The sequence below is a fragment of the Cupriavidus sp. 05N38 genome (assembly GCF_056397345.1).
The window spans coordinates 1-41,549 of record NZ_JBFTNF010000064.1 but is presented as its reverse complement, the minus strand read 5'-3'; the positions used below and the strand labels follow the sequence as shown (position 1 = coordinate 41,549).

Sequence of the window (41,549 nt, the reverse complement as noted above, 5' to 3'; positions counted from 1 at the left end):
GTGATGGGCCAGGCGATGGCTGGCGGGCTCGGCGCCGCCGCCGCGCCTGCCGTTGCTCCTGCCGCGCCCGCCGCGGCGGCACCGGCGGCACCGGCGGCGGCCGACGATCCCGCCGCGCGCCTGCAGAAGCTCAGGGAGCTGCTCGACAAGAGCCTGATCTCGCAGGCCGAGTTCGACACCGCCAAGGCCGAGATCCTGAAGAAACTGGTCGGCTGAGCACGCACGGCGCATGCAAGAAATCAACTGCCCGAGTTGCGGCGCGCCCGCGGCCTTCCGCTCGTCGGCCGCCGTGATGGTGGTGTGCGAGTACTGCCACAGCACGCTGCTCAAGGATGCCGACACGGTCAAGGACATCGGCAAGATGTCCGCCGTGCTGGAGGACTACACGCCGCTGCAGCTCAGTACCAGCGGGCAGTGGAACGGGCAGGGCTTCACCCTGGTCGGCCGCATCCAGCTGCGCTACGACGCCGGCTTGTGGAACGAGTGGTACCTGCTGTTCGACGACGGCAGCGACGGCTGGCTGGCCGATGCCTCGGGCCAGTACATGCTGACCCGGCGCGCCCCGCCGGACCCCGCTCAGGCATCTCCCGGCCAGCTCGACGGCGCGCCGCTGCCGCAGTACGAGCATCTTTCGCCGGGCACCAGCCTGTTCTTCGACAAGCACCGCTACCTGGCCAGCGATGTGCGCAGCGCGCGCTGCACCGGTGGCCAGGGCGAGTTGCCGTTTGCGGTCGGCGCGGGCTGGACCGCGCAGGTGGCGGACTTCCGCGACGAGGGCCGCTTCGTCACGCTCGACTACGCGCACGGCTATCCGCCAGCGGTCTATGCCGGCGCGGCGGTCACGCTGGACCAGCTCAAGTGCCAGCTGCTGCGCGAGCCGGACCAGATCGCCGGCACCGCCGACCGCTACCGCGGCAAGGCCGTGCCGCTGGCCTGCCCGGGCTGCGGCGGCGCGATCGCCTACCGCGCCGGCGTGGCCAGCTTCGTGGTCTGCCCGAGCTGCCACAGCCAGATCGACTGCACCACCTCCACCGCGCTGGTGCTGGAAAAGCAGCGCGAGCTCGATGCGCTCAAGACCAGCCTCGCACCGGGCGACACCGGCACCATCGACGGCAAGCCGTACACGGTGCTGGGCCTGATGCAGTGCACGGACAACGATGAGGACGAAGCTTCCACCTGGGTCGAATACCTGCTGTTCAACGAGCAGCGCGGCCTGCTGTGGCTGGTCGAGCAGGACAGCGGCTGGGACCGCGTCGAGGTGCTCGATACCTGGCCGCGCATGGTCTCCGCCACCGCCGCCAGCTACCAGGGGCAGAATTTCCAGCAGGGCTTCGACTACGAGAGCGAGGTGCTGTACGCGGCCGGCACCTTCAACTGGCGCGTGCAGGTGGGCGACACCACGCGCCTGACCGAGTTCGGCAAGCCGGCGCGGCGCCTCACGCGCGAGACTTCCGAGACCGAGATCGTCTGGACCTTGTCCACCACGGTGGCCCGCGCGCAGGTGGCGCAATGGTTCAGGTCCGTGCCCGCCCTGGCGCAGGCGGCCCGCGCGCCGCAGGCAGCCAGGCCGGCGGGCAGCGGCGCGGACCTGGCCTTCTGCCGCAAGAGCGCCAAGGTCTACGCCATCCTCCTCGCCATCCTCAACGTGCCGGTGGCCCTGGTCACGGACCGCGGATGGTTCACCATCGTGTTCGGTTTCCTGCTGCTGTGGGCGCCGATCTGGCTGGTCCAGCGCTGGGCCGGAAAGGATTGAGTCAGCGTGCGCCTGCTTTACCTCGTCTACGGGATCATCGTGCTGTTCGGCACCACCTTCTTCAATATCGGCGACAGCGGCCGTTCCGGGGCATCCGGCGCATCCGGCTATTCCAGCGCCCGCGGCTGGAGCGGCGGCTCATCCGGCTCCAGCGGCTGGTCCTCGGGCGGCGGACACAAATGAGAAGGGTGACACAGGCCAGGCCGATGGCGCCGACGGGCGCGCGGCCATGAACGCCCCGATGCTGCCTTGCCCGGCCGTGCTGGGCCACCACCTGCTGGCCGACCTGCAAGGCGTGGCCGCCGAGCTGCTGGCCGACGCCGCGCTGGTGGAGCGCGTGCTGTACCAGGCCGCGCGGGCCGCCGGCGCCACCGTGGTCGATGCACGCTTCCGCCATTTCGGGCCCGGCCTCGGCGTGACCGGGGTGCTGCTGCTGCGGGAGTCGCACATCAGCATCCATACCTGGCCGGAATACGGCTTTGCCGCGGTGGACGTGTTCATGTGCGGCGCCGCCCGGCCGGAACTGGCGGTGGATGTGATGCGCGCGGCCTTCGCGCCGCGCTCGCTGAGCGTGCGCGACCAGGCCCGCGGACCTGCCCCGGCCTGATCGCGCCATGCCGCCCGCGGGTGGCGAGACGCCGCCCGATGGTCTACACTCGTAGCTAACCCCGTAATTACTACAGGGTCTTTGCCTGATGCAGGCGTCACCCGGAGTCCGCATGAGAATCGGTGAACTGTCCCGCCACAGCGATTGCGACGTGGAGACCATCCGCTACTACGAGCGCGAGGGCCTGCTCGACGCTCCCCAGCGCGAAGACAACGGCTATCGCCGCTACGGCGACGCCCACCTGCTGCAGCTCAACTTCGTGCGGCATTGCCGCTCGCTCGGCATGAGCCTGTCCGATGTGCGCCGGCTGCGCGATTTCGAGCGCGATCCCACGCTCGCCTGCGACGATATCAACGCATTGCTGGACCGCCAGATCGACCAGATCCATGCCCAGCGCGTGGCGCTCGAGGCACTGGAAGGGCAATTGCGGGCGCTGCGCCACACCTGCGACCAGCCGCACCCCGCCAGCGAGTGCGGCATCCTGCAGAACCTGCAGCAGGCCGCGGCCGGTGCCGCGTGCGAATGCCACCCGCACGCCCAGGACCACCACTGAAGCGCCTGAACCCGCCGAAGCGGCCAGGGCGACGCATGGCGTCTTAAAAGAAGGCGCCGCCTGTGCTACGATCCCCTTTGCCAGCCGTGCACCCGGCTGGTGAGCAGGCGGCGGATCCGGCGCACGGAAATCAGGTTTCGCCTGCCCGAGTAAGCCATCGCTTTCGTTGCAGCCGCCACGCAAAGCGCGCTTGTTCCGGTTTTCCCCGCCGTTTCCGTATTTCGTTTCCGCGTTTTCCGACTTCCCACATTCCTGCCGCATGCCGATGATGCCTTGCTGCCTGCCGCCGACCGCTGCCGTGCTTGCCCGTACCGGGCAGGCCGGCGCGTGGGCGCGCGCGGCGTCGGCATTGCGCGCACAAGCCAACCAGGCCACGGCCTGCCGCCGGGTCAGCGCTCCGCCTGATCCCGCCCGGTTCCCAGCCTGACGTAACCCCACACGCAGGCAAGCGCCGAACCGGGCCGAGTCTCACCCTGTTCGCGGCTTTCCCGTCATTCCTGACGGCCTGAATCAATCCAATGACCTGGCAATACCGTGCCGATCCACAGCGGGTCGGGCCTGGGGGCCGGGGCCACGCATCGCCACCTAGCGAGGATCCATCATGACGGCTTCATCCAAGCAGCAGCAACCGACCCTTTACCTCACCGAACTCGATGTCACCCGGCTCGAGCGCATTGCCAGCCGCGCCGGCGCCGCACCGCTGGTGGAGATGCTCGACGGCATCCTGGAGCGCGCCGCCATCGTGCCGGCGGAAGCCATTCCCAAGGATGTCGTGACCATGAACTCCAGCCTGACGTGCGCGCTGGAGGGCGAGGCCACGCCGCGCAACTGGACGCTGGTCTATCCGGATACCGCGGATTTCGAGGCCGGCCGCCTGTCGGTGCTATCGCCGGTTGGCCAGGCGCTGCTCGGCGCACGCAGCGGACAGACCGTAAGCTACCGGCTGCCGGACGGACGCGAACAGAAGGTCACCGTGGTCGAGCTTTCTTTCCAGCCCGAGGCCAACGGACAGTTCACGCTCTAAAATAATCAGGGCCTCATGGCGCACATTTCGCAGATACGGGGACGCCGCCTGGCGGTACGCCCCGGTGCGATCCGCGGCTTCCCGGTGCGCGCCGCCTGCCTTGCCGAGGCAGGAAAAAGCTAGCGCCACGGCCTGCCCCGATCCTGGCCAGGCCGCCTCCAGCCTGGGTTGGCCGGCGCCCGGCACCGCCGCCAGGCGACCTTCCCACCACCCCGCACCACCGCCATTCGCGCTGCGCGTCGCCCATTCGCGGCGGCATGGGCGCCGTTCGTCCGTACTTCCAGCGTTTCACGACTCGCAACGCACCATTCGTCGCAGTGGTATTTCTCCTTGCCGAACCAACCACTAATCTTCAGTCCGTGCTCGCAGCGCAACATAGATTGCCGCAGCAGCTAGTAAAGCAGACCAAAAAAAAGACGAAACAAAATCAGTTGAAGGAGTCCCAAATGAATGCCAGACGCATCCTCGGCAGCGCCTTAGGCGTGTTGATCCTCGTTTCATCGGCCGCCGCGCTGGCCGCGCCTGCCGCCAGCAAGCTCGGCAAGTTCGACGTGTATGCCGACGCGCTGCGCACGGGCAGGTACGACGTGTACACGGACGGCGCCAAGCAAGGCAAGTTCGACACCTTCACCGACGGCGCCAAGCAAGGCAAGTTCGACACGTTCACCGATGGCGCCAAGCAAGGCAGGTTCGACACCTTCACCGACGGCGCGCGCGCCTTCAGCGGCGAAATCTCGGCCTCCTCGCTCGACAATTCGCGCTCGGGCGACGGTTCGCTCTACGGCTACCGGGTCTGACCCGGCACCGCGTGTCTCCTGGCGGTCACTTCGGTGACCGCCTCGCGTTACGGGCCGGCTGATTAGCCCGTCCAGTATCGCGACACCTGACGCGCCACCCCGCAGTACCGCTTTATCTCCCACCTGCCCGGCTGACCTCCTCCTCCTCTCTCTCCCGCCGGGCGGGTGATTTTTCCCCGCCGCCCGCTTTTCCGCTTTTCCGCATTTTCTCCCGCGCACCACCCGTACTCCGCACGTCTTACGACGGTGCCTGCTGCTGCCCGCGCCGCGCACGCCCGCGCCCGATCAGCACGTAGAGCAGCGGCACCACCAGCGCGCCAATCACGGTGGCGCCCAGCATGCCGCCCAGCACGCCGGTGCCGACCGCGCGCTGGGCCGCCGCGCCCGGCCCGCTGCTCACGGCCAGCGGCACCACGCCGAGGATGAAGGCCAGCGAGGTCATCACCACCGGGCGCAACCGCTGGCGGGCCGCCTGGCCGGCAGCCTCGACCAGCCCCATGCCGCCGCGGCGCAGCTGCTCGGCGTACTCCACCACCAGGATGGCGTTCTTGGCCGCCAGCCCCATGATCACCACGCCGCCCACCTTGAAGTAGACATCGTTGGGCATGCCGCGCAGCCAGATCGCCAGCAGCGCGCCAAGCAGGCCTGCCGGCACCACCAGCAGCACGGCCAGCGGCAGCGTCCAGTTCTCGTACAGCGCCACCAGGCACAGGAAGATGAACAGCATCGACAAGGCGAACAGCCACGGCGCCTGGGCGCCGCTTTGCTGCTGCTCGAAGGCGCGCCCGGTCCAGCGCACGTCGTAGGCGGCGCCCAGCTCGCGCACCCTGGCGGCAAGCCGCGCCATCGCCGTGCCGGTGCTGTGGCCGGGTGCCACCTCGGCGTTGATGCGCACCGAGGCCAGGCCGCCGAAGCGCTCCAGCGTGGCCTCGCCCGCGCCCCACACCAGTTCGGCGAAGGCGCCGAGCGACACCATGCCGCCGCGCGCGTTGCGCACATGCACGCGCGACAGGCGCGCGGGATCCATGCGGAAAGGCGCGTCGGCCTGCAGGATCACACGGCGTATGCGCCCCTCGCGCGCCACCTCGTCGATATAGCGCGAGCCGAGCGTGGCAGACAGCGCGTGATGGATCGCTTCGGGCTCCACGCCGAAGCTGCGCGCCTGCTCGTAGTCGATATGCAGGTCCAGCGCCGGCGCCGGCTGCGCGGTGGCCGCGCGCACCTCGCCCAGCGACGGCTCATCGTCGCGCTTGTCCCCGAGCGCGGCCAGCAGCTTGTCGCGCGCCGCGAACAGGGCTGCGCGGCCGGTGCCGGGCTGCGCCACCAGGCGCATGTCGAGCCCGCCGGTGCTGCCCAGCTCGGGCAGCGCCGCGCCGTTGTAGGCGTAGAGCTGCGCGCGGCCGCGTCCGGGCCACGCCTCCAGCCCCTCCGAGAGCCTGGCCAGCACGGCCTCGGCGCGGTCCTTGCTGCCGCGGCGCTCCCAGTCCTCCAGCGCCAGGAACAGGCTGGCGCGCTGCTCGCCGCTGCCGGAATTGCTCCAGCCCAGCACGGCAAAGCTCGATTGCACCGGATATTGCTGCGCGCGCAGCCATGTTTCCAGCTCCGCCACCATGGCACGCGTCTGCGCCTGGGTGGCGCCGGCCGGCAGCTCGATATCGATCACCAGCTCGCCGGTGTCTTCTTCGGGCAGGAAGCCGGACGGGATCTGCCACAGCAGCGCGCTGCCGGCGACGGCCAGCGCCAGGTAGACGCCCAGCCAGCGCAGGCGCCGCCGCTGCAGCGCCGTCACCCAGCCGGCGTAGCGGGTGGCAAACGCCGTGAAGCCGCGCTCGAACCAGGCCAGCGGCCCGCGCACCGGATGCTGCGCGTGGCGCAGCAGGCTGGCGCACATTGCCGGCGCCAGCGACAGCGCGAAGAACAGCGAGAACGCGATCGAGATCGCCAGCGTGACGGCGAAGTGGCGGTAGATCACGCCCACCGCGCTGCCCATGAAGGCCATCGGCACGAATACGGCGCACAGCACCAGCGTGACCGCCACCAGCGCGCCGGACACCTCGCGCATCGAGCGGCCCGCGGCCTCGGTCGCGTCCACGCCTTCCTCGCGCATGATGCGCTCCACGTTCTCCACCACCACGATGGCGTCGTCCACCAGAATGCCGATCGCCAGCACCACGCCGAACAGCGTGATGACGTTGAGCGACAGGCCGAGGGCATACAGGCAGGCGACCGTGCCGAGCAGCGACACCGGCACCACGATCATCGGGATCAGCGTGGCGCGCAGGTTGCCGAGGAACAGGTACAGGATCAGGAACACCAGCACCGCGGCTTCGGCCAGCGTGGCCAGCACGCGCCAGATCGAGCGGTCGACGAACTGCGCGTTGTCGGCGGAGATCGCATAGCGCACGCCGGGCGGGAAGTTGCGCATGGCGTCGTCCAGCGCGGCGCGCACGGTGCGCGAGGTGGCCAGCACGTTGGCGCCGTCCGCCAGCTTGAGGCCGATCGCGGCCGATACCTTGCCGTCCAGCGTCGAGCCGAAGCGGTAGTCGCTGGCGCCCAGTTCCACGCGGGCCACATCGCGCAGCCGCACCAGCGAAGCATCGCCGCCGCTGCGCACCACGATGCGCCCGAATGCTTCCGGGTCGCTCAACGGGCGCGGCGGGCGCACCAGTGCCTGGAAGGGCTGCCCCGGCAGCGCCGGCGCGCCGCCGAGCTGGCCCGGCGTGACATCGCCGTTGCGGTCCTTGATGGCCTGCTCCACGTCGGCGGCGGTAAGGCCGAGCGCATTGAGCTTGTCCGGGTCGAACCAGATGCGCAGCGCATATTCGGCGCCGTAGGGTTCGGCCTTGCCGATGCCGGGCAGCCGGCGCAGCATGGGCAGCACCGAGCCGGCGGCGAAATCGCCGAGCGCGGTCTCGTCGAGCTGGCCGTCGTCAGACACCAGGGAGACGTACATGAAGGGGTTGGCGCTGGCCTGGTCGACATAGATGCCGCCGCGGCGCACCGCCTCCGGCAGCAGTGGTTCGGCCTGCATCACGCGGTTGCGCACATTGACCTGCGCCAGCTGCGCGTCGGTACCCTGGCGAAAGCCCAGCGTCACGCTGGCGGTGCCGCCTTCGCTGCTGGCATCCAGGTAGAGCAGGCCGGGAATGCCATGCATCTGCTGCTCCAGCACGGCGGTGACCGCATCTTCCACGGTGCGCGCGGAGGCGCCGGGATAGTCGGCCGAGACGATCACGGTAGGTGGCGCCACCGCCGGATACTGGGCGATGGGAATGCGGGTGAGGGCGATCAGGCCCGCCACCATGGTCAGGATGGCAATCACCCACGCAAAGGCGGGCCGGCGAAGAAAAAAGGACGCCATGAAAAGAGACTCGGTGTTGGTCGCGCCGACGTGCCCGAAGGCCGCCGCCGGCGGCGGTGGAACAACGATCGGCGCGCGACAATGCGCGTGCGCGCCGGACAGCGAAGCACTGTTCTTTTGGGGGGAAGGCTGTCTTTGGCGCGGCTGTGTCAGCGGCGGCAGCCGGCCGCTGGCATCGTCAGGACGCAGCGCCGGACGACGGGCACGCGGCAGCGTGAATCGACGGAACCGGCAATCGGAAATCGGGCCGGCAGCGCGGAGCAGTGTGTCACGCCTGCGGCTTCCCGATCACTGGCATGGCCGCGATTATAGACACGGCGTGTGACGCGGACAATCTTTGCGTGCCCGATTGTCCACATCAGGGTCGGCGCTTGAGAGGAGAGCGCGGCCGCTCAGCCGCGCGCGGGCTTCAAAGCTGCTTGGCCGCGAAGGTGTCGCACTTGCGGATGTCGCCGCTGCTCAGGCCCTGGCGCAGCCAGCGCACGCGCTGCTCGCTGGTGCCGTGGGTAAAGGCTTCCGGCACCACGTAGCCCTGGGCCTGGCGCTGCAGCCGGTCGTCGCCGATGGCGGCCGCGGCCTTCAGGCCCTCTTCGATATCGCCGGGCTCGAGCAACTGCTGGTTCTGGCGCTCGGCGGTGGCGGCCCACACGCCGGCCAGGCAGTCGGCCTGCAATTCCACGCGCACCGAAAGCTGGTTGGCCTGCGCCTCGCCCATGCGCCGGCGCGCCGCATCGACCTTGCCGGACACGCCGAGCAGGTTCTGCACGTGGTGGCCGACCTCGTGCGCGATCACATAGGCCTGGGCGAAGTCGCCGCCCGCGCCGAAGCGCTTGCGCAGTTCGTCATAGAAAGCCAGGTCGATATAGACCTTCTGGTCGCCGGGGCAATAGAAGGGACCCATGGCCGACTGGCCGGTGCCGCAGGCGGTGGGCGTGGCGCCGGTAAACAGCACCAGCGTGGGCGGCGCGTAGCGGCGGTTGAGGTCGGTTTCGAAGATGCCGGACCAGGTGCGCTCGGTATTGCCCAGCACCTTGCGCACGAACACTGTCATCTGGTCGGTGGCGGGCGCATGGCTGGGCACATGCTGCGGCTGCGCCTGCTGCTGTTGCCCCTGCAGCACCGAGGCGCCCTGCATGATCACGGAAGGATCGATGCCGAAAAAGTAGGAGGCCGCCAGCGCCACGATGATGGTGCCGATGCCGATCGTCTTGGGTCCGGCGCCGAAGCCGCCGAAGCCGCCGGAACCCGCTCCCCGGCGATCTTCTACATTCTGGCTTTCGGCTTCGTCATCGAGACGCATGGTGGCTCCGCATTGCTGGTTGGTGGCCGCGGCAAAAGAGAGCCACGGCGTGCCGATCAGTATAGCAATGGCGGTGCAGCCAGCGAATGGGAGCGATGTATCAGGCCGTAACGGCGCCTGCCGCCGCGGCAAGCTGCGCCCGCCCGGGCCCGGCGCCGGCGATCTCCGCCACGCGCAGCAGGTTGGTGGTACCGCCCTGGCCGAACGGCATGCCCGCCGCGATGGTGATCTGGTCGCCCGGTTCGGCGTAGCCCTCGGCCAGCGCCGCGCGGGTGGCCGCGTTCACCATCTCGTCCACGCTCTGCACGTCCGGGCTGACAGTGGAGTGCACGCCCCAGGCGATCGCCAGCCGGCGTGCTATCTCCAGGTTCGGCGTGATGCTGACGATCGGTGCGCAGGGCCGCTCGCGCGCCGCCCGCAGCGCGGTGGCGCCCGACGAGGTGTAGGTCACCGTGGCCACCGCGCCGATGATCTGGGTGACCTCGCGCAGCGCCGCGCAGATCGCATCCTGGCGCGTGGACAGCGGTGCCTCGTGCTGGGCGTCGAGCAGGTTGCGGTAGAGCGGATCGCGCTCCACCTCGTTGATGATGCGGTCCATGATCGCCACCGCCGGCACCGGGTGGCGGCCGTTGGCCGACTCGGCCGACAGCATCACCGCGTCGGCGCCGTCGTAGATCGCGCTCGCCACATCGGAGGCCTCGGCGCGCGTGGGCACCGGCGAATCGATCATCGACTCCAGCATCTGGGTGGCGATGACGATGGGCTTGCCGTGCTGGCGGCACACGCGCAGGATGCGCTTCTGTACCCCCGGCACGCGCTCCGGCGGCAGCTCCACGCCGAGGTCGCCGCGCGCCACCATCACCGCGTCGGACACGCGCACGATTTCCTCGAGCTGCTGCAGCGCGGCCGGCTTCTCGATCTTGGACAGCACGCCGGCGCGCGTGCCGATGATCTCGCGCGCCTCGACGATGTCGGCCGGACGCTGCACGAAGGACAGCGCGATCCAGTCCGCGCCCAGCGCCAGCGCGAAATCGAGGTCCTTGCGGTCCTTCTCGGTCAGCGCGGGGATGGGGATGACCGCGTCGGGCACGTTGACGCCCTTGCGGTCGGACAGCGTGCCGTGGTTGACCACGCGCGTGACGATGCTGCCGCTGGCCACGGACTCGATCTTCAGTTGCACCTTGCCGTCGTCGATCAGCAGCGACTGGCCCGGCGCGGCCACGCGGAACAGCTCCGGATGCGGCAGGTGCACGCGGGTGGCGTCGCCGGCGCCGGGATCGCTGTCGAGCACGAACACGTCGCCGGCCTTGAGCGCGACCTTGCCCGCGGCAAAGGTGCCGATGCGCAGCTTGGGACCCTGCAGGTCCGCCAGCACGGCGATGGGCCGGCCGGTCTCGGCCTCGACCTGGCGCACCGCGTCGTAGCGGCGGCGATGGTCCTCATGGCTGCCGTGGCTGAAGTTCAGGCGGAACACATCGGCCCCCGCCTCGAACAGCTGGCGGATCACTTCGATGTCGGTGCTGGCCGGTCCGAGCGTGGCAACGATCTTGGCTTTGCGCTGGCGTCTCATTTTGTCTCCTCTTCCATTCTCGGGCGGCGCGCCGCGGCGGGCGCGCCTTTGTTCAAACACGGGGGCTTGCAGGCCCGTCTCACGCGATCAGGATCGCGCGGAAATCGTTCACGTTGGTGCGGGTCGGGCCGGTGACGATCAGGTCGCCGAGCCCGGCGAAAAAGCCGTAGCCATCGTTGTTGGCCAGGTGCGCGCGCGCCGACAGGCCGCGCGCCTGCGCGCGCACCAGCGTGTCCGGCGCCAGCAGCGCGCCGGCGTTGTCCTCGGAGCCGTCAATGCCGTCGGTGTCGCAGGCAATCGCGTGCACGCCGGGCAAGCCGTCGAGCGCCACGGCCAGCGCCAGCAGGAATTCGGCATTGCGTCCGCCGCGGCCGCTGCCGCGCACGGTCACCGTGGTCTCGCCGCCGGACAGCAGCACGCAGGGCTTCGCGAACGGCTGCGCGTGCTGCGCGATCTGGCGGGCAATGGCGGCATGCACCAGCGCCACCTCGCGCGCCTCGCCTTCGATGCTGTCGGACAGGATATGTGCCTCGAAGCCCAGTTCGCGCGCCCGCGCCGCGGCCGCTTCGAGCGACTGCTGCGCGCTGGCCAGCGTGACGCTGAGGTGGCCGGCAAAGCGCGCGTCGCCGGGCTTGGGCGTCTCTCCGGCGCCGCTCTCCAGGTGCGTGCGCACGTTGGCCGGTACCTCGATGCCGTACTTGGCGATCACCGCCAGCGCGTCGGCGCAGGTGGTGGCGTCGGGCAAGGTCGGGCCGCTGGCGATCAGCGTGGGATCGTCGCCGGGGATATCGGAAATCAGCAGGGTCTCCACGCGCGCCGGCGCGCAGTGCAGCGCCAGGCGGCCTCCCTTGAGCGCCGACAGGTGCTTGCGCACGCAGTTCATCTCGCCGATGTTGGCGCCGCTCTTGAGCAGCGCGCGGTTCACCGCCTGCTTGTCGGCCAGCGTGATGCCGGGCGCGGGCGCGGCCAGCAGCGCCGAGCCGCCGCCCGAAATCAGGCACAGCACGAGGTCGTCGGCGGTGAGGCCGCCGACCAGCTCCACCATGCGCTGCGCGGCGCGCTGGCCGGCTTCGTCCGGCACCGGGTGCGCGGCCTCCACCACTTCGATGCGGCGGCAATCCGCGCCATGGCCGTAGCGCGTGACCACCAGCCCGGACAGCTCGCCTTGCCAGTGCAGCTCCACCGCCTGCGCCATCGCGGCGGCGGCCTTGCCGGCACCGATCACCACGGTGCGGCCCTTGGGCGGTGCCGGCAATTGCGGCGGCAGGCAATGGCTGGCGCTGACGGCCGCCACGGCCGTGTCGAACAGGTCGCGCAGCAGTGCGCGGGGATCGCTGAGGCCGGCCGGGCGTGGCGGCACCAGCAGGGCAGAGTAGGAATCGGTGGCGTACATGGCTGGATCCGGAAATGCTGTCTCCCCGGCACGGCCGGGGAGCGGTACGGGCCTGCCATGCCGGCAGGCCTCGGCGGTGCCTCTTACTTGCTGCCCTTGGCGATCTCGTGGTTCGACATGATCTCGATGGCGCGGCACAGCGCCGAGTGATCCTGCTTGCCCAGGCCGTTGGCGGCGCAGGTATTGAACAGTTCCTGCGCGGTGGCGGTATTGGGCAGCGCCACGCCGAGCGCCTTGGCGCCCTGCAGCGCGAGGTTCAGGTCCTTCTGGTGCAGCTCGATACGGAAGCCCGGGTCGAAGGTGCGCTTGACCATGCGCTCGCCGTGCACTTCCAGGATGCGCGAAGCCGCGAAGCCGCCCATCAGCGCCTGGCGCACGCGCGCCGGATCGGCGCCCGCCTTGGAGGCGAACAGCAGCGCTTCGGACACGGCCTGGATGTTCAGCGCCACGATGATCTGGTTGGCCACCTTGGTGGTCTGGCCGTCGCCGTTGCCGCCCACCAGCGTGACGTTCTTGCCCATCAGCTCGAACAGCGGCCTGACCTCGTCGAAGGCCTCTTGCGGGCCGCCGACCATGATGGTCAGCGATGCCGCCTTGGCGCCCACTTCGCCGCCCGAGACCGGCGCGTCCAGGTAGGACGCGCCGAGCTTGTTGATGCGCGCGGCGAAGTCCTTGGTGGCGATCGGCGAGATCGAGCTCATGTCGACCACGATCTTGCTGTGCGCGGCCTCCTTGCCGGCGCCCTTGAGCGCGGCGGCCACGCCCTTTTCGGCGAACAGGACGGCCTCCACGTGCGGCGTGTCCGGCACCATGATCACGATGATGTCGGCGCGCTTGGCGACTTCTTCCGCGCTGGTGCAGACCGTGACGCCGGCGTCCACGAGCGCCTGCGGCGCGGGGTTGACGTCATGCACGAACAGCGTGTGGCCGGCGGCGCGCAGGTGGCCCGCCATCGGCGCGCCCATGATGCCCAGGCCGATAAAGCCGACGTTGCGTTGGTTTGCCATATTGTTGTCTCCTAGGGATGGTGAAAGATTCAGATTCGAAACCGGTTTGAAGGCGCGCCGCGGGCGCCGGGCCTGGCCAACAGGCTTTCCTCCCTCTCCCGCAGGCGGGAGAGGGAGCAAACCTTGCTACTGCACGCCGTGCGCGGCGCGCCAGCCCAGGCCTTCGACGGTGGTCGTGCGCGGCTTGTATTCGCAGCCGACCCAGCCGTCGTAGCCGATCTGGTCGAGCCACTGGAACAGGAAGCGGTAGTTCAGCTCGCCCGTGCCCGGCTCGTTGCGGCCCGGGTTGTCGGCCAGCTGCACATGCCTGATCTTCGGCAGGTTGGCCTTGAGCGTGGCGGCGATCTCGCCCTCCATGCGCTGCATGTGATAGATGTCGTACTGCACGTAGAGATTGGGCGCGCTGACCTGTTCGATCAGCGCCAGCGCCTGCTGCGTGCCCGACAGGAAGAAGCCGGGAATGTCGAAGGTATTGATCGGCTCGACCAGCAGGTCGATCTGTTCGGCGGCGAGCGCCCGCGCGGCGAAGCGCAGGTTTTCCACCAGCGTTTCCTGCGCCTGTTCGCGCCGCACGTTCTGCGGCTGGATGCCGACCAGGCAGTTGAGCTGGCGCACGCCAAGCACCTTGGCGTACTTGAGGGCCTCGCCCACGCCGTCCTGGAACTCGCCGACGCGGTCCGGATGGCAGGCGATGCCGCGCTCGCCCGCGTCCCACTTGCCGGCGGGCAGGTTGTGCAGCACCAGGTCGAGCTGGAAGCGGTTGAGGCGGTCCGCGATCTGGTCCGCATGGAACGCATAGGGGAACAGGAACTCGACGCCACGGAAGCCCGCACGCGCGGCGGCTTCGAAGCGGTCGAGGAAGCCCGCTTCGGTAAACAGCATGGTCAGGTTGGCGGCCAGTTTCGGCATGTCTCTCTCTCCGGGAAAAATGACGCCCCCGCTCCCGCCTGGAAGCGGGAGCCGGTGTCTTTGCGTTGCTCGGCTCAGGCCGTTTCGACTTCTTCGTTGAGGATGGCTTCCTCGATGTCTTCGACCGGCTCGAACTCGTTGATGTTGTCGATCTCGGTGCCCATGGCGATATTCGTCACGCGCTCGAGGATCACCTCCACCACCACCGGCACGGAGAACTCGGCCATCAGGTCGCGCGCTTCGGCAAAGGCCGGCGCGATGTCTTCGGGCTTGAACACGCGGATCGCCTTGCAGCCCAGCCCTTCGACCACCTTGACGTGGTCCACGCCGTAGCCGTTGAGCTCGGGCGAGTTGACGTTGTCGAAGGCGAGCTGCACGCAGTAGTCCATCTCGAAATTGCGCTGCGACTGGCGGATCAGCCCGAGGTAGGAGTTGTTCACCACCAGGTGGATGTACGGCACCTTGAACTGCGCGGCCACGGCCAGTTCTTCGATCATGAACTGGAAGTCGTAGTCGCCCGAGATGGCCACCACGTCGGATTCCGGCGAGGCCACTTTCACGCCGATGGCGGCGGGAATGGTCCAGCCCAGCGGGCCGGCCTGGCCGCAGTTGATCCAGTGGCGCGGCTGGTTGACCGACAGGAACTGCGCGGCGGCGATCTGCGACAGCCCGATGGTGGAGACGTAGCGCACGTCGCGCGGGAAGTACTGGTTCATCTCGCGGTACACGCGCTGCGGCTTGACCGGCACGTTGTCGAAATCGCTCTTGCGCTGCATGGTGCGGCGGCGCTTCTGCACGTCCGCCACCCAGCTCTTGCGGCACGGCAGGCGCCCGGCCATCTTCATGGCGCGCGCCACTTCCACGAACTGTTCCAGCGCGGCCTTGGCATCGGAGACGATGCCAAGGTCCGGGCCGAACACGCGGCCGATCTGCGTGGGCTCGATATCCACGTGCACGAACTTGCGGCCCTTCGTATAGACGTCGACGCTGCCGGTGTGGCGGTTGGCCCAGCGGTTGCCGATGCCGAGCACGAAGTCCGATGCCAGCATGGTGGCGTTGCCGTAGCGGTGCGAGGTCTGCAGCCCCACCATGCCGGCCTGCAGCGGGTGGTCGTCGGCCAGCACGCCCCAGCCCATCAGGGTCGGCACCACCGGCACGTTGACCAGCTCGGCGAATTCGACCAGCAGGTCGGCCGCATCGGCGTTGATCACGCCGCCACCGCACACGATCAGCGGGCGCTCGGCCGCGTTGAGCATGGCGATGGCCTTTTCGATCTGGGCGCGCGAGGCCGACGGCTTGTACGGCTGCAGCGGCTGGTAGGTTTCCGGATCGAACTCGATCTCGGCGACCTGCACGTCGAACGGCAGGTCGATCAGCACCGGGCCCGGGCGTCCCGAGCGCATCAGGTGGAACGCCTGCTGGAACACCTGCGGCACCAGCGCCGGCTCGCGCACGGTCACCGCCCACTTGGTCACCGGCTTGGCGATCGATTCGATATCCACCGCCTGGAAGTCTTCCTTGTACAGGCGTGCGCGCGGGGCCTGGCCGGTAATGCAGAGGATGGGGATCGAGTCTGCCCAGGCCGAGTACAGGCCGGTGATCATGTCGGTGCCGGCCGGGCCCGAGGTGCCGATGCACACGCCGATGTTGCCGGCCTCTGCGCGGGTATAGCCCTCGGCCATGTGCGAAGCGCCTTCCACGTGGCGCGCCAGGAAATGGTCGATGGTGCCGGCCCGGCGCATGGCCGAGTAGAACGGGTTGATGGCGGCGCCGGGCACGCCGAAGGCGGTGGTGATGCCTTCTTTTTCCAATACGGCGATGGCCGCGTCGACTGCTCTCATCTTGGGCATGTCTGTCTCCAATGTGCCTGCAATGTGTTCCGGGAATGTCGGGGAATGTCGGGAATGCCGCGAATTGCATTGAATCGCTGTTGGAGCCCATGCTATTCCCGCAGGCGGGGCGGGATAAAGGGAAGCGGGATCAGTTGATTCGATACTGTCGGTATGGAATTGCACCGGGAGACGGCGTACCCACCGCTGCGTGGCGGCCGGATTACCGCACGTTGTGTGACGACAACGGTACGTGCGAATTTGCAGGAAAAGGCCGGCGGCTTGCAGTCGCGCATCGCTACTTGCGCGTCAAATGGGGACAATGTGCGGGCGCGCGCCAGGAACCGGCGCATTGCGCGGAAATGATCCATCGCCAACCGAATTGCCATGCTGAACAGGCTCCCCCCTACCCGCGAACTGCTTGACGCGCTCAGGCGCAAGCCGCCCTCCCTGCCCGCGGCCGCCACGCCGCCTGCTGCCGGCGCGAGCCTGGCACAGTGGCAGCGCGGCCTGCTGGGCTTGTTCTGGGGCTGCTCGGTGGCCGCGCTGCTGGTCGCCGGCGCGGTGATGTTCGCCAAGGTCCAGTACCGGCAAGCGCCCGCGCCGTGGCTGCCGCGGCTGCTCTACTGCCTGCTGGCCGGCAGCGCGGCCGGGCTGGGCGGGCTGGTGCTCAGCCATGTGCCGGCGCTTGCGCGCAGGCTGCGCGATCCGCTCGGGCCGCTGGCCGCGCAGATCGACCGCCACGACGATGCGGAAAGCGCGCTGCTGCGCTCGCTGGCGCGCATTCCGGCCCAGGCGCTGCGCGCGCGCGGGCGCCGGGTCGAGCTGCATCTGCGGATGTGGGAAGGCATGGCGAAGGTCGCGGGCCTGCTGATCGCGGTGAGCCCGCTGGCGCTGATGCTGGTCACCGGCCTGCTGGAGCTGCCGCGCAACGGCGCGAGCCTGGTGCCGCTGCTGTCGCTGTACGGCGTGGCTTTCGTGGCGGGCGCCGCGCTCGTGGTGTTCCTGCAACTGCAGGTAGCCCGGCCGCTGCGGCGGCTGGCCTATGTGATGGCGGAAGCGGCCGAGATCAGCGCGCAGCTCGCGCGCCCGCTGCCGCCGGCCGCCGCCGGTGCGCTGCGCGCGGCAGCGGCGCCGGCAACGGTAGTGGTCGAGGCGCCGGACGTGACGCGGGATGCGGCACCGGAAGCGATACGCGAGGCCGCATCGGAAGCAGCGCCGGAGGCCACATCGGAAGCCGCATCGGAAGCCGCATCGCAGGCCGTACAGGGCGAACCCGTTGCAGCGGGCAGGCGGCCCGCCGTGCCCTCACCGGCGCCGGTGCCGCCGGCCAGTTTCGCCACGCGCCCGCATGCGCTGGATCATGCCACCAGATAGGTCCTGGCGAGCTGGACCCAGCAGGCCGCGCCCAGTGGCAGCACCTGGTCGTTGAAGTCGTAGCCGGGGTTGTGCACCATGCAGCCGCCGAACTCGCCTTCGCCGTTGCCCAGGATCAGGTAGCAGCCCGGCACCGCGTTGAGCATCCAGGCAAAGTCCTCGCTGCCGTTCAGGCCCTTGGGCGCCTGCGTCACGACCTTGTCGGCGCCGACCAGCGCAGTGCAGACCTGCTGCGCGATACGCGTCTCGGCTTCGGTGTTGACCATCGGTGGCGTCAGCTGGCGGTAGTCGATGTGTGCCTCGGCGCCGTGCGCCTGCGCGGTCAGGCTGACGATCTCGCGGATGCGCTGCTCCACCAGCGCGCGCGTCTCGGGGCGCGCGGCACGCACGTTCAGGCCCAGCGTCACCGATTCCGGAATCACGTTGTGGGTGGCGCCGCCGCGGATGAAGCCCACCGACAGCACCGCGGTATCGTCCGGCGCCACATTGCGCGCCACCACCGTCTGCAATGCCGTGATGACGGCCGCCGCCGCGGCGATCGGATCGCGCGCGCGGTGCGGCATGGCGCCGTGCCCGCCCACGCCCTTGATGGTCACGTCTGCCACGTCGGACGACAGGCTCACCGGGCCGGGCAGCACGCGGAAGGTGCCGGCCGGCACGCCCGGCATATTGTGCAGGGCATACACCGCGTCGCACGGGAAGCGTTCGAACAGGCCGTCCTCGATCATCGCGCGGGCGCCGCACAGGTTTTCTTCGTCGGGCTGGAAGATCAGATTGAGCGTGCCGTCGAAATCGCGGCTGTCGGCCAGCGCCTTGGCGGCGGCCAGCAGGATGGCGGTATGGCCGTCGTGGCCGCAGGCGTGCATCTTGCCGTGGTTCTGGCTGGCGTAGGGCAGGCCGGTGGCCTCGACGATCGGCAGCGCATCCATGTCGGCGCGGATGCCGAGCCGGCGCTTGCCGCTGCCGAGCCTGAGCTGCCCCACCACGCCGCTCTTGCCGATGCCGGCATGCACCTCGTAGCCCCAGCTCTGCAGCAGCGTGGCCACCAGCCTGCTGGTGGYGCCCACTTCGAAGCCGAGCTCCGGCTGCGCGTGGATCTGGCGGCGGATGCCGATAAACGTTTCGGCATCGATCTGGATCTGCGGCAACAGGTGCGGCAGCAGCTGGAACGGGGTCAGGGTCGGTTCGCGGGTCATGTCGGATTCCTTTGCGGCAATGGCAGGGCGGGGGAGAAGAGGGGGTTCACGCGGATTTCGTCTCGCGGATGCTCAGCACCGCGAGGATGGTCACCGCGCCGCAGGCCATCATGTAGAAGGCCGGCGCCATCAGGTTGCCGGTGCGCGCCAGCAGCCAGGTGACGACGAACTGGCAGGAGCCGCCGAACACCGTCACACCCACCGCGTAGATCACCGACAGGCCGCTGGCGCGCACCCGCGCCGGCAGGATCTCCATCAGCACCAGCAGCATCGGCGTGGAGCCCAGGTAGAGGCTCGCGGTCAGCAGCGCCGACAGGCTCAGCACCAGCGGCACGCTCGGGTAGTGGGTCATCAGCCAGAAGGCGGGGTAGAGCGCGACAAGCGTAAACGTCATGGCGCTCAGCACCAGCGGCTTGCGGCGCTCCAGGCGGTCGGCCAGCCAGCCGGACAAGAGCGAGGCCAGCAGGCAGACCAGACCCGTGACGCAGCCGGACAGCAGCGACAGCGAGGCCGGCAGATGCAGTTCGCGGATCATGTAGGTCGGCATGAAATACACCACCAGGTAGGTGCCGACGGTGCCGCCGATGATGGTCAGGATGCCTTTCGCGACTGTGCCGCCGTGCTCGCGGAACAGCGTGCCGAGCGGGCTGGGCGCATGGGCTTCGGCGACATGGGTCTCGTCCAGGTGCGAACGGATGTACAGCCCCACCGGCGCGATCAGCAGGCCCAGCACGAAGGGCAGGCGCCAGCCCCAGCTCTCCAGCGCGTCCGGCGGCAGCGCCGCGTACAGGACGGCTGCCGTGAGCGCGCCCAGCAGCGCCGCGATGCCCTGGCTGCCGAGTTGCCAGCTGATGCGAAAGCCCCGGCCCCTGACCCCGCCGGCCTCCATCAGCATGGAGGTGGAAGCACCGATCTCGCCGCCGAGCGAGAAGCCTTGCAGCAGCCGGCCGGCCACGATCATCAGCGGGCCGAGCACGCCAGCGAACGCATACGTCGGCGCCACCGCCAGGCACAGCGTGCCCGCCACCATCATGCCGATGGTCAGCGTCATGGCGGCCTTGCGGCCATGGCGGTCGGCGTAGTTGCCGATCACGAGGCCGCCCAGCGGGCGCATCACGAAGCCGATGCCGAACGTGGCCACCGCCAGCAGCAGCGAGCCGTAGGCGCTGTCGGACGGGAAGAACAGCTTGCCGATCAGGATGGCGAAGAAGCTGTAGACGGTGAAGTCGTACATTTCCAGCGCATTGCCCATCGAGCACGCGGCAATCAGGCGGAACTGGCTCTGGCGCGCCGGGCTGGCCGCCGCGGCATGGGAAGGCGCCAGCGCGGGGGCGGCGGGCAGGGTGGCATCGTTCATGTCGGATCTCCACGAACTGGTTATGGGCGTGGAGGCCGGCGGAGCCTGCGTCCAGCGTAGGGAGGAAGATTCCCTGGCGATGGAGTATTCAGGCAAACACGGCAGGCCGAAAATCATATATTTTCATCCCGATAACCAAATGGAATCGCCGTCATAACCGTTACCCGCCCGCTATCGGGGCAACTACCGAGAAGCCCGGCGGCAAGCGGCTTCGCGGGCGCCCGGCCGGCTTGCCGGGCGCGTGCAGCAAGCGTCGCCGCTTCACTCCGGCAGGGCACGGCGCACCACGGCGGGCAAAATCACAGGACGAGGAAACGACACGATGAAACTGCAGCAGCTGCGCATCCTGCTGGCGGTGGCCCAGCACGGCAGCATCCACGAAGCCTCGCGCAGCCTGCATGTGTCGCAGCCGGCGCTGTCCAAGGCCATCGCCGAACTCGAGCGCGAACTCGGCGTCACGCTGATGTCGCGCTCGGTGCGCGGCGTCAGCCTCACCGCCTACGGCGTGGCGCTGGTCAAGCGCGCCAGCCTGGTCGAGCAGGAGCTGCGCCACGCGCTCGAGGACATCGAAGCCATCCGCGGCCATGCCGACGCCCAGCTCAATATCGGCCTGACCGCGGTGGCCTCCAGCGGCCCCTTGCCGGACGCGATGGCAGCCTTTCGCCAGCGCTTTCCCAATGTGGCGCTGCGCGGCTTCGAGATGCGCCCGCAGCAGATTCTCGAAGGCCTGCGCGAAGGGCGCCTCGACCTCGGCCTGATCTCCACCAACAGCGGCCCCGGCACCGGCGCCTTCCAGTGGGAACCGCTGTTCTCCACCGGCATGTCGCTGGCCGTGCGCGCCGGGCACCCGCTGCGGCGGGTACGCCGGCTGCGGCCCCTGCTCGATGCCGACTGGCTCGTGCTCGACCCGCTCGACGACCCCGGCAGCCCGCTGGCCAGCCTGATGCGCCTGCACCGCTTCGACATGCCCAAGCGCGTGGTGCAAAGCGCTTCGAACCTGCTCGGCCTGCAACTCGCCACGCGCACCGACCTGATCAGCATGTGGTCCGACTTCGTCTTCGACGGCACCGGCCCGCTGCGGCTCGACCCCGCCTCGCTGGTGCGCCTGCCGGTCAGCGACGAACTGCCGGACTTCCGCGTGTTCCTGGTGTACCGCTCGGAGGACCTGATGACCCACGCGTGCGCGGAATTCAGCAAGGAGGTGCGGCACCGGGCGCAGGCGATGCCGCGCGGGCGGCCGGCCGGGCGGGCGCGCTGAATCGCGCAGCGGCGGGTACGCGGCGCGGGCCGCCCTGCGCACCGCCAGATCGCTGGCACGGTCCGCCGCGCATGCGTGGTTGCCGCCAAATGCGCCACAATGGCGGGCAGGAGACACAAGAGCATGGATAAACTCAAGCAGATCGAAGCCTTCATCGCCGTGGTGGAGCACGGCAGCATGGCGGCGGCGGCGCTCACGCAGGACGTGACGCCAGTGATGATCGGGCGGCGCATCAATGCGCTGGAGGCGCGCATCGGCGTGAAGCTGCTGCACCGCTCGACGCGCCGCATCGTGGTGACCGAGCAGGGCGCGGCGTTCATGGAACAGTGCAAGAAGGCGCTGGCGGACCTGGACCGCGCCGAGATGCTGATTGCCGAGGGCAAGCACAAGGCGACGGGGCATCTGATCGTGTCGGCGCCGGCGGCGTTCGGGCGCAAGCATGTGGCGCCGCATGCGCCGGCGTTCCTGAGCGCGAACCCGGACGTGCAGATTTCCTTCAACCTCACCGACCGCGTGGTCGACCTGGTGCGCGAGGGCTATGACGTGGGCATCCGCATCGGCGGCGCCATCGACCCGAACTTCGTCGCCATCAAGCTCGCCACCAACAAGCGCGTGGTGTGCGGCACGCCGGCCTACTTCGCGCGCCACGGCGTGCCGCAGACGCTGGACGACCTGGCCAAGCACAATTGCCTGGCGTTCAACCTGCAGGGCGGCCAGCAGCGCGGCTGGTATTTCCAGCAGGACGGCAAGACGGTGACGGTGCGCGTGAACGGCAACCTGGACTGCAACGACGGCGAACTGCTGCACCGCTGGGCCGGCGAGAGCCTGGGGCTGGGCTGGCGTTCCACCTGGGAGATCCTGCCGCAGCTCGAGAGCGGCGAACTGATCACGGTGCTGGACGAGTATGCGCTGCCGGACTACGACATCCTGGCGGTGTACCCGCAGCAGCGGCCGGTGCCGGCCAAGATCCGCTTCTTCATCGAGCACCTCAAGGCAGCCTTCGCGGTGCCGGGCTACTGGACCGGGCGGCGCACGCCATGATGACGCAATGGCTGGCCGATGCGGTGGTGCTGGTGCATCTGGCCTTCATCCTCTTCACCATGTTCGGCGGCATGCTGGTGCTGCGCTGGCCGCGGCTGGCGTGGCTGCACCTGCCGGCGGCCACATGGGGCGTGGTGGTGGAATGGAGCGGCTGGATCTGCCCGCTCACGCCGCTGGAGAACGCGCTGCGCGAGCAAGCCGGGCAGCAGGCCTACGGCGGGGATTTCGTGCAGCACTACATCATGCCGCTGATCTATCCGGACGGCCTCACGCGCCATACGCAGTTCGTGCTGGGCGTGCTCGTCCTGCTGCTCAACCTCACGGTCTACGTGGCGCTATGGCGGCGCCGGCAAGACCGGCAGCGGGGCACGGGCCGGCACGTATAGGGCCGGCCCCGCGCACTACGCGGCCGGCCTGAACACCGGCGCGCGCTTTTCCAGATTGGCCAGCACCGCCTCGCGCTGGTTGGCGGCGCCGATCAGGCGATCCTGTTCCACCGATTCCGCTTGCAGCACAGCCGCGCCGTCGCCGTCCTCGCCGACCTGCATCAGCCGCTTGGCCGCGCGGATCGCGTCCGGGCTGCGCGCCGCGATCGCGCGCGCGGTGGCCAGCGCCACGGCACGCGGATCGTCCACCACCGCGGTGGCCAGCCCCAGCGCGCAGGCTTCCTCGGCGCCCACGATGCGGCCGCTGTAGATCAGCTCGCGCAGCCGGTCCGGGCGCACCAGCCCGCGCATCAGCACCATGCCGGCCATGTCGGGCACCAGGCCCCATTTGATCTCCATCACCGACATGCGCGCGTCCGCGGCGAGGTAGCGGATATCCGCGCCGAGCGCCACCTGCAGGCCGCCGCCGAAGGCCACGCCATGCACCGCGGCAATCACCGGCACCGGCAACTCGCGCCACACCATGCACGCGTACTGCGGCCGGTTTGAGATGCCGTGGGTGCGCGCGGCCAGCCGGCCCGCGGCGATGTCGCCATCGTTCTTCGCGCCGCTGGCCAGGCCGGACATGCTCTGCATGTCGAGCCCCGCGCAGAAGGCGCGGCCTTCGCCGGACAGCACCACCGCGCGCAGGTCCGGTTCGCGCATGAGACGCTCGCCGGTCTCGATCAGCGCATCGAACATGGCGGGGTCGAGCGCGTTCATCTTGTCGGGGCGGTTGAGCCTGACTTCGGCCACGCCGTTGTCGATGGTGAGGACGATGCGCTGCGCGCCGTCCGCTGCGTTGCTGTCATTGCTCATCTGGTCTTGCTCCGTGCCTGGTTATCGTTCTGCCGTGGGCAGGACATGGTCCTTGAATTGTTCGCGCAACCTGACCTTGAGCAGCTTGCCGGTGGCGGTGTGCGGCAGCGCGTCGACAAAGGCCACGTCGTCCGGCACCCACCATTTCGCCACGCGCGCGGCGAGAAAGTCGAGCAGCTCGGCGCCGCCGACTTCCTTGCCGGGCCGGCGCACCACGACCAGCAGTGGCCGCTCCTGCCACTTGGGATGCGGCACGCCGATCACGGCAGCCTCCGCCACGGCGGGATGGCCCATGGTGGCGTTCTCCAGGTCGATGGAAGAGATCCACTCGCCGCCGGACTTGATGACGTCCTTGGCGCGGTCGACCAGCTGCACGTAGCCGTCGGCGTCGATGTTGGCCACGTCGCCGGTGTCGAACCAGCCGTCGGCATCGAGCGCGCTGTGCCCTGCCTTGAAGTAGGACGAAGCGATCCACGGCCCGCGCACCTTGAGCCGGCCGAAGGCCACGCCATCGTGCGGCAGCGCGCGCCCCTCGTCGTCCTCGATGCGCAGGTCCACGCCCCACAGCGCGCGTCCCTGCTTGAGCTTGACCTTCAGCTGTGCCTGCGCGTCGAGCGCCTCGTGCCTGGGCAGCAGCGTGCTGATCACGCCGATGGGGCTGGTCTCCGTCATGCCCCAGCCCTGCACGAAGCGCGCGCCGAACTGTTGCTCGAAGCGCTCGATCATGGCCGCCGGCGCCGCCGAGCCGCCCACCCCGGCGAGCCTGAGCCCGAGCGCGCGCGGGTCGATCTCGGGATGCGCGTCGAGGTACTGGAACAGCATCAGCCACACGGTGGGCACCGCGGTGGAGAAGGTCACGCGTTCGTCGCGCAGCATGCGATAGACGTTTTCGCCGTCAAGGTGCTGGGCCGGCAACACCATCTTGGCGCCGGTCATGGCGCAGGCGTATGGCATGCCCCAGGCATTGGCGTGGAACAGCGGCACCACCAGCAGGATCGTGCTGTCCGCGCCCACCCCGAAGGTGTCGGCGGCGCAGGCCTTGAGGCTGTGCAGCACGGTGGAGCGGTGCGAGTACAGCACGCCTTTCGGATTGCCGGTGGTACCCGAGGTGTAGCAAAGCGACGAAGCGGTGCGCTCGTCGAACTGCGGCCATGCGTAGTCCTCGCTGCCGGCATCCAGGAGATCCTCGTAGCACAGCAGGTTCGGCAGCTTGCCGGCAAGGTCGAGCGCGGCGGTGCCGGCGCGGTCCGCCATCGCCACGTAGTGCGTGACGGTGGGCAGGCGCGGCGCGAGCTGCGCCACCAGCGGCGCGAAGCTGGTGTCGAAGAACAGGACCTTGTCCTCGGCATGGTTGATGATGTATTCGACCTGCTCGGGAAACAGGCGGGGATTGACCGTGTGCAGCACCACGCCCGCGCCCGAAACGCCGAAGTACAGCTCCAGGTGCCGGTGGGTGTTCCACGCCAGCGTGCCCACGCGGTCGCCCTGGGCAACGCCGAGACCGGCCAGCGCGCTGGCGGCACGCCGTGCGCGCCGATGCACCTCGGCATAGTTGCTGCGCACCGTGCCGCCGTCGATCGTGCGCGACACGATCTCCTGCTGCGGGTGGTACTGCGCGGCGTACTCGATCAGGGAAGAAATCAGCAACGGACGGTCTTGCATGAGGCCAAGCATGATGCGCGTCTCCTGGTTTCGTTGTGCTGCTGTGTGGTGACTACTCTTTCGGGTGCGCCGGGGCGGGTGGCCGCCCTCTCCCCGCAAGGGCAGAGCGGTGGCCCGGCCCGGCGCCGCATCGGGCGAGGCCGGCGGCTTGCGCCGGGACGCCGGCGCAAAACTCAGCGCCCCTTGAACGCCGGCTTGCGCTTCTCGAGGAAGGCGGCCACGCCCTCCCTGAAGTCCTCGCTGCCCGACGCACGCGTTTGCAGCGAAGCCTCGCGTTCGAGCTGCTCGGGCAGGTTGCTGTCCATGCTGGCGTTGAGCGCTTCCTTGATCAGGCCGTAGGCGAAGGTGGGCATCTGCGCCAGGTGCGCGGCAAGCTTGGCGGTCTCGGCGGCCAGGGCGTCGTCGGCATGGACCTTCCATACCAGGCCGATGCGGTGCGCTTCCTCGGCATCGATCTTCTCGGCCAGGATGGCCAGCGCGCGGGCACGCATCTCGCCGGCGTAGCGCGGCAGGAAGTAGGTGCTGCCGGCGTCGGGCACCAGGCCGATCTTGGAGAAGGCCTGCATGAAGGACGCGGAGCGTCCCGCCAGCACCACGTCGCCGGCCAGCGCCAGGCTCATGCCGGCACCGGCGGCCACGCCGTTGACCGAGGTGATGACGGGCTTKGACATATTGCGCAGCGCCAGGATGATCGGGTGGTAGCGCTCGCGCAGCAGCGTGCCGGAATCCTTCATCTCGCCCTGGCGGCCCGCGAGGTCGGCCCCCGCGCAGAAGCCGCGGCCATTGCCGGTGAGCACCACCGCGCGCACGGCGGCGTCCTGCGCGGCGCGTTCCACCGAGGCGCGCAGTTCCGCCATCAGTTCGGCGTTGAGCGCATTGAGCACGTCGGGGCGGTTCAGGGTGATGGTGGCCACGCCTTCGGCGGCGTGATAAAGCACTGGAGAAGTCATGCTGTCATCCTTGTCAATCAGGGCTGGAGAAAATCGGGCTCAGGCCGGCTTGCCGGGCGCCTTGGGCGGATGCAGGGCATCGGCCGAGGCATCGCCCAGCTTGCTGCCGCCGTCGCAGTCGACGATGGTGCCGGTGATATAGCGTGCATTGGTGGTGGACAGGAACAGCGCGGTGTCCGCGATGTCGTCCTTCTCGCCGTAGTCGCGCAGCGCCAGGCGCGCCTTGAAGCGGGCTTCCATCTCCGGCGTGGGCGCCAGGCGCGCCATGCCCTCGGTGCCGCCGATGGGGCCGGGAGAAATGCCGTTGACGCGCACGCCGGCCGGTCCCCACTCCATCGCCAGGCACTTCACCAGCATGTTGATGCCGGCCTTGGCGGCGCAGACGTGCGCCTGGAACATCATGGCGTTGACGGCCTGCGGCGCGGTGATGGCGATCAGCGAGGCACCGGGCGCGTTGAGGAAGGCGAAGCACGCGCGGAACACATTGAAGGTGCCGATCAGGTCGATGTCGACCACGGTCTTGAAGCCATTGGCGGACATGCCCAGCGCGGGCGCGACGAAGTTGCCCGCCGCGCCGGAGATCACGATGTCGATCGGGCCGAGCTCGTCGCGCGTGCGCGCCAGTGCTGCCTCCACCGCGCCGTAGTCGCGCACGTCCGCCGCCATGCCGATGGCGCTGCCGCCGGCCTCGTTGATGGTGGCGGCAGCCGCGGCGATGCGTTCGGGATCGCGGCTGATCAGCGCGAGCCGCGCGCCGGCCCGGGCGAAGTGCTGGGCGATCCCCAGGTTGATGCCGGACGAGGCGCCGGCGATAAAGACGACCTTGCCGGCCAGCACGCCGTCCCTGAATGCGTTTGACATGGCTTTCCCTCCCTCGGTTGGGGTCGGATGACGAATATCGGATGGCGCCCGGCCCGGGAGGACGGGCTGGCGGATCAGCGGCAGGCGCGCGCAAGCGCGGGGCCGGGCCGCATGGCGGCGGGCCCGGGCGTGGCCGGGCAATGGCTGGAACGGTTCATGTCTGTCTCCTGGCGGGTGCCTTTGCTCTTCTTTTATCTTCTTTTAAGCGGCCTCTGACTTGGGCCTCCGACATCCTACTCCGATGCCGCGATTCGATCACGCGCATCCGCAGCAACAAGCGGACGCGCGGCGCGCAACAAGCCGGGCCGGCGCGGCGCAGGGCAAGGACGAGGAAACAGGCGGCACGGAAGCGGCCGCGCAAAAGAAAAAGCCCGCACCCAGGCCGGCGTGCGGGCAGGGGATCCGCTCGCGGACCACCTAGTGCCATGAAGCGCGCCCCCGCAGCTTCATGACGGTTCCATCATGGGGCAGGGCGGCCCGGTGCGTCTTGACCCTGGTCAAGGCTGATGTGCGGCCGCGCCAGGGCGGCCCCCATGCTCAGGCGAGCAGCGCGGTCACCAGGTCCTTGCCGCGCGCGGCCGGCGCCTGCTCGAAATGCAGCGCGGCCTCGACATGGCTCAGGTGTTCCACCATCAGCGTCACCGCGCGCTCGGTGTCGCCGGCGCGGGCCGCCTCGATGAATTCGCGGTGCTCGTCGGAGGAGCAGGCGGCATCGCGGCGGGACTGGTAGAGCATGGTGATCACGGCGCTGCGCATCGACAGTTCCTGCAGCATGCCGGTCAGCACGCCGTTGCCGACCACCTCGGCCAGCAGGATGTGGAAGTCGCCAAGCAGGCGCGTGCGCACCTGCGCGTCGCTGCCGGCCAGCGCCTTTTTCTCGGCGGCCAGATGGCGGTCGATGCGCTTGTAGTCCGCGGCGGTCGCGCGCGTGACGAACTCGCGCGCCAGCGCCGCCTCCAGGATGCGGCGTACCGCGAACACTTCGCGCGCCTCCTCGGCGCTGGGCTTGGCCACGAAGGCGCCCTTGTCCGGCACGATCTGGATGACCTTGTCCTTGGACAGCATCAGCAGCGCGGCGCGCACCTTGGTGCGGCTGACGCGGTAGACGCTGGCCAGCGCCTCCTCGCGCAGCTTGGTGCCGGGCGGCAGCCGGTGCGAAACGATGGCCGCGACGATGTCTTCGGCGATCGCTTCGGCGGTCATGGCAGGGTCGATGTGCTCGGGCATGGTGGCGCGCTGGCGCGGCCTCTCGTGATCAGGAATGCCGAGATTCTAGCGCCCTGCGGCCGCGCCGGGCAGCGGGGCTGCCCCGGGGGTGGCCGGACCCGCTTCATGCGGGGCCGGCGCGAGGCCCGCATCGAGCTCGGTGGCATCGATCTTGCCGTTGAGCACATCGTGCGCGCGCACGCGGTCGATGTCCTTTTCCCAGGCCGCCACGACCACGGTCGCCACGCAGTTGCCGACCAGGTTGCCCACCGCCCGGGCGATGCCGATGAACCAGTCGACCGACAGCACCAGCACCAGGCCGATGGCCGGAATGGCCGGGTGCGCCGACAGCGTGGCGGCCAGGATCACGATGGCGGAGCCGGGAATGCCGTGCGCGCCCTTGGAGGTGACCAGCGCCACCGCCAGGATGCCGAGCAGGTCGCCCATGGCCAGCGGCGTGTTGGTGGCCTGGGCGATGAACACGGCGGCCAGCGTCAGGTAGATCGAGAACGCGTCCAGGTTGAAGGAATAGCCGGTGGGGATCACCAGGCCGACCACCGATTTCTTGATGCCCATGAACTCCAGCTTCTTCATCACCTGCGGCAGCACGCTGTCGGACGACGCCGTGCCCAGCACCACCAGCAGTTCGGCGCGCAGGTAGCGGATCAGCTTGAGCACGGAGAAGCCGCACAGGCGCATCACCGTGCCCAGCACCACCAGCACGAACAGCGCGACCGCGCCGTAGAACACCATCACCAGGTAGCCGAGCTGCTTGAGCGAACCGATGCCGTACTTGCCCACGGTGAAGGCCACCGCGCCGAGCACGCCCAGCGGCGCGAGCTTGATGATGAAGCCCATCATCTTGAACAGCGTGTGCGAGAACGTATCGATGATGCCCACCAGCGGGCGGCCGCGCTCGCCCACCAGCGACAGCGCGCAGCCGAACAGGATCGAGACCAGCAGCACCTGCAGCACGTCGCCGTTGGCGAAGGCTCCCATCACCGTGTTGGGAATCAGCTTGAGCAGGAAGTCCACCGTGCCGGCGCTCTTGATCTTGTCGGCGGTGTCCACGTAGGCCGCCATCGCCGAGGCGTCGAGCGAGGCCGGGTTCACGTTCATGCCGGTGCCGGGATGGAACAGGTAGGCCAGCGCGATGCCCAGCGCCAGCGCGATGGTGGTGACCACCTCGAAGTAGAGCACCGCCTTGAGGCCGACCCGGCCTACCTTCTTCAGTTCGCCGGCGCCGCAGATGCCCGCCACCACCACGCAGAACACGATGGGGCCGATCAGCATCTTGATCAGCTTGATGAAGGCATCGCCAAGCGGCTTGAGCCTGGCGGCGAACTCAGGGAAGAACAGGCCGAGCAGCGTGCCGAGCAGCAGGGCGATCAGGACCTGGCCGAACAGCGAGCGAACGAAACGGGCGAAAGGGGATTGCGGAGCGGACTGGGGGCGGCCGGAAGCGGCTCCCTGCTGGACTGCTGGGTGCATCGTTGTCTCCATGCGGTCGCGTCCATGCCTGGCTGGCGCGACCTGTCAAAGGCTGCAGGAATGCCGGCTGCCGCTGCGCTGCATTGCTGCGCGGCCGGCCTGGCGTGCCGTGCGCCGCGCCGGGTGAAGGCGGCGGCGCTCGCGGATGGGCCCTCCTGTTGGAGCGGAATCCACGCAGTTCGCTGTCCGGGACAGATTGTCCGCAGCGAATTGTTGGAACGTGCCGGTCAATATAGTGCATATCATTTTTGTATGCAATTTTTGAATTCACTGTGCTAAGATGAATCGCACAGAATAGAGCTCTCTCGACGAGAGTCGCGGCGCCCGGCACCCCGGCCCGGCCTGCCCCATGGCAGCGCTGGCGCGGTGCTTGCTTGAGACGGCGCCTTCGCATCCGCGCACGCACTTCCAGCAGGAGACACGCATGGCAGCATCCCTCTCGCCCGCCCCCGATACCGGCGCGCGCATCATGGCCTGGGCCGACGACCTGGCCGTCCACACCGAGCAGCCCGGCATGCTCACCCGCACCTACCTGACCGAGGCCCATCACGGCGCCGCGGCGCAGCTGGCCACGTGGATGCGCGAGGCCGGCATGACGGTGCGCCGCGATGCCGCCGGCAACGTGATCGGCCGCTACGAGGGCACCAGCCCGGATGCGCCGGCGTTGCTCACCGGCTCGCACTTCGACACCGTGCGCGACGGCGGCCGCTACGACGGCAACCTCGGCGTGATCCTGCCGGTCGCCTGCGTGGCCGAATGGAACCGCCAGGGCAAGCGCTTCCCCTTCGCCATCGAGGTGGTGGGCTTCGCGGAAGAAGAGGGCGTGCGCTTCAAGGCCACGCTGCTGGGCAGCCGCGCCATCGCCGGCACCTTCGACACCAAGGTGCTGGACAACGTGGACGACGCTGGCCAGACCATGCGCGACGTGATGCGCGCGGCCGGCTTCGACCCCGCCGGGCTGGATGCCGCCGCGCACCCGCGCGACAAGGTGCTGGCGTTCGTGGAAGTGCATATCGAGCAAGGCCCGGTGCTGCTCAACGATGGGCTGGCACTGGGCGTGGTGACGGCGATCTCGGGCGCCACGCGCTTCATCATCGAGCTCGAAGGCCTGGCCGGCCACGCCGGCACGGTGCCCATGGACATGCGCCGCGACGCGGCCATGGCCGGTGCCGAGATCGGCCTGTTCATCGAGCGCCGCTGCGGCGGCATGGCCGGCCTGGTCGGCACCGTGGGGCAGTTCAACGTACCCAACGGCGCCGCCAACGTGGTGCCGGGACGCGCGGTGTTCTCCATCGACATCCGCGCCGGCGAGGACGCCGTGCGCCAGGCCGCGGTGAACGACGTGCTGGCCGAGATCGAGCGCGTGTGCGCGCGCCGCAACGTGCGCGTGCAGATCCGCAAGACCCACGAGGCCGTCAGCGTGCCGTGCGCGCCGTGGCTGCAACGCCAGTGGGCCGATGCCATCGCCCGCCAGGGCCTGCCGGTGCGGCACCTGCCGTCCGGCGCCGGCCATGACGCCATGGCGATCGCCGCCATCGCCGACGTGGCCATGCTGTTCGTGCGCTGCGGCAACGGCGGCATCAGCCACCACCCCACCGAGATCATGACCGCCGGGGATGCCGCCAGCGCGGCCGCGGTGTTCACCGATTTCGTCGAGCACTTCGACAAGCATTCCGCGCCGCAGCGATAAGAGCGCGGCAGCAACCACATTCCCGCAATACCGCTATACCGAAAACCGAAAACCGCCGAGACAGGATATGACCGCACGAGACAACGTAAGCCCGCTGCAGACCACGCTCACCACCTACATCGACACGCAGCGCCCCGCGCAGGAGTCCTTCCTGGCCGAGCTGGTCAAGGTGCCCTCCGACAATCCGCCCGGTGACTGCGACGCGCACGGCAGCCGCGCCAAGGTCCTGCTCGAAGGGCTGGGCTTCCAGGTCGAGGCACACAAGGTGCCCGACGAACTGGTCAAGGCCGCCGGCATGATCAGCGCCACCAACCTGGTCGTGCGCAAGACCTTCGGCAGCGGCGGCCCCACCATCGCCATGAACGCGCACGGCGACGTGGTGCCCCCGGGCCTGGGCTGGACCAAGGACCCGTACGGCGCCGAGATCGGCGACAGCGAGCACGGCCCGGTCATGTACGGCCGCGGCGTGGCCGTGTCCAAGTCCGACTTCGCCACCTACACCTACGCGGTGCTGGCGCTGATGGAAGCCGAGAAGCAGGGCGCAAAGCTCAATGGCACGGTCGAGCTGCAGTTCACCTACGACGAGGAAACCGGCGGCGACATCGGTCCCAAGTTCCTGCTCGACCAGGGCCTGAGCAAGCCCGACTACGCCATCTCGGCGGGCTTCTCCTACGGCATCACCTCGGCCCACAACGGTTGCCTGCACGTGGAAGTGACGGTCAAGGGCAAGCAGGGCCACGCCGCCATGCCGCATACCGGCGTGGACGCCATCGAGGCCGCCACCCATATCCTGCAGTCCATCTACGGCCTGCGCGCCGAACTGGCCACACGCAAGTCGAAGACGCCGGGCATCGATACCGCCACGCTGAACGTCGGCCTGATCAAGGGCGGCATCAATACCAACGTGGTGCCTGACCTGGTGACCTTCCGTGTCGACCGCCGCATGATCCCCGAGGAAATCGGCTTCGATGCCGAAGGCGAGATCCGCGCCGTGGTCGAGAAGGCCGCCGCGCAGCGCCCGGGCATCGAAGCGAAGGTCGAGCGCATCATCCTGGCCGAGCCGCTGTCCGAGCTGCCGGGCGTGGAGAAACTGATCGACGCGCTCAAGAGCCGCGCCGAGGAAGTGTTCGGCGTGGAGATCCCCGTGCAAGGCGTGCCGCTCTACACCGATGCGCGCCACTACACCGCACGCGGCATTCCCACCGTGCTGTACGGCGCCGGCCCGCGCACGCTGATGGAAGCCCGCGGCCACAATTCGGACGAGAACCTGCGCCTGAACGACCTGAACCGCGCCACCAAGGTGGTGGCCCTGGCGCTGTCGGACCTGATGGGCTGAACCGGCTCGCCGCCCGCTGCAACGGGTTCGCGGCGGGCGGGCATCCGGGCGTCGGTGCGTTGGCGCCGCCGCCCGGAGCAAGGTTGCTTGAGTTCCGGGCTGGTGCTCCGGGGCCGTATGGCACCGGCCCGGAACCCGGGCATTCAGGGGATAAATAATCTGGCCGCTTTCAAGCGGCCATTTTTTATTCTCCGATATGATTCGCGGCGTTGGCGCCGCGCGCCAGGCGCTACAGCCTGGCGGCGTGCCCGGCCGGCAGGCTCTCGTCGCCGTCGCCCAGCGCGCGCTGCATCAGCACGGTATCGATCCACTGCCCGTGCTTGAACCCCACCGCCTGCAAGCGCCCGATGGTGCGGAAGCCCAAGCGCTCGTGCAGGGCCAGCGAGCCGGCGCCCTCGCCGCTGGCGGTGCAGGCCACCACCGCCACCATCTGCCGCCACGGGCCGTTCTCGCAGCGCGACACCAGCGCCGCCAGCAACGCCAGGCCAAGGCCCTGGCCGCGATGGCGTTCGTCGATATAGACCGAGTCCTCGATGGCAAAGCGGTAGGCGCTGCGCGTGCGGTAGGCCGAGGCATAGGCATAGCCGAGCACCTGGCCGCCGCGCTCGGCCACCAGGTAGGGCAGGCCCTGGCGCCTGACCTCGGCGTGGCGCAGGCGCATGTCGTCCACACCCGGTTCGACCTCCTCGAAGGAGGCGCGGCCATGGCGCACGTGGTGCGCGTAGATGGCCTGGATGGCGGGGATGTCGGCCGCGGTCGCATCGCGTACCGACGGGCTGGCGCCGCCCTGCACGGCGGCGGTGGCGTTGGCCACGGCCAGCGGCGTGGCCGAGGCTGCGGAAAGGGTGGCGAGAGGCGTCTTCATGGGCGGCAATGTCTGGGGCAGGAGCGAACCCCGGAGGGAACGCTGGGCGATCAGGTAGTGCCGCTACCTTACCGCGCCGCGATGCTATAAAGGAAGCTTCGCTGACTTATGCCGTGCATAAGTATTTCTTTGCCATTCGCCGCTTGCAGCTTGCCCGCTTGCCGCTTGCCCGATCCTGCTTGCCGCCGCCGTTCGCTATTTGCCATGCGCCACCTCAATCCCGATTTCCTGCAAGCGTTCGCCCTGGTCTGCGAGCTGGGCAGTTTCTCGGCCGCCGCCGAGCGCCTCGGCCTGAGCCAGCCGGCGGTCAGCCTGCAGGTGCGCCAGCTCGAGCAGCGCTACGGCCTGCGCCTGCTGGAGCGGGTGGGGCGCCGCGTGGTCGCCACCGCTGCCGGCGAAGACCTGCTGGCGCACGCGCGTGGCGTGGCCGGCGCGCTGGCGGCGGCCGACGACAGCATGGCGCGCCACGCAGGCGGCGTGATCGGGCGGGTGCGGCTGGGCACCGGGGCCACCGCCTGCATCTACCTGCTGCCCTCGGTGCTGCGCGAACTGCGCCGCACCCTGCCGGCGCTGGAGATCGTGGTCAGCACGCTCAATACCGGCGAAGCGCTCAAGGCGGTGGAAGACAATGCGCTGGACCTGGCTTTCGTCACGCTGCCGGCCGCGGGACGCACGCTGGACATCACGCCGGTGCTGCAGGACCCCTTCGTCGCCATCGGCCCTGCCGACGACGAGCCCTTGCCGGCCACCGTGGCGCCCGCCGACCTGGCCGGACGCCCGCTGGTGCTGTTCTCGCCCGGCGGCAATACGCGCCGGCTGGTGGACGAGTGGTTCCTGCGCGCCGGCATCAGCGCGCGTCCGGTGATGGAGCTGGACAGCGTGGAGGCCATCAAGGAACTGGTCGGCGCCGGCCTGGGTTATTCGGTACTGCCCGGCATGGCCCTGCCGCCCGGGCAGCCGCGCGCACGCATCGCCGTACGCCCGCTGGCACCGCCGCTGGCGCGCACGCTGGCGCTGGTGCTGCGCCATGACAAGCCGCTGCGTGCCGGGCTGCGGGCCACCGTGGCGGCCGTGCGCGCGCTTGCACCGGCCCGGGCGGGCGCCGGCTGAGCGGGATGCGGTCGCGCCGTGCCGCTTGTATAGTGCGGGTTTGCGCGTCCGTGCGCAGGGTATCGGACTAGGAAGACCGCCATGATCACCATCTATCACAATCCCCGCTGCTCCAAGTCGCGCGAGACGCTGGCGCTGGTCGAAGCTGCCGCAGCGCGGCTGGGCGAGCCCGTGGAAATCGTCGAATACCTGAAGACGCCGCCGACGCTGGCCACGCTCAAGCAGCTTCACACCATGCTCGGCGTGTCGGTGCGCGAAATGGTGCGCGACAACGAAGCGCCTTACAAGGAGCTGGGCCTGGCCGATCCGGGCCTCACCGATGCCGAGGTGCTGGACGCGGTCGCCGACAATCCCATCCTCCTGCAGCGTCCGGTGGTGGTGCGTAACCGCCGCGCGGCGATCGGGCGGCCGCCCAAGAACGTGGTGCCGCTGCTGGCCTGAGGTTGCCGCGGGCTGCAAACGGAAGTCCCCGGGCACGCGGGGCTTGCTAGCCCTGAGCCCCGCGGCGGGCAGATCGCACCCCGTCAATCCCTCAAATAAAACCGGCCCCCACGCAAGGTGGGGGCCGGCCCGGTCAGACAGACACGACTGCTTCAGGCGGGTCGTCTAATGAACACCCAGCCAGTGCATGGCCTCCTGACCGAAAGCGATTGCCGCAAGCACCACCAGCAGGATCACCAGCGTCACCGCGCTGACGTAGAGCGTGGCCTTGGCGACCTCGGCGTCTTCCTGCAGCGAATGCCAGTGCGCCTGGTCGCGGCGGGGGCGCTCCTCGCGCCTGTGTTGCATCGGATGTGGCCAGTGCAGGTGCGGCCAGTGCAGCCGGCCGGCCATTTGCCTGATATGCAGCTCCGGGTGGAAACGCATGGGCAACACCTCCTGGGCGTGGCACGCGCCGGCCGGGACGCTAGGGCCGTATATGGGATGGCGGCGTGGCAACCCGGAACGCGGATGGTTCGGGACCATATACGACTTAACTATAGGCGGCGCGACGCAGGATGCGAGCTTCGCGTGACATCGCGGTGCCCCGCCCGGCACCGCCCGGGTCAGCCCGGCGCGGTGCCGGGCGGGCTGACCGCCGCCGCCGCGGCCTCGCGCGCGCGCAACTCGGCCAGCATATTGCAGAACAGCGCGCCTTGCTCCAGCGCGTCGTCCAGCGCCACGTGCGTGTGCGGCAGGGGATCCTTCCAGGCCTCGGGCAGGGCGGGCTTGACCGTCTTGCGGTAAGGCAGGCCGGTCATGGCGAAGCCCAGCGTCTTGATGTCGAGCGCGGCCCAGCCGAACGGCGAGCGGCCGGCGAAGCGCATCATGTACCAGAACATCCAGGTGAAATCGAAGCCGGCCGGAAAGGCCACGAAGACTGGCTTGCCGGGCAGGCTTTCCACCCACTCCACATAGCGCACCATGGCCTGCGCCGGCGGCTCCGGGTTCTGGCGGCAGGCCGCCCAGGCTTCCGGCTGGGTCAGCCACCACTGCATCTGCGCCGGATGGCCGGCCRCGCCGGGCAGCGTCTCCAGGTTGGCCGAGAAGGTACCGAGCACGGTCTTGTCCGCCAGCATCGCCGCGGAGGCGAAGGACAGCATGGAGTGCGGGCCCGGGATGGGGCCATCGGCTTCCACGTCGGTGCTCACATAGATCTCGGGGCGGGTGTCGGGTGCCTGTCGCTTGGCCATGGCTGCTCGGAGAAGAGGAAGTCCGGAAAGGGCGGCGGCGCTCAGCCCGCGTCGATCAGGTGGTCCGCCACATAGGGATTGTTCTTGCGCTCGTCGCCGAACGTCGAGACCGGGCCGTGGCCGGGCACGAAGGTGACATCCTCACCGAGCGGCCAGAGATGCGTGCGGATCGAGCGGATCAGGTCGCCGTGGTTGCCGCGCGGAAAATCCGTGCGTCCGATCGAGCCGGCGAACAGCACGTCGCCGACGATGGCAAGCCGGTGCGCGCGCGAGAAGAACACCACGTGGCCCGGGGTGTGCCCGGGGCAATGGTAGACCTCCAGCGTCTCGCTGCCGAACTGCACGGTGTCGCCGGTATCGAGCCAGCGCTGGGGTTCGAACACTTCGGCATGGCCGAAGCCGAAGCGGTGCGTCTGCTCCGGCAACTGGTCGATCCAGAAGCGCTCGTCCTCATGCGGGCCCTCGATGGGGACGCCCAGCTCGCGCGCCAGTGCCGCGGCACCCGCGCAATGGTCCAGGTGGCCGTGCGTCAGGAAGATCTTCTCCAGCGTGACGCCGCGTTCCCTGAGCGCCGCGTGGATGCGCTCGAGGTCGCCGCCGGGGTCGGTTACCGCGGCCCGGCCGGTGGTCTCGTCGATCAGGAGCGCGCAGTTCTGCTGGAAGGGCGTAACGGGAATCAGGAGGACTTGCATGAGAAGGCGGGGATGGACCTGGAATGTGGGTTCTGCGTGCGCGCGAGCCGCCGGGCCGGCGCACGATGTCGTGCATTGTAGCGTCGGGCACACCGCCACGTCGGGCCGTGCCGGGCGGCTGCCGGCGCCGCGAAGCCATGCCCGCATCACACCGCAAAGCCTTGCCAGGACTGGGCCTGCGCCCCGCGGCCCGCTGCAACGGGTACGCCGTCGCGGCGGCTTTTTCGTGATTTTTCGATTTTGTTACAGACAATTCGTAACAAAATCAAGAGCATAGGCCCAACTGCCTGATGCTAGACTCGCGCGATGCCATGGTTACCACCCCTACTTTCCCGCCCCGGGCGGATCGCCCGACTGTGCCTGCACGCCACCTGTGCGCTGGCGCTGGCGGCCTGCGCCTTGCCTCCGGGAGGCGAAGAGCAGGAAAGCGCGCCGACCGCCACCACGGCCAAGCCTGCCAAGCCCGGCAAGGCCGCCAGGCCGGACAAAGGTGGCAGGGACGCCAGGTCCAATGGGCAGGATCAGGCGCAAAAAGATGGGGGGAAGGATAGCGGCAATGGCTGGGGCCTGTTCCGCTGGGGCGGCAACGACGGCCTCGCCGATGGCGGGCAGGGCTCGTTCGAGGGCTTGCGGCCCGATCTCGGCTCTTACGAGCAGCGCGGCACCGCTTCCTGGTATGGCAAAGGCTTCCACGGCCGCCGCACCGCCAACGGCGAGCGCTTCGACATGCGCGCGATGACCGCCGCCCATCCCTCGCTGCCGCTCGACAGCTGGGTGCTGGTCCGTAACCTGCGCAATGGCAAGGTAGCGGTGGTGCGCATCAACGACCGCGGCCCGTATCACAGCAACCGCGTGCTCGACGTCTCCTACGGCGCCGCCAGGCGTCTTGGCTTTACCGAGCACGGCTCGACCCAGGTGGAGATCCGCCGCCTGTCGCGCAGCGAGGTCGCCGCGCTGGGTCCGCAGATCGCGCCGGGCGACGATGCCGGCGGCGATGGCGGCGACGACGCCAATGGCGGCCCCGACCTGTCCGACAAGCCGGACGAGCAGCCCGTGCGCGTGGCCCGCAAGACGCGCAAGCCGGCGGCCCGGCGCAAGCACCGCTGAGCCTGCGATGCGGACCATGCAGCCTTGCCGGGTCCGCGCCGCGGCCGGCGCGCCGGTCCTAGTCTTCGCTGTCCGCGTCGTCGCCGGCCCGCTGCGCCAGCGCCAGCCGGTACAGCGCATCGGTGGGCGCGCCGGTGATGGCGGCGGCCAGCTTGGCGGCCCGCTTGGCCGGCAGCTCGGCCAGCAGCAGCCCCAGCACCTGCTGTGCGCGCGCATCGGGCTGGCCCGCATCCTGCGCGGCCGGCGCCGCGCCTTCGACCACCAGCACGAACTCGCCCTTGGCGCGCGACGCGTCCGCGGCCAGCCAGGCCGGCGCCTCGCCGACCGGCAGCACGGGAATTTCCTCGAACAGCTTGGTCAGCTCGCGGCCGATCAGCAGACGCCGCTCGCCGGGCAGCGCCGCAGCCAGCGCGGCCAGGGTATCGGCGATGCGGTGCGGTGCCTCATAGACGACCCAGGCGTGATCCAGCGTGGCCAGCGCGGCGATGGCTTCGGCGCGCGCGCGCGCCTTGGGCGGCAGGAAGCCGGCGAAGGTAAAGCGCCCGCCGCCGCTGTCCAGCATCTCGCCGGCCACCGACAGCGCGGCCACCGCGGCGCTCGGGCCGGGCAGCGGCACCACCTTGTGGCCGGCCGCGCGGGCCGCTTCCACCAGGCGCGCGCCGGGGTCGGAGATGCCGGGCGTGCCGGCGTCGGATACATAGGCAATGCGCTCGCCGGCGGCCAGGCGCGCATTGATGCGCTGGGCCGCCTCGCGCTCGTTGTGCTCGTGCACGGCCAGCAGGGGCCGGTGCAGGCCCACGCGCGTGAGCAGCTGGCCGGTGTTGCGGGTGTCCTCGCAGGCGATCGCGTCGGCCAGGCCGAGCACATGCAGGGCCCGCAGCGAGAGATCGGCCAGGTTGCCGATCGGCGTGGCCACCACGTACAGGGTGCCGGACGGGTAGGACTGGCCGGCCGCCAGGGAGATCCAGTCAGTCATGCTTGAGAACTTCCGTTGAATCCATCATTCAAATCCACCACGCAGGCGCAGGGCGCCCGCGCCGAGGCACGCGCGCTGGCCCACCTGGAGCGGCACGGCCTCGCGCTCGTGGTTCGCAATTATCGCTGCAAAGGCGGCGAGATCGACCTGATCATGCGCGAGGCCGACGGCACGCTGGTTTTCGTCGAGGTGCGCGAGCGCGCCAGCCGGACGTTTGGCGGGGCGGCGGCCAGCGTCACGCCGGCCAAGCAGCGGCGCATCCTGCTGGCGGCGGCCCACTTCCTGGCCGCGCAGCCGGCAGCGGGCGGCGAGCCGGGCTGCCGGCTCGACGTGGTGGCGCTGGAGCCGGGCCGGCTCGAATGGATCCGCGGCGCCTTCGGGGCCGATGGCGGCTAGCGGGCGGCAGCCCGCGCGGGCGGGTGCGTCATAATGCGCGGTATCGCGCGGCTCGCCCCGCGCCCGGACACAGGCAGCGACACCAAACAGGGCCGATCGAGCCATGCATATCGATAGCATCCAGCAACATTTCTTCGACAGCGCCGACACCATGCGCCAGGCCGCGCCGGTGATGGCACCCCATATCGCCGCGGCGATCGAGCGCATGGTGGGCGCGCTCACCAGCGGCAACAAGATCCTCGCCTGCGGCAACGGCGGCTCGGCCGCGGACGCCCAGCACTTCGCCGCCGAGCTGATCGGCCGCTTCGAGCGCGAGCGCCCGGGCCTGGCGGCGATCGCGCTGACCACGGACAGCTCCATCCTGAGCGCGGTCGGCAACGATTATGATTTCAGCGTGGTGTTTTCCAGGCAGGTGCAGGCGCTCGGCCAGCCGGGCGACGTGCTGCTGGCCATCTCCACCTCAGGCAACTCTGCCAACGTGGTGGCCGCGGTGATGGCCGCCAAGCAGCGCGACATGTGCGTGGTCGCGCTGACCGGCAAGGGCGGCGGCGAAGTCGCCGGCCTGCTCGACGAGTTCGACGTCAGCCTGTGCGTGCCCAGCGAGCGCACCGCGCGCATCCAGGAAGTCCACCTGCTGACCCTGCATTGCCTGTGCGACGGCATCGACGAGGCGCTGCTGGGCGAGGGCTGAGCCCGCCCGGCGCGCCACGCGCTGTCGCCATTTCCCGCAACCCTGCTTCATGGCCCATTTTTGCCTCACCGCTTTCAGCAAGGACCGCATGACGACTCTGCCCAACCCGCGTGAATCCCGCACCGTCCGGCCTGCCGGACGCCTGGCCCGCCTGGCCCGCACCGCCACCACGGTCGCGGTGCTGACGGTGGCCGCCACGCAGCTGGCCGGCTGCTTCCCGGTGCTCGCCGGCGCCATGGCCGGCGGCGTGACCATGGCCACCGACCGCCGGCCCACCGGCACCCAGGCCATCGACCGCGGCCTGCAGCTCGAGGCCGAGAACACACTGAACTCGCGCTACAACGGCCAGGCCCGCATCAGCGTCACGGTCTACAACCGCAAGGTGCTGCTGACCGGCGAGGCCAAGAACAACGACGTCAAGCAGCAGGTGGAGCAGTACGTGCGCGGCCTGCCCAATGCGCGCGAGGTGATCGACGAGCTGGAGATCGTGTCGTCGCCTTCGTTCGCCACGCAGAGCCAGGACACGTATATCACCAGCAAGGTCAAGACCATGCTGATCACCACCGAAGGCATCCCGTCCAACTCGATCAAGGTCGTCACCGAGAAGGGCGTGGTCTACCTGATGGGCGTGGTCACCCCGGCCGAGGGCGACCGCGCCACCGACGTGGCGCGCAATGCCAGCGGCGTGGTCAAGGTGGTCAAGGCCTTCGACTACGTGAGCGAGACAGAACGCGCCAGGCTCGATGCCACCGCCAGCTCGCAGAACCCGCCGCAGGGCGAGAGTTCCGGCGCGGCACCGGCCCAGCCCGCGCAGCCGGCACCGGTCCAGCCGGCGCCCGACACCACGGCGCCCGGCGCCACCAGCAGCCCGGTCGCGGCGCCGGTCAGCTCCCCGGTGGCGCTGCCGCCGGGCCGCAACCTGCCCTGAGGCGGGCAGCGGGGCGGGTGACGCGCAAAGCTGGCCCCCGGCTCGCCTTTGCGCGTACCCGTTACAGCGCCGGCATATCAGCGCGGCGGCGCAATCCGCGGTTCGATCTGCGGATTGCGCATCACATTGGCCCGCCCGATATGATAGGGTTTGGCACGCCGCCCGGCGCGGCACCGGAGCCGATCCCATGATCCCCATTTCCGTACGAGCGATCCCTTTCGTCACCCTTGTCGTTGCCGCGCTCGCGCTGCTGGCCACGGCCCGGGCCGCGCACGCGCAAGCCGCCCAGGAGGCGGGCGCCACCGCGCTGCAGGCGCGCGACTGGGCCGCCGCCTGCGC

The 41,549-nt window shown here is 69.5% G+C and carries 39 protein-coding genes; 19 read left to right on the top strand and 20 right to left on the bottom strand.

Translation table 11 applies throughout. The features are described 5' to 3' along the window. The 7 genes from AC1DK4_RS32575 to AC1DK4_RS32545 form a co-directional block, all read left to right on the top strand. On the top strand, positions 1-216 hold a 216-nt coding region (locus AC1DK4_RS32575), incomplete at its 5' end, for an SHOCT domain-containing protein (protein WP_477132019.1). Between the two features lie 13 nt (positions 217-229). Further along, the gene (locus AC1DK4_RS32570) at positions 230-1,753 is read left to right on the top strand and encodes a DUF4178 domain-containing protein (protein ID WP_441612938.1); all 1,524 of its coding nucleotides are present in this window, start codon (positions 230-232) and stop codon (positions 1,751-1,753) included. A gap of 6 nt (positions 1,754-1,759) precedes the next feature. Next, complete coding sequence (locus AC1DK4_RS32565; protein ID WP_441612939.1) at positions 1,760-1,936, top strand: hypothetical protein; 177 nt, start codon at positions 1,760-1,762, stop codon at positions 1,934-1,936. A gap of 46 nt (positions 1,937-1,982) precedes the next feature. Next, on the top strand, positions 1,983-2,360 hold the full coding sequence (gene speD / locus AC1DK4_RS32560; protein WP_441612940.1) for an adenosylmethionine decarboxylase: 378 nt from the start codon (positions 1,983-1,985) through the stop codon (positions 2,358-2,360). Positions 2,361-2,472: 112 nt separating this feature from the next. Beyond that, positions 2,473-2,913 (top strand): Cd(II)/Pb(II)-responsive transcriptional regulator, encoded by a 441-nt coding sequence (locus AC1DK4_RS32555; protein ID WP_441612941.1) that lies wholly within the window; start codon positions 2,473-2,475, stop codon positions 2,911-2,913. 601 nt (positions 2,914-3,514) lie between these two features. Next, positions 3,515-3,937, top strand: coding sequence for a nucleoside diphosphate kinase regulator (gene rnk / locus AC1DK4_RS32550; protein WP_441612942.1), 423 nt, complete (start codon positions 3,515-3,517; stop codon positions 3,935-3,937). Positions 3,938-4,383: 446 nt separating this feature from the next. Further along, positions 4,384-4,734 carry a hypothetical protein gene (locus AC1DK4_RS32545; protein ID WP_441612943.1) on the top strand — a complete coding sequence of 117 codons (351 nt, stop codon included), beginning with the start codon at positions 4,384-4,386 and terminating at the stop codon, positions 4,732-4,734. 238 nt (positions 4,735-4,972) lie between these two features. On the opposite strand, the gene AC1DK4_RS32540 is transcribed toward AC1DK4_RS32545, so the two are convergent. The 7 genes from AC1DK4_RS32540 to gcl all read right to left on the bottom strand — a co-directional run bounded on the left by AC1DK4_RS32540 (position 4,973) and on the right by gcl (position 16,124). Beyond that, a complete protein-coding gene (locus tag AC1DK4_RS32540) occupies positions 4,973-8,095 on the bottom strand; it encodes an efflux RND transporter permease subunit (RefSeq protein ID WP_441612944.1) in 3,123 nt (1,040 codons plus the stop codon). 409 nt (positions 8,096-8,504) lie between these two features. Beyond that, positions 8,505-9,395, bottom strand: coding sequence for a KPN_02809 family neutral zinc metallopeptidase (ypfJ, locus tag AC1DK4_RS32535; RefSeq protein WP_441612945.1), 891 nt, complete (start codon positions 9,393-9,395; stop codon positions 8,505-8,507). A 100-nt stretch (positions 9,396-9,495) separates the two neighbouring features. Beyond that, the gene (gene pyk, locus AC1DK4_RS32530) at positions 9,496-10,965 is read right to left on the bottom strand and encodes a pyruvate kinase (RefSeq protein ID WP_441612946.1); all 1,470 of its coding nucleotides are present in this window, start codon (positions 10,963-10,965) and stop codon (positions 9,496-9,498) included. A 79-nt stretch (positions 10,966-11,044) separates the two neighbouring features. After that, complete coding sequence (locus AC1DK4_RS32525; protein ID WP_441612947.1) at positions 11,045-12,358, bottom strand: glycerate kinase type-2 family protein; 1,314 nt, start codon at positions 12,356-12,358, stop codon at positions 11,045-11,047. Between the two features lie 83 nt (positions 12,359-12,441). Further along, the gene (gene glxR, locus AC1DK4_RS32520) at positions 12,442-13,365 is read right to left on the bottom strand and encodes a 2-hydroxy-3-oxopropionate reductase (protein ID WP_441612948.1); all 924 of its coding nucleotides are present in this window, start codon (positions 13,363-13,365) and stop codon (positions 12,442-12,444) included. A 126-nt stretch (positions 13,366-13,491) separates the two neighbouring features. Beyond that, positions 13,492-14,274: a hydroxypyruvate isomerase gene (hyi, locus tag AC1DK4_RS32515; RefSeq protein ID WP_441612949.1), complete on the bottom strand. Its 783-nt coding sequence runs from the start codon at positions 14,272-14,274 to the stop codon at positions 13,492-13,494. Between the two features lie 74 nt (positions 14,275-14,348). Next, positions 14,349-16,124, bottom strand: coding sequence for a glyoxylate carboligase (gene gcl, locus AC1DK4_RS32510; RefSeq protein ID WP_441612950.1), 1,776 nt, complete (start codon positions 16,122-16,124; stop codon positions 14,349-14,351). 366 nt (positions 16,125-16,490) lie between these two features. Here gcl and AC1DK4_RS32505 point away from each other — a divergent pair, with 366 nt between their 5' ends. Continuing rightward, the gene (locus AC1DK4_RS32505; RefSeq protein ID WP_441612951.1) at positions 16,491-17,480 is read left to right on the top strand and encodes a hypothetical protein; all 990 of its coding nucleotides are present in this window, start codon (positions 16,491-16,493) and stop codon (positions 17,478-17,480) included. On the opposite strand, the gene AC1DK4_RS32500 is transcribed toward AC1DK4_RS32505, so the two are convergent. Then, complete coding sequence (locus AC1DK4_RS32500) at positions 17,465-18,676, bottom strand: M20 aminoacylase family protein (protein WP_477132018.1); 1,212 nt, start codon at positions 18,674-18,676, stop codon at positions 17,465-17,467. The genes AC1DK4_RS32505 and AC1DK4_RS32500 overlap by 16 nt on opposite strands. Before the next feature lie 46 nt (positions 18,677-18,722). After that, a complete protein-coding gene (locus AC1DK4_RS32495; protein WP_441643313.1) occupies positions 18,723-20,033 on the bottom strand; it encodes an MFS transporter in 1,311 nt (436 codons plus the stop codon). A gap of 322 nt (positions 20,034-20,355) precedes the next feature. On the opposite strand from AC1DK4_RS32495, the gene AC1DK4_RS32490 reads away from it, so the two are divergent. The 3 genes from AC1DK4_RS32490 (at position 20,356) to AC1DK4_RS32480 (ending at position 22,718) form a co-directional block, all read left to right on the top strand. Further along, positions 20,356-21,291 (top strand): LysR family transcriptional regulator, encoded by a 936-nt coding sequence (locus AC1DK4_RS32490; RefSeq protein WP_441612955.1) that lies wholly within the window; start codon positions 20,356-20,358, stop codon positions 21,289-21,291. Positions 21,292-21,414: 123 nt separating this feature from the next. Further along, positions 21,415-22,332, top strand: coding sequence for a LysR family transcriptional regulator (locus AC1DK4_RS32485; RefSeq protein ID WP_441612956.1), 918 nt, complete (start codon positions 21,415-21,417; stop codon positions 22,330-22,332). Further along, positions 22,329-22,718 (top strand): DUF2784 domain-containing protein, encoded by a 390-nt coding sequence (locus tag AC1DK4_RS32480; RefSeq protein WP_441612957.1) that lies wholly within the window; start codon positions 22,329-22,331, stop codon positions 22,716-22,718. The genes AC1DK4_RS32485 and AC1DK4_RS32480 overlap by 4 nt, the downstream gene beginning before the upstream one ends. Before the next feature lie 15 nt (positions 22,719-22,733). Here AC1DK4_RS32480 and AC1DK4_RS32475 read toward each other — a convergent pair whose 3' ends face one another. The 6 genes from AC1DK4_RS32475 to AC1DK4_RS32450 all read right to left on the bottom strand — a co-directional run bounded on the left by AC1DK4_RS32475 (position 22,734) and on the right by AC1DK4_RS32450 (position 29,746). Continuing rightward, on the bottom strand, positions 22,734-23,576 hold the full coding sequence (locus AC1DK4_RS32475) for a crotonase/enoyl-CoA hydratase family protein (RefSeq protein ID WP_441643314.1): 843 nt from the start codon (positions 23,574-23,576) through the stop codon (positions 22,734-22,736). 21 nt (positions 23,577-23,597) lie between these two features. Further along, positions 23,598-25,250 (bottom strand): long-chain-fatty-acid--CoA ligase, encoded by a 1,653-nt coding sequence (locus tag AC1DK4_RS32470; RefSeq protein ID WP_441643315.1) that lies wholly within the window; start codon positions 25,248-25,250, stop codon positions 23,598-23,600. 161 nt (positions 25,251-25,411) lie between these two features. Further along, the gene (locus AC1DK4_RS32465; protein ID WP_441612960.1) at positions 25,412-26,188 is read right to left on the bottom strand and encodes an enoyl-CoA hydratase-related protein; all 777 of its coding nucleotides are present in this window, start codon (positions 26,186-26,188) and stop codon (positions 25,412-25,414) included. A gap of 39 nt (positions 26,189-26,227) precedes the next feature. Continuing rightward, the gene (locus AC1DK4_RS32460) at positions 26,228-27,049 is read right to left on the bottom strand and encodes an SDR family oxidoreductase (RefSeq protein WP_441612961.1); all 822 of its coding nucleotides are present in this window, start codon (positions 27,047-27,049) and stop codon (positions 26,228-26,230) included. Positions 27,050-27,586: 537 nt separating this feature from the next. Further along, complete coding sequence (locus AC1DK4_RS32455) at positions 27,587-28,276, bottom strand: GntR family transcriptional regulator (protein WP_441612962.1); 690 nt, start codon at positions 28,274-28,276, stop codon at positions 27,587-27,589. Positions 28,277-28,321: 45 nt separating this feature from the next. After that, positions 28,322-29,746 (bottom strand): C4-dicarboxylate transporter DctA, encoded by a 1,425-nt coding sequence (locus tag AC1DK4_RS32450; RefSeq protein WP_441612963.1) that lies wholly within the window; start codon positions 29,744-29,746, stop codon positions 28,322-28,324. 424 nt (positions 29,747-30,170) lie between these two features. Between AC1DK4_RS32450 and AC1DK4_RS32445 the strand changes: the two genes are divergently transcribed. Together AC1DK4_RS32445 and AC1DK4_RS32440 are read left to right on the top strand one after the other, a co-directional pair. Next, positions 30,171-31,436, top strand: a complete 1,266-nt coding sequence (locus tag AC1DK4_RS32445; protein ID WP_441612964.1) for an allantoate amidohydrolase — start codon at positions 30,171-30,173, stop codon at positions 31,434-31,436. 67 nt (positions 31,437-31,503) lie between these two features. After that, positions 31,504-32,772, top strand: a complete 1,269-nt coding sequence (locus AC1DK4_RS32440; RefSeq protein ID WP_441612965.1) for a M20/M25/M40 family metallo-hydrolase — start codon at positions 31,504-31,506, stop codon at positions 32,770-32,772. A 229-nt stretch (positions 32,773-33,001) separates the two neighbouring features. Here the strand turns inward: AC1DK4_RS32440 and AC1DK4_RS32435 are convergent, their stop codons facing one another. Continuing rightward, a complete protein-coding gene (locus AC1DK4_RS32435; RefSeq protein WP_441612966.1) occupies positions 33,002-33,637 on the bottom strand; it encodes a GNAT family N-acetyltransferase in 636 nt (211 codons plus the stop codon). A 204-nt stretch (positions 33,638-33,841) separates the two neighbouring features. Between AC1DK4_RS32435 and AC1DK4_RS32430 the strand changes: the two genes are divergently transcribed. Further along, the gene (locus AC1DK4_RS32430; RefSeq protein ID WP_441612967.1) at positions 33,842-34,747 is read left to right on the top strand and encodes a LysR family transcriptional regulator; all 906 of its coding nucleotides are present in this window, start codon (positions 33,842-33,844) and stop codon (positions 34,745-34,747) included. Positions 34,748-34,828: 81 nt separating this feature from the next. Further along, on the top strand, positions 34,829-35,188 hold the full coding sequence (gene arsC / locus AC1DK4_RS32425) for an arsenate reductase (glutaredoxin) (protein ID WP_441612968.1): 360 nt from the start codon (positions 34,829-34,831) through the stop codon (positions 35,186-35,188). Between the two features lie 165 nt (positions 35,189-35,353). Here arsC and AC1DK4_RS32420 read toward each other — a convergent pair whose 3' ends face one another. The 3 genes from AC1DK4_RS32420 to AC1DK4_RS32410 all read right to left on the bottom strand — a co-directional run bounded on the left by AC1DK4_RS32420 (position 35,354) and on the right by AC1DK4_RS32410 (position 37,112). Next, positions 35,354-35,614: a hypothetical protein gene (locus tag AC1DK4_RS32420; protein WP_441612969.1), complete on the bottom strand. Its 261-nt coding sequence runs from the start codon at positions 35,612-35,614 to the stop codon at positions 35,354-35,356. 179 nt (positions 35,615-35,793) lie between these two features. Beyond that, a complete protein-coding gene (locus AC1DK4_RS32415; protein ID WP_477132017.1) occupies positions 35,794-36,420 on the bottom strand; it encodes an exonuclease in 627 nt (208 codons plus the stop codon). 41 nt (positions 36,421-36,461) lie between these two features. Continuing rightward, positions 36,462-37,112, bottom strand: coding sequence for an MBL fold metallo-hydrolase (locus AC1DK4_RS32410; RefSeq protein ID WP_441612971.1), 651 nt, complete (start codon positions 37,110-37,112; stop codon positions 36,462-36,464). Positions 37,113-37,418: 306 nt separating this feature from the next. Here AC1DK4_RS32410 and AC1DK4_RS32405 point away from each other — a divergent pair, with 306 nt between their 5' ends. Beyond that, entirely contained in the window at positions 37,419-38,219 is an 801-nt protein-coding gene (locus tag AC1DK4_RS32405; RefSeq protein ID WP_441612972.1) for a septal ring lytic transglycosylase RlpA family protein, read from the top strand. Between the two features lie 58 nt (positions 38,220-38,277). On the opposite strand, the gene rsmI is transcribed toward AC1DK4_RS32405, so the two are convergent. After that, positions 38,278-39,195, bottom strand: a complete 918-nt coding sequence (rsmI, locus tag AC1DK4_RS32400) for a 16S rRNA (cytidine(1402)-2'-O)-methyltransferase (RefSeq protein WP_441612973.1) — start codon at positions 39,193-39,195, stop codon at positions 38,278-38,280. Between the two features lie 15 nt (positions 39,196-39,210). Here rsmI and AC1DK4_RS32395 point away from each other — a divergent pair, with 15 nt between their 5' ends. From AC1DK4_RS32395 to AC1DK4_RS32385, 3 genes are all read left to right on the top strand, one after another. After that, entirely contained in the window at positions 39,211-39,591 is a 381-nt protein-coding gene (locus AC1DK4_RS32395) for a YraN family protein (protein ID WP_441612974.1), read from the top strand. A 103-nt stretch (positions 39,592-39,694) separates the two neighbouring features. Beyond that, positions 39,695-40,282: a phosphoheptose isomerase gene (locus AC1DK4_RS32390; RefSeq protein WP_441612975.1), complete on the top strand. Its 588-nt coding sequence runs from the start codon at positions 39,695-39,697 to the stop codon at positions 40,280-40,282. Positions 40,283-40,370: 88 nt separating this feature from the next. Next, the gene (locus AC1DK4_RS32385) at positions 40,371-41,210 is read left to right on the top strand and encodes a BON domain-containing protein (protein WP_441612976.1); all 840 of its coding nucleotides are present in this window, start codon (positions 40,371-40,373) and stop codon (positions 41,208-41,210) included. Positions 41,211-41,549 lie beyond the last annotated feature (339 nt).

Bases quoted from the DNA above. Each gene is read 5' to 3' on its own strand.
- AC1DK4_RS32570 (WP_441612938.1), top strand. From the start codon at position 230: ATGCAAGAAATCAACTGCCCGAGTTGCGGCGCGCCCGCGGCCTTCCGC.
- speD (WP_441612940.1), top strand. From the start codon at position 1,983: ATGAACGCCCCGATGCTGCCTTGCCCGGCCGTGCTGGGCCACCACCTG.
- AC1DK4_RS32555 (WP_441612941.1), top strand. From the start codon at position 2,473: ATGAGAATCGGTGAACTGTCCCGCCACAGCGATTGCGACGTGGAGACC.
- rnk (WP_441612942.1), top strand. From the start codon at position 3,515: ATGACGGCTTCATCCAAGCAGCAGCAACCGACCCTTTACCTCACCGAA.
- AC1DK4_RS32545 (WP_441612943.1), top strand. From the start codon at position 4,384: ATGAATGCCAGACGCATCCTCGGCAGCGCCTTAGGCGTGTTGATCCTC.
- AC1DK4_RS32540 (WP_441612944.1), bottom strand. From the start codon at position 8,095: ATGGCGTCCTTTTTTCTTCGCCGGCCCGCCTTTGCGTGGGTGATTGCC.
- ypfJ (WP_441612945.1), bottom strand. From the start codon at position 9,395: ATGCGTCTCGATGACGAAGCCGAAAGCCAGAATGTAGAAGATCGCCGG.
- pyk (WP_441612946.1), bottom strand. From the start codon at position 10,965: ATGAGACGCCAGCGCAAAGCCAAGATCGTTGCCACGCTCGGACCGGCC.
- AC1DK4_RS32525 (WP_441612947.1), bottom strand. From the start codon at position 12,358: ATGTACGCCACCGATTCCTACTCTGCCCTGCTGGTGCCGCCACGCCCG.
- glxR (WP_441612948.1), bottom strand. From the start codon at position 13,365: ATGGCAAACCAACGCAACGTCGGCTTTATCGGCCTGGGCATCATGGGC.
- hyi (WP_441612949.1), bottom strand. From the start codon at position 14,274: ATGCCGAAACTGGCCGCCAACCTGACCATGCTGTTTACCGAAGCGGGC.
- gcl (WP_441612950.1), bottom strand. From the start codon at position 16,124: ATGCCCAAGATGAGAGCAGTCGACGCGGCCATCGCCGTATTGGAAAAA.
- AC1DK4_RS32505 (WP_441612951.1), top strand. From the start codon at position 16,491: ATGCTGAACAGGCTCCCCCCTACCCGCGAACTGCTTGACGCGCTCAGG.
- AC1DK4_RS32495 (WP_441643313.1), bottom strand. From the start codon at position 20,033: ATGAACGATGCCACCCTGCCCGCCGCCCCCGCGCTGGCGCCTTCCCAT.
- AC1DK4_RS32490 (WP_441612955.1), top strand. From the start codon at position 20,356: ATGAAACTGCAGCAGCTGCGCATCCTGCTGGCGGTGGCCCAGCACGGC.
- AC1DK4_RS32485 (WP_441612956.1), top strand. From the start codon at position 21,415: ATGGATAAACTCAAGCAGATCGAAGCCTTCATCGCCGTGGTGGAGCAC.
- AC1DK4_RS32480 (WP_441612957.1), top strand. From the start codon at position 22,329: ATGATGACGCAATGGCTGGCCGATGCGGTGGTGCTGGTGCATCTGGCC.
- AC1DK4_RS32475 (WP_441643314.1), bottom strand. From the start codon at position 23,576: ATGAGCAATGACAGCAACGCAGCGGACGGCGCGCAGCGCATCGTCCTC.
- AC1DK4_RS32470 (WP_441643315.1), bottom strand. From the start codon at position 25,250: ATGCTTGGCCTCATGCAAGACCGTCCGTTGCTGATTTCTTCCCTGATC.
- AC1DK4_RS32460 (WP_441612961.1), bottom strand. From the start codon at position 27,049: ATGTCAAACGCATTCAGGGACGGCGTGCTGGCCGGCAAGGTCGTCTTT.
- AC1DK4_RS32455 (WP_441612962.1), bottom strand. From the start codon at position 28,276: ATGCCCGAGCACATCGACCCTGCCATGACCGCCGAAGCGATCGCCGAA.
- AC1DK4_RS32450 (WP_441612963.1), bottom strand. From the start codon at position 29,746: ATGCACCCAGCAGTCCAGCAGGGAGCCGCTTCCGGCCGCCCCCAGTCC.
- AC1DK4_RS32445 (WP_441612964.1), top strand. From the start codon at position 30,171: ATGGCAGCATCCCTCTCGCCCGCCCCCGATACCGGCGCGCGCATCATG.
- AC1DK4_RS32440 (WP_441612965.1), top strand. From the start codon at position 31,504: ATGACCGCACGAGACAACGTAAGCCCGCTGCAGACCACGCTCACCACC.
- AC1DK4_RS32435 (WP_441612966.1), bottom strand. From the start codon at position 33,637: ATGAAGACGCCTCTCGCCACCCTTTCCGCAGCCTCGGCCACGCCGCTG.
- AC1DK4_RS32430 (WP_441612967.1), top strand. From the start codon at position 33,842: ATGCGCCACCTCAATCCCGATTTCCTGCAAGCGTTCGCCCTGGTCTGC.
- arsC (WP_441612968.1), top strand. From the start codon at position 34,829: ATGATCACCATCTATCACAATCCCCGCTGCTCCAAGTCGCGCGAGACG.
- AC1DK4_RS32420 (WP_441612969.1), bottom strand. From the start codon at position 35,614: ATGCGTTTCCACCCGGAGCTGCATATCAGGCAAATGGCCGGCCGGCTG.
- AC1DK4_RS32410 (WP_441612971.1), bottom strand. From the start codon at position 37,112: ATGCAAGTCCTCCTGATTCCCGTTACGCCCTTCCAGCAGAACTGCGCG.
- AC1DK4_RS32405 (WP_441612972.1), top strand. From the start codon at position 37,419: ATGCCATGGTTACCACCCCTACTTTCCCGCCCCGGGCGGATCGCCCGA.
- rsmI (WP_441612973.1), bottom strand. From the start codon at position 39,195: ATGACTGACTGGATCTCCCTGGCGGCCGGCCAGTCCTACCCGTCCGGC.
- AC1DK4_RS32390 (WP_441612975.1), top strand. From the start codon at position 39,695: ATGCATATCGATAGCATCCAGCAACATTTCTTCGACAGCGCCGACACC.
- AC1DK4_RS32385 (WP_441612976.1), top strand. From the start codon at position 40,371: ATGACGACTCTGCCCAACCCGCGTGAATCCCGCACCGTCCGGCCTGCC.